53 protein-coding genes and 3 pseudogenes (2 of these 56 only partly in view) are annotated in these 57671 nt (G+C 67.1%); 13 read left to right on the top strand and 43 right to left on the bottom strand.

Features of this window, described 5'->3' with window-relative positions; all coding sequences use genetic code 11:
* The 7 genes and pseudogenes from AU193_RS14550 to AU193_RS14520 form a co-directional block, all read right to left on the bottom strand.
* On the bottom strand, nt 1-704 hold the 5' portion of the coding sequence (locus AU193_RS14550) for an amidohydrolase family protein (RefSeq protein WP_064423056.1). It extends 568 nt beyond the left edge of the window; the window shows 704 of its 1272 coding nt (coding positions 1-704); the start codon lies at nt 702-704; its stop codon lies beyond the left edge, outside the window.
* Nucleotides 705-764: 60 nt separating this feature from the next.
* A pseudogene (locus AU193_RS14545) lies at nt 765-1136 on the bottom strand (pentapeptide repeat-containing protein).
* Nucleotides 1137-1140: 4 nt separating this feature from the next.
* The gene (locus AU193_RS14540) at nt 1141-1734 is read right to left on the bottom strand and encodes an ATP/GTP-binding protein (RefSeq protein WP_064423055.1); all 594 of its coding nucleotides are present in this window, start codon (nt 1732-1734) and stop codon (nt 1141-1143) included.
* Complete coding sequence (locus AU193_RS14535; protein ID WP_064423054.1) at nt 1715-2086, bottom strand: DUF742 domain-containing protein; 372 nt, start codon at nt 2084-2086, stop codon at nt 1715-1717. Before AU193_RS14535 ends, AU193_RS14540 begins: the two co-directional genes overlap by 20 nt.
* Nucleotides 2087-2093: 7 nt before the next feature.
* Nucleotides 2094-2513 (bottom strand): roadblock/LC7 domain-containing protein, encoded by a 420-nt coding sequence (locus AU193_RS14530; RefSeq protein ID WP_064423053.1) that lies wholly within the window; start codon nt 2511-2513, stop codon nt 2094-2096.
* The gene (locus tag AU193_RS14525) at nt 2510-5041 is read right to left on the bottom strand and encodes an ATP-binding protein (RefSeq protein ID WP_064423160.1); all 2532 of its coding nucleotides are present in this window, start codon (nt 5039-5041) and stop codon (nt 2510-2512) included. The genes AU193_RS14530 and AU193_RS14525 overlap by 4 nt, the downstream gene beginning before the upstream one ends.
* A gap of 175 nt (nt 5042-5216) precedes the next feature.
* On the bottom strand, nt 5217-5822 hold the full coding sequence (locus AU193_RS14520) for a bifunctional 2-polyprenyl-6-hydroxyphenol methylase/3-demethylubiquinol 3-O-methyltransferase UbiG (RefSeq protein WP_064423052.1): 606 nt from the start codon (nt 5820-5822) through the stop codon (nt 5217-5219).
* Between the two features lie 49 nt (nt 5823-5871).
* Here AU193_RS14520 and AU193_RS14515 point away from each other — a divergent pair, with 49 nt between their 5' ends.
* Complete coding sequence (locus AU193_RS14515) at nt 5872-6336, top strand: tRNA (cytidine(34)-2'-O)-methyltransferase (protein ID WP_064423051.1); 465 nt, start codon at nt 5872-5874, stop codon at nt 6334-6336.
* Between the two features lie 3 nt (nt 6337-6339).
* Here the strand turns inward: AU193_RS14515 and AU193_RS14510 are convergent, their stop codons facing one another.
* Nucleotides 6340-6978, bottom strand: a complete 639-nt coding sequence (locus AU193_RS14510; RefSeq protein ID WP_064423050.1) for a nitroreductase family protein — start codon at nt 6976-6978, stop codon at nt 6340-6342.
* Nucleotides 6979-7000: 22 nt separating this feature from the next.
* Here AU193_RS14510 and AU193_RS14505 point away from each other — a divergent pair, with 22 nt between their 5' ends.
* On the top strand, nt 7001-7417 hold the full coding sequence (locus AU193_RS14505; protein WP_064423049.1) for a TIGR03667 family PPOX class F420-dependent oxidoreductase: 417 nt from the start codon (nt 7001-7003) through the stop codon (nt 7415-7417).
* On the opposite strand, the gene AU193_RS14500 is transcribed toward AU193_RS14505, so the two are convergent.
* Both AU193_RS14500 and AU193_RS14495 read right to left on the bottom strand, forming a co-directional pair.
* A complete protein-coding gene (locus AU193_RS14500; RefSeq protein ID WP_064423048.1) occupies nt 7414-8556 on the bottom strand; it encodes an MFS transporter in 1143 nt (380 codons plus the stop codon). The genes AU193_RS14505 and AU193_RS14500 overlap by 4 nt on opposite strands.
* A gap of 17 nt (nt 8557-8573) precedes the next feature.
* Nucleotides 8574-11870 carry an error-prone DNA polymerase gene (locus AU193_RS14495; protein ID WP_064423047.1) on the bottom strand — a complete coding sequence of 1099 codons (3297 nt, stop codon included), beginning with the start codon at nt 11868-11870 and terminating at the stop codon, nt 8574-8576.
* A 727-nt stretch (nt 11871-12597) separates the two neighbouring features.
* Between AU193_RS14495 and AU193_RS14490 the strand changes: the two genes are divergently transcribed.
* Nucleotides 12598-13818 carry a serine hydrolase domain-containing protein gene (locus tag AU193_RS14490; protein WP_064423046.1) on the top strand — a complete coding sequence of 407 codons (1221 nt, stop codon included), beginning with the start codon at nt 12598-12600 and terminating at the stop codon, nt 13816-13818.
* A gap of 48 nt (nt 13819-13866) precedes the next feature.
* Here the strand turns inward: AU193_RS14490 and AU193_RS23610 are convergent.
* The 3 genes and pseudogenes from AU193_RS23610 to AU193_RS14480 all read right to left on the bottom strand — a co-directional run.
* Nucleotides 13867-14014 (bottom strand): annotated as a pseudogene (locus AU193_RS23610) (hydrolase); the annotation flags it as partial.
* Between the two features lie 35 nt (nt 14015-14049).
* Nucleotides 14050-14934, bottom strand: coding sequence for a universal stress protein (locus AU193_RS14485; protein WP_064423045.1), 885 nt, complete (start codon nt 14932-14934; stop codon nt 14050-14052).
* A gap of 57 nt (nt 14935-14991) precedes the next feature.
* Nucleotides 14992-15861, bottom strand: coding sequence for a MaoC family dehydratase (locus tag AU193_RS14480; protein ID WP_064423159.1), 870 nt, complete (start codon nt 15859-15861; stop codon nt 14992-14994).
* 55 nt (nt 15862-15916) lie between these two features.
* Here AU193_RS14480 and AU193_RS14475 point away from each other — a divergent pair, with 55 nt between their 5' ends.
* Both AU193_RS14475 and AU193_RS14470 read left to right on the top strand, forming a co-directional pair.
* The gene (locus AU193_RS14475) at nt 15917-17902 is read left to right on the top strand and encodes an SDR family oxidoreductase (RefSeq protein ID WP_172798307.1); all 1986 of its coding nucleotides are present in this window, start codon (nt 15917-15919) and stop codon (nt 17900-17902) included.
* A 14-nt stretch (nt 17903-17916) separates the two neighbouring features.
* The gene (locus AU193_RS14470) at nt 17917-18954 is read left to right on the top strand and encodes a nucleoside hydrolase (RefSeq protein ID WP_064423043.1); all 1038 of its coding nucleotides are present in this window, start codon (nt 17917-17919) and stop codon (nt 18952-18954) included.
* Here AU193_RS14470 and AU193_RS14465 read toward each other — a convergent pair.
* From AU193_RS14465 to AU193_RS14455, 3 genes are read right to left on the bottom strand one after another with little or no spacing between them, the layout of a single operon-like run.
* Nucleotides 18947-19177 (bottom strand): DUF6480 family protein, encoded by a 231-nt coding sequence (locus AU193_RS14465; protein ID WP_064423042.1) that lies wholly within the window; start codon nt 19175-19177, stop codon nt 18947-18949. The two genes, AU193_RS14470 and AU193_RS14465, sit on opposite strands and share 8 nt — an antisense overlap.
* Nucleotides 19178-19206: 29 nt before the next feature.
* Nucleotides 19207-20772, bottom strand: coding sequence for a DNA polymerase Y family protein (locus AU193_RS14460; RefSeq protein WP_064423158.1), 1566 nt, complete (start codon nt 20770-20772; stop codon nt 19207-19209).
* Nucleotides 20773-20799: 27 nt separating this feature from the next.
* Nucleotides 20800-21474 carry a hypothetical protein gene (locus tag AU193_RS14455; protein ID WP_064423041.1) on the bottom strand — a complete coding sequence of 225 codons (675 nt, stop codon included), beginning with the start codon at nt 21472-21474 and terminating at the stop codon, nt 20800-20802.
* Between the two features lie 209 nt (nt 21475-21683).
* Between AU193_RS14455 and AU193_RS23605 the strand changes: the two are divergent.
* The 4 genes and pseudogenes from AU193_RS23605 to AU193_RS14440 all read left to right on the top strand — a co-directional run.
* A pseudogene (locus AU193_RS23605) lies at nt 21684-21979 on the top strand (short-chain dehydrogenase); the annotation flags it as partial.
* Nucleotides 21980-21988: 9 nt separating this feature from the next.
* Nucleotides 21989-22921 carry a hypothetical protein gene (locus AU193_RS14450; protein ID WP_064423040.1) on the top strand — a complete coding sequence of 311 codons (933 nt, stop codon included), beginning with the start codon at nt 21989-21991 and terminating at the stop codon, nt 22919-22921.
* Nucleotides 22905-24422, top strand: coding sequence for an NAD(P)/FAD-dependent oxidoreductase (locus AU193_RS14445; RefSeq protein ID WP_064423039.1), 1518 nt, complete (start codon nt 22905-22907; stop codon nt 24420-24422). Before AU193_RS14450 ends, AU193_RS14445 begins: the two co-directional genes overlap by 17 nt.
* Before the next feature lie 34 nt (nt 24423-24456).
* Entirely contained in the window at nt 24457-25335 is an 879-nt protein-coding gene (locus AU193_RS14440) for a MerR family transcriptional regulator (protein ID WP_253867826.1), read from the top strand.
* Here the strand turns inward: AU193_RS14440 and guaA are convergent, their stop codons facing one another.
* Genes guaA through AU193_RS14425 form a run of 3 tightly spaced genes read right to left on the bottom strand, consistent with a single transcriptional unit; the run spans nt 25336 to nt 27651 of the window.
* The gene (gene guaA / locus AU193_RS14435) at nt 25336-26895 is read right to left on the bottom strand and encodes a glutamine-hydrolyzing GMP synthase (RefSeq protein ID WP_064423037.1); all 1560 of its coding nucleotides are present in this window, start codon (nt 26893-26895) and stop codon (nt 25336-25338) included.
* A gap of 28 nt (nt 26896-26923) precedes the next feature.
* Nucleotides 26924-27334, bottom strand: a complete 411-nt coding sequence (locus tag AU193_RS14430) for a DUF2752 domain-containing protein (RefSeq protein WP_064423036.1) — start codon at nt 27332-27334, stop codon at nt 26924-26926.
* Entirely contained in the window at nt 27331-27651 is a 321-nt protein-coding gene (locus AU193_RS14425; protein ID WP_064423035.1) for a CD225/dispanin family protein, read from the bottom strand. Before AU193_RS14425 ends, AU193_RS14430 begins: the two co-directional genes overlap by 4 nt.
* Before the next feature lie 148 nt (nt 27652-27799).
* On the opposite strand from AU193_RS14425, the gene AU193_RS14420 reads away from it, so the two are divergent.
* Nucleotides 27800-28552 (top strand): beta-phosphoglucomutase family hydrolase, encoded by a 753-nt coding sequence (locus AU193_RS14420; protein ID WP_172798306.1) that lies wholly within the window; start codon nt 27800-27802, stop codon nt 28550-28552.
* On the top strand, nt 28549-30906 hold the full coding sequence (locus tag AU193_RS14415) for a glycoside hydrolase family 65 protein (protein ID WP_064423034.1): 2358 nt from the start codon (nt 28549-28551) through the stop codon (nt 30904-30906). Before AU193_RS14420 ends, AU193_RS14415 begins: the two co-directional genes overlap by 4 nt.
* Nucleotides 30907-30915: 9 nt before the next feature.
* On the opposite strand, the gene phoU is transcribed toward AU193_RS14415, so the two are convergent.
* The 5 genes from phoU to guaB are packed head-to-tail and all read right to left on the bottom strand — an operon-like array spanning nt 30916 to nt 36286.
* Nucleotides 30916-31575, bottom strand: coding sequence for a phosphate signaling complex protein PhoU (gene phoU / locus AU193_RS14410; RefSeq protein WP_064423033.1), 660 nt, complete (start codon nt 31573-31575; stop codon nt 30916-30918).
* Between the two features lie 3 nt (nt 31576-31578).
* Nucleotides 31579-33315 carry a GMC oxidoreductase gene (locus tag AU193_RS14405; RefSeq protein WP_064423032.1) on the bottom strand — a complete coding sequence of 579 codons (1737 nt, stop codon included), beginning with the start codon at nt 33313-33315 and terminating at the stop codon, nt 31579-31581.
* Between the two features lie 41 nt (nt 33316-33356).
* The gene (locus tag AU193_RS14400; RefSeq protein ID WP_064423031.1) at nt 33357-33563 is read right to left on the bottom strand and encodes a zinc-ribbon domain-containing protein; all 207 of its coding nucleotides are present in this window, start codon (nt 33561-33563) and stop codon (nt 33357-33359) included.
* Nucleotides 33564-33584: 21 nt separating this feature from the next.
* Complete coding sequence (locus tag AU193_RS14395) at nt 33585-34712, bottom strand: GuaB3 family IMP dehydrogenase-related protein (protein WP_172798313.1); 1128 nt, start codon at nt 34710-34712, stop codon at nt 33585-33587.
* Between the two features lie 20 nt (nt 34713-34732).
* Nucleotides 34733-36286: an IMP dehydrogenase gene (guaB, locus tag AU193_RS14390; RefSeq protein ID WP_064423156.1), complete on the bottom strand. Its 1554-nt coding sequence runs from the start codon at nt 36284-36286 to the stop codon at nt 34733-34735.
* Nucleotides 36287-36462: 176 nt separating this feature from the next.
* Between guaB and AU193_RS14385 the strand changes: the two genes are divergently transcribed.
* Nucleotides 36463-36867, top strand: coding sequence for a DUF5319 domain-containing protein (locus AU193_RS14385; protein ID WP_064423029.1), 405 nt, complete (start codon nt 36463-36465; stop codon nt 36865-36867).
* Nucleotides 36868-36878: 11 nt separating this feature from the next.
* On the opposite strand, the gene AU193_RS14380 is transcribed toward AU193_RS14385, so the two are convergent.
* The 3 genes from AU193_RS14380 to AU193_RS14370 form a co-directional block, all read right to left on the bottom strand.
* A complete protein-coding gene (locus tag AU193_RS14380; RefSeq protein WP_064423028.1) occupies nt 36879-37979 on the bottom strand; it encodes an anti-sigma-D factor RsdA in 1101 nt (366 codons plus the stop codon).
* A complete protein-coding gene (locus AU193_RS14375) occupies nt 37972-38550 on the bottom strand; it encodes a sigma-70 family RNA polymerase sigma factor (protein ID WP_064423027.1) in 579 nt (192 codons plus the stop codon). The genes AU193_RS14380 and AU193_RS14375 overlap by 8 nt, the downstream gene beginning before the upstream one ends.
* Before the next feature lie 88 nt (nt 38551-38638).
* The gene (locus AU193_RS14370) at nt 38639-39421 is read right to left on the bottom strand and encodes a lipopolysaccharide assembly protein LapB (RefSeq protein ID WP_064423026.1); all 783 of its coding nucleotides are present in this window, start codon (nt 39419-39421) and stop codon (nt 38639-38641) included.
* A gap of 368 nt (nt 39422-39789) precedes the next feature.
* On the opposite strand from AU193_RS14370, the gene AU193_RS14365 reads away from it, so the two are divergent.
* Entirely contained in the window at nt 39790-40080 is a 291-nt protein-coding gene (locus AU193_RS14365) for a WhiB family transcriptional regulator (RefSeq protein ID WP_064400598.1), read from the top strand.
* Nucleotides 40081-40093: 13 nt separating this feature from the next.
* On the opposite strand, the gene AU193_RS14360 is transcribed toward AU193_RS14365, so the two are convergent.
* The 16 genes from AU193_RS14360 to glmS form a co-directional block, all read right to left on the bottom strand.
* On the bottom strand, nt 40094-41149 hold the full coding sequence (locus AU193_RS14360) for a 3-deoxy-7-phosphoheptulonate synthase (protein WP_064423155.1): 1056 nt from the start codon (nt 41147-41149) through the stop codon (nt 40094-40096).
* Nucleotides 41150-41468: 319 nt separating this feature from the next.
* Nucleotides 41469-41810 (bottom strand): hypothetical protein, encoded by a 342-nt coding sequence (locus tag AU193_RS14355; RefSeq protein WP_064423154.1) that lies wholly within the window; start codon nt 41808-41810, stop codon nt 41469-41471.
* 607 nt (nt 41811-42417) lie between these two features.
* Nucleotides 42418-43560 (bottom strand): N-acetylglucosamine-6-phosphate deacetylase, encoded by a 1143-nt coding sequence (gene nagA, locus AU193_RS14350; RefSeq protein ID WP_064423025.1) that lies wholly within the window; start codon nt 43558-43560, stop codon nt 42418-42420.
* 43 nt (nt 43561-43603) lie between these two features.
* Nucleotides 43604-45004, bottom strand: coding sequence for a sugar porter family MFS transporter (locus AU193_RS14345; RefSeq protein WP_064423153.1), 1401 nt, complete (start codon nt 45002-45004; stop codon nt 43604-43606).
* A gap of 257 nt (nt 45005-45261) precedes the next feature.
* On the bottom strand, nt 45262-46767 hold the full coding sequence (locus tag AU193_RS14340) for an adenylate/guanylate cyclase domain-containing protein (protein ID WP_064423024.1): 1506 nt from the start codon (nt 46765-46767) through the stop codon (nt 45262-45264).
* 52 nt (nt 46768-46819) lie between these two features.
* Complete coding sequence (gene groL / locus AU193_RS14335; protein ID WP_064423023.1) at nt 46820-48445, bottom strand: chaperonin GroEL; 1626 nt, start codon at nt 48443-48445, stop codon at nt 46820-46822.
* Nucleotides 48446-48539: 94 nt separating this feature from the next.
* Nucleotides 48540-48842: a co-chaperone GroES gene (gene groES, locus AU193_RS14330; RefSeq protein WP_046754122.1), complete on the bottom strand. Its 303-nt coding sequence runs from the start codon at nt 48840-48842 to the stop codon at nt 48540-48542.
* A 181-nt stretch (nt 48843-49023) separates the two neighbouring features.
* Nucleotides 49024-50049 carry a tRNA (adenosine(37)-N6)-threonylcarbamoyltransferase complex transferase subunit TsaD gene (gene tsaD, locus AU193_RS14325; protein ID WP_064423022.1) on the bottom strand — a complete coding sequence of 342 codons (1026 nt, stop codon included), beginning with the start codon at nt 50047-50049 and terminating at the stop codon, nt 49024-49026.
* Nucleotides 50046-50498, bottom strand: a complete 453-nt coding sequence (rimI, locus tag AU193_RS14320; RefSeq protein ID WP_064423021.1) for a ribosomal protein S18-alanine N-acetyltransferase — start codon at nt 50496-50498, stop codon at nt 50046-50048. The genes tsaD and rimI overlap by 4 nt, the downstream gene beginning before the upstream one ends.
* Complete coding sequence (tsaB, locus tag AU193_RS14315; RefSeq protein ID WP_172798305.1) at nt 50495-51130, bottom strand: tRNA (adenosine(37)-N6)-threonylcarbamoyltransferase complex dimerization subunit type 1 TsaB; 636 nt, start codon at nt 51128-51130, stop codon at nt 50495-50497. Before tsaB ends, rimI begins: the two co-directional genes overlap by 4 nt.
* Nucleotides 51109-51576 (bottom strand): tRNA (adenosine(37)-N6)-threonylcarbamoyltransferase complex ATPase subunit type 1 TsaE, encoded by a 468-nt coding sequence (gene tsaE / locus AU193_RS14310; RefSeq protein ID WP_064423019.1) that lies wholly within the window; start codon nt 51574-51576, stop codon nt 51109-51111. The genes tsaB and tsaE overlap by 22 nt, the downstream gene beginning before the upstream one ends.
* A complete protein-coding gene (locus AU193_RS14305; protein WP_064423018.1) occupies nt 51569-52690 on the bottom strand; it encodes an alpha/beta fold hydrolase in 1122 nt (373 codons plus the stop codon). The genes tsaE and AU193_RS14305 overlap by 8 nt, the downstream gene beginning before the upstream one ends.
* Nucleotides 52690-53877, bottom strand: a complete 1188-nt coding sequence (gene alr, locus AU193_RS14300) for an alanine racemase (RefSeq protein ID WP_371259210.1) — start codon at nt 53875-53877, stop codon at nt 52690-52692. Before alr ends, AU193_RS14305 begins: the two co-directional genes overlap by 1 nt.
* A gap of 44 nt (nt 53878-53921) precedes the next feature.
* Complete coding sequence (locus AU193_RS14295; protein WP_064423016.1) at nt 53922-55304, bottom strand: glutamate decarboxylase; 1383 nt, start codon at nt 55302-55304, stop codon at nt 53922-53924.
* A 14-nt stretch (nt 55305-55318) separates the two neighbouring features.
* The gene (locus AU193_RS14290; RefSeq protein WP_064423015.1) at nt 55319-56740 is read right to left on the bottom strand and encodes an NAD(P)H-hydrate dehydratase; all 1422 of its coding nucleotides are present in this window, start codon (nt 56738-56740) and stop codon (nt 55319-55321) included.
* A gap of 105 nt (nt 56741-56845) precedes the next feature.
* Nucleotides 56846-57671, bottom strand: partial view of a glutamine--fructose-6-phosphate transaminase (isomerizing) gene (gene glmS, locus AU193_RS14285; RefSeq protein ID WP_064423014.1) — the 3' end only. 1043 nt of this gene lie beyond the right edge of the window; the window shows 826 of its 1869 coding nt (coding positions 1044-1869); the start codon falls outside the window, past its right edge — the gene reads right to left on this strand; its stop codon occupies nt 56846-56848.

The following is a 57671-nucleotide window of genomic DNA, read 5'->3' as shown; positions in this document are numbered from 1 at the left end:
AGGATGAGGTGCGAAACGGTGCGCTGCGCCCACATCGCCATCTCGGTTACCAACACCGCATTCGAGGCCGGCTGATCCATCGGCATGATCGGGCTACCGGCCCCGGCGTGCTGAACGACGGTCAGGTCCAGTTCGGCGCACAGTGTCCAGATTGGTTCGTAACGAGTGTGGAACAGCGGTGCGACGTTCGGGTCGCCCGGTGACACCGCAGGCAGCAGCACGCCGCCGAAGCAATCCTGTTCTGCGCCCCAACGGATTTCGTCGAGGGCCAGCTCGACGTCGTTGGGGAAGACCTGAATGAGTCCTCGGCGCCGCGCCGGAGCCAGCGAGCAGAAGTCGATCTGCCAGCGGTTGTGAGCCTGCACCCCGGCCCACCGCTTCTCGAACTCGTCACGGGTGCGAGGCAACGTGATGGTGATGTTCGGCGTGGTCGGGAAGAACGGCGGAACGGTGTTGGGAAGCAACACCTCGGCCGCCACCCCGTCGGCGTCCATCTCCGACATCCGCAGCTCGTGGCTCCAGTTGCGCTGCGCGGTCGCGATGATCAGGTCGTCGAACGGGCTCACGTAGCTCGCGGCCCACGCGTCGAAGTCATCGTGGAGCCGGGCGGGCAGGTAGGGCTTGTAATGCCGCAGGTCGGCCCCCGCGTGAGTGTCGGTGGAGATGACGACGTACCGATCGAGGGTGTCCCAGGTGGCGGCCATGGACCCATTGTTTCTCCGGGCAGACGGTCGCGCGCCGATTTCGGTGCTATTGGCGCGGAGTCATTCCGCGTGAATGTCAAGTCCGTGCGCTGCGGCGAAGGCCTGAGCCTGATCGACGTCGATCCTCACGCCGGTCAGGCTCGCGGTGGTCCACAGCGACGCATCGGTCCTGGCGCCGCGCAACACCGCCTTGCGCAGATCGGCGTCAACCGGTGTGATCGGCCGCAGCCGGCTTTCGTTGAACACCGACCCCAGCATGCTGGACTGCCGAAACGAGCTGTGGTTGCAGGATCGCCCGCTCGAACCTGCAGTGCCGGAACGCCGAACCGGCATGCTTCGACTCGGTGAGGTCGACTCCGCGGAATTACATTCGTCGCGAAAGTCACGGCCGGTGAATTCCTCGTCGCTCCAGTGTCTTTCGTCGGGGTACACTCGGTCAACCAGGCAGGCTGGCGAGCGCGTACTCGGTGATCGCGATCAAGGCCGCCTTGGCGGACTGCCGATCACGCGCGTCGACAGTGATCACCCGAATGTGCTCGGAAAGCGCCAACGCCTTACGCACTGCGGCGGCGGGATGCCTTGGCGCACCGTCGAACTGATTGATCGCGACGAGGAACGGCAGGTTGCGCGCCTCGAAGAAGTCGACCGCGGCGAAGCTGTCCTGCAGACGTCGCACGTCGACCAGGATGATGGCTCCGATCGCCCCGCGGACGAGGTCGTCCCACATGAACCAGAACCTGCGCTGACCGGGAGTGCCGAACAGATATAACACCAGGTCGTCGGCCAGGGTGATGCGACCGAAGTCCATCGCCACCGTCGTGGTGTTCTTCTGGGGTGTGGCTTCCAGGCCGTCGACGCCCGCCGAGGCGGTGGTCACCAACGCCTCGGTCCGCAGCGGCATGATCTCGGAGACCGCGCCGACGAACGTCGTCTTGCCGGCGCCGAAGCCGCCGGAGATGACGATCTTCGAAGAAGTCGGCTGCCGCGATGTGTGCGGCGCTCGGCGTTCCTCAGAGTGCCTTGAGGCCACGCAGTGTCCTTCCCATCAGCTCACGTCTTTCGTCGACGTCGGTCGACTCGCCCAGTGTGCAACCGACCGCCACATAACCCTGCGTCACGAGATCCCCGATGAGTACCCGCGCCACGCCGAGCGGCAGCGACAACTTCACGGCGATCTCGGCAACCGACGGGTGGTCGACGCACATCGCCACGATCTGCCCGCGTACGTCGTTACCCGGCCAGCGCGGCGATGTGGCCGAGCCGAGCGTCTCGATCGGCGCTTCCAGCGGTAGCCGCACGCGCGAGTCGGTACGGCCCGCGGTCAGGATGTAGGGCCGGACCAGGCTCGGCTCGGCCGTGACGTCGCCCTCCCACTGGTCCATCGGCGGCTCACGAATGCTGGGATGCGCGCCGTCGTGCCGACTGGACGACGGTGCCTACCCGCTCGACCAAAACCGCCATCTCGTAACCGATTTGGCCGATGTTGCAGTTGCGTGCCGCCAGGGTGGCCAGGTTCGAACCGTCGCCGACCCGCATCAGCAGCAGGTAGCCGTTCTCCATCTCGACCACCGACTGCAACACGTGGCCCCCGTCGAGCAGTTGCGCCGCACCCGTGGACAGGCTCGCAAGTCCAGAGGCCACCGCCGCGAGTTGGTCGGCCCGCTCGGTGGGGATGTGTTCACTGGCCGCCATCAGCAGCCCGTCGGCCGATACCAGCACGGCGTGGGTCACCCCTGACACCTCGCGAGCGAATTTGGACACCAGCCAGTCGAGCGAATCACGCTGCGTTGATTGCGGCGCGTGGGTCATTCGATATCGGTTCCTCTGGTCTCTCGTGCGTGCGAGCGGCCGGCGTGCACCCCACCGAAGTGGCTGCTGATGCTGGCGCGGACGGCCTCCGGATCCCGCTGCGGGGTCCCCGGCTCAGTGCCGAACACAGCCGCCGATGCTACCTCGGCGGTCTTCGCGGCGCCCGGCACGAGGCGGGCGCCGGGGGTGCGCACCGGAAGGCCCTCGTCGGTGGTTTCCGTGACCGGGGTCTCGTCGGCGGCGGCGGCTGCCGACCAGCCATGGTCCCAGACCGATTTCCAGTTCAGGTCCTCGCTGTTGGCGAGTTCCGTCGGGTCGACGAGCCACTCCGAAAGCATGCTCTGGTAGATCGAGTCGTCGGCATCGGCCGGCTCCGTCGCCTGGGCCCGCGCCGCAAAGAAACTCGAGGTGTCTGTCGGCCGGCCGGTCGGTTCCGGCTCGCGTTCCTCAACCGGTTCTTCCGGGATGGCCGCGATACCGCTGGCGCCGGGATCGCGCTTCGGCAAGAACCCTTCGTCGTACTCGGGGTCCGCGTGATCCTCGTCGAGCGCCAGCGCCGTCGCGATCCCCGCATGGGCATCGGCAGGCGTGGCGTATTCGGGAGCGCTGAACTGGTGCGGCTCCCCGGGTCGCCTCAGCAACTCCGCCGGCACGTAGACACCCGCGGTGGTGCCCGAATCCGGCTCGTCACGGATGGTCGAACGCAACCGGACCACCAGCCCGTGCTGCGCGGCGAGGCGACCGACCACGAACAACCCCATGTGCCGCGCGGTGTACGGATCGACCTGTCCGCCCGACTGCAGGCGGGTGTTGGCCACCCGCAGGTCCGACTCGGTCATGCCGAGCCCGATGTCACAAACCTCGATGACCAGTCCGCCGTTGGCGGTGTGTACGGCCGACACCCGCACCTGCGAGATCGGCGGGGAATAGCGCAGCGCGTTGTCGAGCAGTTCGGCGAGCAGGTGGACCAGGTCGCCGGCGACCGCGCCGACGACCTCACTGTCGGGAACGGTCGCGGTGACGACCCGGGTGTAGTCCTCGACCTCGGAGGCCGCGGCGTTGATCACCGCCGAAACCGGAACCGGCTCAGCCTGTTCGCGCGGCACTTTCGCGCCCGACAGCACCAGCAGGTTCGCGCCGTTGCGGCGCATCCGGGCGGCCAGGTGGTCCAGCCGGAACAGGTTCTCCAACCGTTCGGGGTCCTCCTCGTTGCGCTCCAGGCGGTCGATCAATGCCAGCTGCTGGTCGACCAGCGAGCGGCTGCGCCGCGAGAGCGTCTCGAACATGTCGCCGATCTGCGACTGCAACCGCGACTGTTCGGCGGCGAGGAAGACGGCCTGCTCGTGGAGTTCGTCGACGGCATGCGCGACCTGCCCCACCTCTTCGGTCGTGTGCACCGGGATCGGCGTGATCTGGGAGGCGTCGCCACCGGCACGCACCCGCTCGATCTCCGCGCCGAGGTCTTCGTGGGCGACCTTGAGCGCGCTGTCCCGTAGCCGCCGAAGCGGTCGCACCAGCGTGCGCGCCACCACGATCACGATGATCAGGGCGAGCAGCATCGACACACCGACGACGACCGCGTCGCGGATCAGGGTGGTGCGCTGGGCATCGGCTCGATCACGGACGGCCGAGGTGACCGCCTCGGTGGTCTGCTCGATGATCTGGCGGGCGATCTGATCGGTCGCGGCCACCGACCGCAGCAGTTCGGGGTTGTTGACCAGTGGCACCGCCGGATCTGTCATCAGCGCCATCCGCTTGACGAACTCGGCCTGCAGCTTCTCGGCGTCGGGCGATCCGACTCCGAGCACCTGGTTCATACCGAACAGCGTCGACGGCTCGGTGCCGGCGAGCGCGATCACCGCGGTGCGTAACTCGGGCTCGGGCAGCTCCGCGCCGCGGGTGAGGGCAAGCGTCAGCATCGTCATCTGGCCGCGCGCCCCGATCGCCCGGGCTAGACCGACCGTCTCCGCGCGGATGCGTTCGTCGTCGACGCGGACCGAGCCGGTCACCGCATCCTGGGCGGGCAACAGCAGCAGCGCGTACGCCTGAATGCTGTCGCGCAGACCGATGCTGTTCGAGGTGATCTTGTCCATCAACGCCTGACCGTCGTTGATCATGGCGGTGATGCCCTGGCCGACGTCGGGTGCGACGTCGGTCGCCGCCATCCGGAGCTGGAGCTCACGACGGTTGCTGTCGAAGCGGGACAGCGCAGCCTGCATGTCCCCGTTGGTCGAGGTGGCCAGCATCGCGGTTTCCAACCCGGCCATGTATTTCTCGATCGCGGACACCATTTCGGCGCGATCGGCGGCGCGCCGCAGCTCGGTTTCCGCGGTCACGTCGTTGTGGATGCGTAAGCCGCCGAACGTCCCGGCCACGATCAACGGCACCAAGACGATCGCGAACACCTTCCACCGGACCGGCCAATTGGACAGTGCCCACCGCGACGGCCGCTTGACCGGTCGCTGCGGTTCGCGTTCGAAGTCGATCAGCGCGCCGTCGGACTGCTGGGGTTGGGAGAACACGCTCATCGGCATACGTCCGTTCGGAAACTTCCCACTGATTTCTGATCTGCCCACCCGGCGGGCGCGTTCCGGCCCTGGCAATTGGACGAGTATGCCAGCGATGTGCGGCCGAATCCACCATTCTTACTGAACGGACAGAGTTCATAATCGCAGGTCGAAGGCGGTGGGCGCGCCCCGCCGGCTACGCAGGGCGAAGGATCGCGACCAGGAAGTCGGAGTGCTCGGTGAACGGCCGCAGATCCCACGTGGACAACAGCAGATCCTGCGCGAGTCCGGCGTTCGAGGCGTCGGCGAGAAAGTCGGCGAACGCGTAGTCGCGGCCGGCGCCGAAGCCGATCACCGCCCGCCCGTCGTCCTTGAGATGGGCACGCATCCGGGTGAGCACCTCACCCCGGGTGCTCGGCGCCAGGAAGGTCATGACGTTGCCCGCCGACAGGATGACATCGAATCCTTCGGCGATGCCGCGGGCGGGCAGGTCGAGTTCGGCCAGGTCGCCGACGAGCCACTGCGGGCCGGGATGGTCCTGTTCGGCCGCCTCGATCAGCGCGGGGTCGACGTCGACGCCGACGACGCGATGACCGGCCGCGGCGAGATGGCCACCCAGCCGGCCCGGTCCGCAGCCGGCATCGAGGATGTGGGCGCCGCGGGGAGCCAACGCGTCGACCAGGCGCGCCTCGCCCGCCAGATCGTCACCGGCTCGCGCCATCGCGCGGAAGCGCTCGATATACCAGTGGGAATGGCCAGGATCGGCGGCCACCTTCTGCATCCAGAGGCTCTGCGCGACCATGCGAGCATTATCCCTTGGCCCGAAGCGCTGCCCCACCGAGAGGTCGTCGTTGTTCAAGCTGATGTTCTACTCGCCGCGCATCGCGCCCAATACGGGCAACGCGATCCGGATGGTGGCGGCCACCGGCTGCGAACTGCATCTGGTGGAGCCGATGGGATTCGACCTGTCCGAGCCCAAGCTGCGCCGGGCCGGCCTGGATTATCACGACCTGGCGTCGGTGACCGTTCACCGCGACCTGGCCAGCGCGTGGACCGCGATGGCGCCCGAGCGGGTCTTCGCGTTCACCGCGCACGCGACGACGTCGTTCACCGACATCGAGTACCGACCGGGCGACGTGCTGATGTTCGGACCGGAGCCCACCGGTCTCGACGACGCGACGCTGGGCGACCCGCACATCACCGCGCAACTGCGGATACCGATGCTGCCCGGCAGGCGCTCACTGAACCTGTCCAACGCGGCCGCGGTCGCGGTGTACGAGGCGTGGCGTCAGCACGGGTTCAGCGGCGCGCTCTGAGTGTCACCACGAATTGAAGTGGGCGACCTGCTCGACGGGTAGCCGCTTGGCGGGGCGGAAGTCGGTGCCCTTGGTGTAGGCGATCGGGAACAGCCCGCCCTGGCGGTACTCGTCGAATGGAATGCCCAAGACCTCCGCGGCCAGCTGCTCGCCCTTGCCGACCAGATGCAAGGTCGTCCACGCCGAGCCGAGGCCGCGCGAACGCAGCGCGAGCATGTAGCTCCACACCGCGGGAAGCAGCGAGCCCCAGAACCCCGCGCTTCCCGCCACCGCGTCCTGCGGGCTGCCGGCCAGGCATGGAACGAGCATCACGGGCACCTCGTGCAGGTGATCGTTGAGGTATTTCGCGGAATCGGTGACCCGCGGGCGTTGCTCGTCGCGCTCATCGCCGTAGGTCGGCTTGGGCGCATCGAGGTACGGCGTCGCATTGTGTCGATAGATGTCGGCAAGTGCCTTCTTCTTGGCCGGGTCGTCGACGAAAACCCATTGCCAGCCCTGAGCATTCGAGCCCGTCGGCGCCTGCACAGCAATCTCGAGACACTCCATTAGCACCTCGCGTGGTACCGGCTTCTCGAGATCCAGCCGTTTGCGCACCGAACGAGTGGTGGTCAGGACTTCGTCGACGGACAGGTTCAAAGTCATTTTTCGAGACTACATTCGCTTCATGGCAGTCAATCTCACCCAAGAGGTCATCGACAGGCTCTCCGCCGACAAGCATGGCTGGTTGACCACAGTGGCCAAGTCGGGACAGCCGGTGCCCCGCTTGGTGTGGTTCTGCTTCGACGGCACCGACGTGTTCGTCTACAGCGAACCCGGTGCCGGCAAGGTCAGGCACATCAGGGCGCATCCGCGCGTCAGCCTGAACCTGGACTCCGACGGGAACGGCGGCGGGATCATCGTCGTCGGCGGAACCGCAACCGTCGATGCCGAGAACGCGAATCCGCTGCAGGACGAACGGTATCGCGCGAAATACGTCGAATACGCGGCAAGTCTCGGCTTCACCGACGAGTTCCTCTCCGCTTACGACACGCGGCTGAAGATCAGCATCGACAAGGTCTGGACCACACCGACCGAGGGTTAGCGAACCGCGTGCGCCGGAGCGGTTTTCGCCGGGCGCACCACTAGGGCACACAGCCCGACGGCGGCGATCGCCACGAACGCGATTCGCCCGCCGACGGAGTCGATGAGAGCACCGGCCGCGGGGGCACCCAAGGCTTGACCGGCCGCGAGCGTGAAGAACGACAGCCCGACCCCGGTCGAGGTGCTGTCGGGATACAGCCGTGCGCCCCACAGCAACGCCAAACCGGTCAAGGCGATGTAGGCGGCCCCGAACAGCGTGGCGGCACCGACGATGACACCGAGGTTCGACGGGGCGGCGGCCAACAACGCCGTCGCGCAGGCCATCGCGACGGTCGCGCCGACCCAGGCCCAGTGCAATCCGACCCGCTGCACAGCATCACCCGCGAACGCCCCCGCGATGCCCGCTGCGCCGATGACGATCCACAACAACGACGAGCGAGCGGCGTCGGCGCCGCCCACCGTGGTGATCAGGTCGCGGCCGAACGTCCACACCGCAACGCTGCCGACGCCCGTCAGCAAGGACGCCAGCAGCAAGCCGAATGTGCCTGGGCGCCAGAGTGGTTCGACCCGTCTCGCGGCCCGCTGCGAGGAGGTCGGCACGGCGAGGAACACCCAGATCGTCACCCCCGCCGACACCAGGGCGTACACCACCCACGCGGCCCGCCAGTGACTCAGCAACAGCAACGCGATCGGCGCCGACAGCACCACACCGATTCCAGTGCCCCCGTTGACCACGGTCTGCGCGCGTTCCGCCGTGTTCGGCGGCACGTGTTCGGCGACCGCTGCGGCCAGCGGAGGTGAGACGATGCCGGTGCTACACCCGGCGACCAGCACCCCTATCGCGAGTACCGCCGCCGAAGGCGCCACCGCGATGATCGAAATACCCAGTGTCGCAACGACTCCGGCGGCAACCGCGACCCGTCGTGCGCCGATGCGGTCGGTCAGCAGCAGGCTGGCGGTGATCGCCGCGCAGTAGCCGATGTAGCTTCCCGCGCCGATCACCCCGGCGACGGTCGAGCTCAGGCCGAAGGTCTCGCCGAACACCGGCGCGAACAGTCCGTAGGAGAACCGTCCGAAGCCGTAGCAGCAGGCGATCAGCGCGGTGCCCGCACCGACGAGGAGGTAGACGGGTCGCTGCACCGCTCAACCGTAGCGGGCTAGCGGAAGTCGCGAGATTTGGAGGTAACCGCCAACGTGAGCTTGCCCATCCGCTCGGCGACGACGGTGACGGCCCCGGTGGCGTTCTGCACCTGACCGCGGATCAGCAGTGCCGGAGCCGTCTGCGCCAACTTGCGATGCCGCGCCCACACCCCGCGCGAGCAGATGACGTTGACCATTCCGGTCTCGTCCTCGAGGTTGAGGAACGTCGCCCCTTGCGCGGTCGCCGGCCGCTGCCGGTGTGTCACCGCCCCGGCCACCAGCACGCGGGTGCCGTCCGGCACGTCGAGCAGGCGGCTCGCCGGGATGACCCCGAGGGCGTCGAGATCCTCACGGAGGAACTGCGTCGGATAGCTGTCGGGTGAGACGCCGGTGGCCCACACGTCGGCGGCGGCGAGCTCGAGGTCCGTCATACCCGGCAGTGAGGGAATGTGCGACGAGGCGCCCACTCCCGGCAGTCGGTCAGGTCGTTGGCCGGCGGCCGCGCCCGCCGCCCACAACCCTTCGCGCCGGGTGATGCCGAAGCAACCCAGCGCCCCCGCGGTGGCCAGCGCCTCGGTCTGCGGCACCGACAGCTGCACCCGCTGCGTCAGATCCAGCAGAGAAGTGAACGCGCCGTTGGCATTTCGCTCCTCGACGACCTGCTCGGCCAGTTCGTCGCCGATGTGCCGGACAGCCCCCAGGCCCAGCCGCACCTCGGTACCCGCGTTTTCCAGGGTCGCGTGCGCCAGGCTGGCGTTGACGTCCGGCCCGTGCACGGTGACGCCGTGTCTACGGGCGTCGGCCACCAGGGTCTGCGGTGAGTAGAAGCCCATCGGCTGCGCCCGCAGCAGCGCGGCGCAGAACGCGGCGGGGTGATGCAATTTGAACCACGAGGAGTAGAACACCAGTGACGCGAAGCTCAACGAATGACTTTCGGGGAAACCGAAATTCGCGAAAGCCTCCAGTTTCTCGTAGATGCGGTCGGCGACTTCGCCGGTGATGCCGTGACGCTGGCGCATACCGTCGTAGAACCTGCCCCGCAGCCGGTGCATCCGTTCGGTCGACCGCTTGGATCCCATCGCGCGGCGAAGCTGGTCGGCTTCGGCGGCGGAGAATCCGGCGCAGTCCACCGCGAGCTGCATGAGCTGTTCCTGAAACAGCGGCACGCCCAGCGTCTTGTGCAACGCCGGCTCCATCGACGGGTGGTCGTAGGTGACGGGTTCTTCTCCGTTGCGCCGCTTGATGTATGGATGCACCGACCCGCCCTGGATGGGGCCGGGCCGGATGAGTGCCACCTCGACGACCAGGTCGTAGAACACGCGGGGCTTGAGCCGCGGCAGGGTGGCCATCTGGGCGCGCGACTCCACCTGGAACACCCCGACGGAGTCGGCTTTCTGCAGCATCTCGTACACGGCGGGCTCGGACAGGTCCAGTTTCGCCAGGTCAACGTCGATACCCTTGTGTTCGCGCACCAGGTCGATGCAGTAGTGCAGCGCCGAGAGCATGCCGAGACCGAGCATGTCGAACTTCACCAAACCGATTGCCGCGCAATCGTCTTTGTCCCACTGCAGCACGCTGCGGTTCTCCATGCGGGCCCATTCGACCGGGCACACGTCGGCGATGGGCCGATCGCAGATGACCATCCCGCCGGAGTGGATGCCCATGTGCCGGGGCAGGTTGGAGATCTGCTTGGCCAGGTCGACCACCGGCTCGGGGATATCCTCGGTGTGCGGGGCGTCGGCGAGGTTGCCCCACTGGCCGAGTTGTTTGCTCCAGGCGTCCTGCTGACCTTGCGAGAAGCCCAGCGCGCGAGCCATATCGCGCACCGCGCTGCGGCCGCGGTAGGTGATGACGTTGGCGACCTGCGCGGCGTAGTCGCGGCCGTAGCGGTCGTAGACGTATTGAATCGCCTTCTCCCGCAGGTCCGATTCAATGTCGATGTCGATGTCCGGTGGGCCGTCGCGCGCCGGGGACAGGAACCGTTCGAACAGCAACTCATTGGCGACCGGGTCCACGTTGGTGACACCGAGCGCGTAGCAGACCGCGGAATTGGCGGCCGATCCCCTGCCCTGGGCCAGGATGCCGTTCTCCTTGCAGAACCGGGTGATGTCGTGGACCACCAGAAAGTAGCCCGGGAAGGTCAGCTGCTCGATGACTTTCAGCTCGTGTTCGATCTGCGCGTATGCCTGGGGCGCCCGCTGCGGCGGCCCGTACCGTCGGCCTGCGCCCTCCATCACCAGATGGCGCAGCCAGCTGTCCTCGGTGTGGCCGCCGGGGACGTCGAACGGCGGCAACTGCGGTGCGATCAGCGCGAGCCCGAACGCGCACTGCTCGGCGAGATCGGCCGCGGCGGTCACCACCTCGGGCCGGTCGGCGAACAGTCGGGCCATCTCGACGCCTGACCGCAGATGCGAACCACCCAACGGGGCCAGGTAACCGGCGGCGTCGTCCATCGAGTGCCGGGCGCGGATCGCCCCCATCGCCATGGCCAGCCGGCCCCGTGACGGTTCGGCGAAATGCGCGGCGGTGGTCGCGACCACGCCCAGACCGAACCGGGGTGCCAGCTCGGCCAGGGCGGCGTTGCGTTCGTCGTCGCAGGGGTGTCCGTGGTGGGTGAGTTCGACGCTGACCCGGTCGCGGCCGAAGCGGTCGACCAGATCAGCGAGCGCATGACCGGCCGCCTCGGGTCCGCCTTTGGAAAGTGCCTGTCGGACATGGCCTTTGCGGCAGCCGGTGAGGATGTGCCAGTGCCCACCGGCCGCCTCGGTCAACGCGTCGTAGTCGTAGTGCAGCTTGCCCTTCTCGCCGCCGGCCAAATGAGCCTTGGCGAGTTCGCGGGACAGCCGCCGGTAGCCCTCGGGGCCGCGCGCCAGCACCAGCAGATGCGGGCCGGGTGGGTCGGGGTCTTCGGTCCGGTCACCGCCGCCGAGGGACAGCTCGGCGCCGAACACCGTCGACATCTCCAGTTCCTTGGCGGCCTCGGCGAAGCGCACCACTCCGTAGAGCCCGTCGTGGTCGGTCAGCGCGATCGCGCGCAGATCCAGTCGGACCGCTTCCTCGACCAGTTCCTCCGGGGTGCTGGCGCCGTCGAGGAAGCTGTAGGCCGAATGCGCGTGCAGTTCGGCGTACGGAACCGTCGACGTCGGCCGCTCGACGTCGAGAGGTTGGTACTCGCCGCGCTTGCTGGACCAGGCGGGGCTGTCGCCGCCGTCGCCGATCTGCTCGTCGATCGGCCAAGCACCGGCGCGGCGCGGTTTGCCGTTCAGCACCCGCTCCATTTCCGCCCAGCTCGGCGGCCCGGTATGCCAGCCCATACCTGCAGTGTATCGAACTTGTGTTCGAAAGCTCATGATGCCGGAAACTCGCCAAAAGGCTATCCTGGGCGCCACGCAAGCGTCCAACCTCAAGTACCTGTGCCGAACTCACCATCTCTTCAAGATGCCCTCGGCTGGCGCGACCGACAACATCCCGACGGCAGTGTCGACTGGGCCTAACCTGCCGGGCAAGAGCACACGACCGATCCAGGCAGCTGGCTGCTGTTCCCGTCGCTGTGCCGACCTACAGCGCCCGCAATCGTCGACCCCGAGGTCGACCTCTTCGATGACGCGGTTCGGAGCTTGATGATGCTGCCCCGCAAGCGAACTCGCGAATAGAATCGCGCCGAAGCAATCGAAGCGGAGCGTCAGCCCAACCAGCTCCTGCTCGACAATTCCGCCGTATGGGAATGTAAAGGAGCGGTTTCCCGCTCACGCCGCAAGCGTCAATCGATGAAAACCCGCCTCCGTTCTGATTCGGTCCTATCTCGAGGCGACGACGAAGTCGCCACGCGTTGACGCGCCGGATGCGGAGGAACAATGCTTCGCGGCTTTCGAGATCATCGAGTGCGCAGTGATTCTGTCGGCCCCTTTCCTACCGCTTTGGCAGCGCGCCCCAATACAAGGCTTTGTTAAATGTGCTCCCTGACCGGCGGCAATGCAGTTAGCATCCGCGCGATAGCGTTACCAAAGCCCGACGTCCGCTGAGCAGCGGAGGAGCGAAGGCATGGCAAAAGTGAAGTCTTCACCTGACCCGATGGCCGGCGATGTCGATGAGGGCTACGGCAAGGTCGCTGACGCATTTCGCCGCAATCTCAGCGATGGAAGAGAGATCGGTGCCGCCGTCGCGTCTTATCGGGACGGCCGCAAGGTCGTCGATCTGTGGGGTGGCTACCGGAACGGAATCACTCGAGCGCCGTGGGAGCACGACACCGTCGTGATCGTGTTCTCGACGACCAAAGGGGTCGCCGCCTTGACGATGGCGCTGGCTGTCTCACGGGGTTATCTGTCGTATGACGCGCGAGTGGCGGAGTATTGGCCGGAGTTCGCCCAGAGCGGCAAGGAATCTGTCACGGTGCGACAACTGCTTTCCTATCAAGCAGGGCTGGCGGTGATCCGCGCGCCGTTGACGCTCGACGATTACACCGTTCCTGCCAAGATATCGGCGACGCTGGCTGCGCAGGCACCTGCCTGGCCTCCGGGGACCCGACGCGGCTATCACCCGTGGGGACTAGGACCGTATCTGAGTGAACTGATGCGGCGCACCGATCCCGCGGGACGGACGCTCGGCCAGTTTTTCACCGAGGAGGTAGCCCAACCGCTCGGATTAGATTTCTACATCGGGCTTCCATCATCTTTCGACCGCGGCCGCGTGGCGCACGTACACGGATGGTCCGCCGCCCAGATGTTGTTCCACCTCCACACGTTGCCCGCACGCTTTGCGCTCGCAATGATGAACCCGCGCAGCCTGACTGCACGCTCCAGCAAGCCGCCGGGCGTCAAGGGCTTCGATTTCAACCGGGAAGACCTGCGTACCGGGGAGATGCCCGCAGGGAACGGCCATGGAACAGCGCGTTCGATTGCACGGCTGTACGGCGACGCCGCCGCTGGCGGTTCTGGAATTGGATTATCATCAACGACTCTCGACGCTTTGAAAGCGTCCGCGGTGCCACCGACACACGGCTTGCGCGACAAACTATTACACGTGGATACGTGTTGGTCGCTTGGCTTCCTGAAGCCAGCGCGCCTCTGCGTCTTCGGCTCGACCGACCACGCATTCGGTACAGCCGGAGCGGGCGGCTCGTTCGGTTTCGCAGACCCAGACACCGGCACCGGCTTCGCCTACGTGACCAACAAGTTGGGTTTCCATTTGGTCAGCGATCCGAGAGAACTCGCCCTTCGGCAAGCGCTGTTTCGCGACGTGCTCGGGGCAAGGCCTCAGATGTGAAAGTCAAGCCAACCGGGTGAGTGAGGGCCGCGGTCGCCTCCAACCGTCTTAGCCAGTGACTACGAAGAGCCGCCACTCACCGGGCACGCCTTTCAGTTGATGGGTGTCGTGTTCCCGAACTCCAGCCCCCGATATCATGACCGCGCACCTCGCACTCACCTGTATGCAACCCTGCGCGTACTTCGATGCCTAATGCCGCGTACCGCGTATCTGAGAACATCGCCCGGGCGTCTAGGGCAGGTCGTCGGGGCCGAGCTGGTCGCGCGGCACCACCACCATCGGCACGTCGAGCACCCGCAACATCTTGGCCGCCTTCGATCCGAGGAACAGCCGTCGTGGCGCACTGAGCCGGCTCGACCCGACCATGATCAGGTCACCGTCCTGCCAGTCCAGTTTGCCTACCGCCTCCTCGATCGTGCGACCTTCCACGATCATCGAGGTCACCGGAAAGTCCTGCGGGAGCTCGGATTTCGCCATCTCATGGACGTGGCGCGCATGGGCACGCGCCCGCTCCCGTAACGCTTCACCGTCTCCACGGAGCGTACTGAACGTCGGGTCCAGGGCCACCAGGGACACCAGACGCAGCGGCATCCCCGCCGCCCGGCTGTACCGAACGGCCATGTCCAACAACACATCTGCGCCTTCGCGCTCGCCGATCGCACACGTCGCTTCGCGGGCGCGGTCGACAGGTGAATTCCTCGTACCCCGGGGCGCCACGGCGACCGGCAACGGAGCCGAGTGCAACAGGCCGTTGACCGTCGAACCCAGCGAGTAGCTGCCCACCAGGCCACCGGATCCACCGACGACGATCATGTCCGCCTCGACGCGCGCCGCTTCCTGGATCAGCCCGTCAGCGGGCGAGTCGTCGATGCGGACGTGACTGCGCACGACGATGTCGTCTGGCACCAACGCGCGAGCCTGTTCCAACCACTGTTCTGCCTGCGCGACGAGGTACTTCTCGAAATCTCCCACCGGCTTGATCGATGGCACCACCCGGTCCGGCGGCAGCACCATGCACACGTCGAGGTCGGCGCCGAGCGTTCGGGCGAACCGCACACCGAGCGCCAGCGCATCCGCGCCACCGGGAGTGGCCAGATATCCGACGACGAGCCTCATGGTCGATCATCCTTTCAATCTGAAGCAGCGGACGCCCGCGGATCGACCAATTGTGCGTCAGTCGCGATACTCGGCGGCGCCGTCCTCGAGAACGAGGCGCGAGTTCGAGCCGTCGGGTTCGGCCGCCTCCGTTCGGAACACCGCCCGGCCCGCCTCGGTCCGCCAGATCGACGTGGTCAGCGTCTCCCCCGGAAACACCGGCGACGTGAACCGGGCGTCGATGGCGCTGACCTTAGTTGCGTCGCCGCCACCGAGTTCGGCGACAAGCGCGCGACCTGCCACCCCGTAGCTGCACAGCCCGTGCAGGATCGGCTTCGGGAAGCCGGCGAGTTCCCGCGCGAACCACGGATCGCTGTGCAACGGGTTGCGGTCACCCGACAACCGGTAGATCAACGCTTGGTCTTCACGCGTGGGCAAGGCGATTCGGGCGTCCGGTTCCCGGTCGGGGATTTCCGGAGCGGGCGGCCGCTGCCCCGGTTGCCCGCCGAAGCCGCCCTCCCCGCGGATGACCGCGGTGGTGAAGGTCTCGGCGACGACATTCGACGTGTCGGGGTCGGTACCCGTCGCCTTGAGCATGACGATCGCGTTCTTGCCCTCACCCTTGTCCTGGATGTCGGCGACCTCGGCCACCACGCTGAGCTTGCCGGCCGGTTTCAGCGGTTCATACAACCGGATCCCCTGCGAACCGTGTAGCAGCATCGCGAAGTTGAACGAACCGATCAGGGCCGCCGCCGCGAACGGCAGGCAGGCGATCACCGCGTAGGTCGGCAGCACCTGTTGCTCGATGCCGTGGCTGTTCTCCGTGGTGAACGCCAGATCGGCGGTGCCCGCGCCGACGCCCAGCGCGTACAGCAGCGTGTCGCGGTCGGTCCACTCGAACAGTTGCGGGTCCGTCTTGGCGCCTATGGCGTTGGGGTCGAGAGGCATACCTCGAACGATATCGGCATTGACGCCTTGGCCGTGGAGGTCCACGATGGCTCGCATGCGCTATGTCGTTACCGGCGGTACCGGGTTCATCGGCCGGCGGGTGGTGACGCGGTTGTTGGCCCGAAGCAGCGATGCCGAGGTGCACGTGCTGGTGCGACGGAGCTCGTTGCCCCGGTTCGAGCGACTGGCCGCCACCTGGGGAGAGCGGGCGAAACCGCTGGTCGGCGACCTTTGCGAACCGCAACTGGGGCTGAAGCCGGACGACCTCGGGGTCGTCGACCACGTCGTGCACTGCGGCGCCGTCTACGACATCACCGCCTCCGACGCCGACCAGCGTGCCGCCAACGTCGAGGGGACCCGCGCGGTCGTCGACCTGGCGCTGCGGCTCGGCGCGACACTGCACCACGTGTCCTCGATCGCCGTGGCCGGCGCCTTCCGCGGCGAGTTCACCGAGGACGACTTCGACGTCGACCAAGTACTCCCGACGCCGTATCACCGCACCAAGTTCGAGGCCGAACAACTGATACGCACGACGCCGGGGTTGCGGTACCGGGTGTACCGGCCCGCCGTCGTCGTCGGCGATTCGCGCACCGGCGAGATGGAGAAGGTCCACGGCCCCTACTACTTCTTCCCGATCCTCGCGAAGTTGGCCACGTTGCCCTCGATCACGCCGATGGCCCTGCCCGACACGGGCCGCACCAACCTCGTCCCGGTCGATTATGTGGCCGACGCGCTCGTCGCCCTGATGCACCTGCCTGACCGTGACGGTGAGACGTTCCACTTGACCGCACCGAAAACGATTGGGCTGCGCGGCATCTACCGCTCCGTCGCCAAGACCGCCGGACTTCCGCCGCTTCGCGCGTCCCTCCCACGCTCCACCGCGACGCCTTTGCTGAGAGCCACGGGCCGCGTGAAGGCGGTGCGCAATATGGTGGCCACTCAACTCGGGCTGCCCGCCGAGATTCTCGACGTAATCGACCTGATGCCGACCTTCACCGCCGAACGAACCTCAGAAGCGTTGCGCGACAACGAAATCGCGGTCCCGGATTTCGCCGACTACGCCCCGGCGCTGTGGCGCTATTGGGCCGAACACCTCGACCCCGACCGCGCACGGCGCGACGATCCGGCCGGTCCGCTGGTCGGCAGGCACGTCATCGTCACCGGCGCTTCGAGCGGGATCGGGCGGGCTTCGGCGATCGCGATCGCCGAACGCGGCGCGACCGTGTTCGCGTTGGCGCGCAACGCCGATGCTCTCGACGAAGTGGTCGCCGAGATCAGGACCAAGGGCGGTCAAGCCCACGCGTTCACCTGTGACATCACCGACTCGTCATCGGTCGAGAGCACCGTCAAGGACATCCTCGGCCGCTTCGACCACGTCGACTATCTGGTGAACAACGCCGGCCGCTCGATTCGCCGCTCGGTCACGGCCTCCACCGACCGTCTGCACGACTACGAACGCGTGATGGCTGTCAACTACTTCGGCGCGGTGCGGATGGTGCTTGCGCTGCTACCGCACTGGCGGGAACGGCGGTTCGGTCACGTGGTCAACGTGTCGAGCGCCGGCGTGCAGGCGCGCAATCCGAAGTACAGCTCGTACCTTCCGACGAAGGCCGCGCTCGACGCGTTCGCCGACGTGGTCGCGACCGAGACGCTCTCCGACCACATCACGTTCACCACCATCCACATGCCGCTGGTGCGCACGCCGATGATCGTGCCGTCGCGCCGGCTCAACCCGGTCCCCGCGATCAGCGCCGACCATGCCGCGGCAATGGTGGTGCGCGGCCTCATCGACAAGCCGGTCAGGATCGACACGCCGCTGGGCACGCTGGCCGACTTCGGCAACTACTTCACGCCGAAGCTCTCGCGCCGGATCCTGCACCAGCTCTACCTCGGGTATCCGGATTCTGCAGCTGCCCGCGGCGTGCCGACGCGCCCGTCGACCGCGCGGACGCCGCGACGCCCGAAGAAGCCCACGCGGCCGATACGTGTCCCGCGGCCGGTCAAGTCCGCGGTGCGCCTGGTACCAGGTGTGCACTGGTAACTAACGTTGGCGAGGTGAGCCAGCCCGTCTTCGTCGACGTCGACACCGGCGTCGACGACGCGATGGCGTTGGCCTACCTGTTCGCCAGCGACGACGCCGAGGTGGTCGGTATCGCATCGACGGCGGGAAACGTTCCGGTGCAACAGGTTTGCCGCAACAATCTCGGTCTGCTGGACCTGTGCCGGATGCCGGACATCCCCGTGTCGAAAGGGTCCGAGCAGCCCGTCAGCTCACCGTTGCGCACGGCGGAGGACACCCACGGTCCCGAAGGGATGGGGTATGCACAGCTGCCGGCCTCCGAGCGCCGGCTCACCGAGTACGGCGCCGCGGAGGCGTGGGTGCGCGCCGCTCACGCACATCCGGGTGATCTGGTCGCGATCGCCGTCGGCCCGCTGACCAACCTGGCGCTGGCGCTGCGCGCGGAACCGGCTCTCCCGACACTTCTGCGTCGGCTGGTGATCATGGGTGGCGCGTTCGACTACCGCGGTAACACGACCCCCGTCGCCGAGTGGAACATCAGCGTGGACCCGGAAGCCGCCGCCGAGGTGTTCACCAAGTGGACAGGCGCGTGGGAGGCCGAGAAGCCCGCTCACCTTCCAATTGTGTTGGGGCTGAACCTGACCGAACACATCGCGATGACGCCTGCCCTGTTGAACCGGCTCGCGGAGGAAGCCGGCGCGACGACGGTGGCGATGAGCGTGTCCGATGATCGTGGCACCCGGTCGGCATCGGACAATGCGCTCCTCGCGGTGCTCGAGGACGCGATGCGGTTCTACTTCGAGTTCCATTTCGACCAGGGCGAGGGGTATCTGGCACATCTGCACGACCCGTTGGCCGCGGCGGTGGCGCTGGACCCCGGCCTGGTCACGTACCGGCCGACCACCGTCGACGTCGAGTTGACCGGCACACTGACGCGCGGCATGACCATCGCGGACTGGAGCAACCGATGGGGCCGGGAGCCCAACGCGCTCATCGGAGTCGACGTCGATCCGGGCGCGTTCTTCGACCGGTTCATCGCGCGCGTCGGTGCGTTCGCCGCAAAGCTCAGCTGACGAACACCGACACCACGACGGCCAGGAACAGCAGCAGGAAGATCGCGATCGCGATGACGCTTACGACGGCCGTCGGCGTCCACCGGTGCCGCGGCCGCGATTCCACCGCACCCACGCCCGAGGTCTGATCGGAGTCGGGCGGTGTCGAGCCGGGCGGCACGCCGCCGCCGGGCTCGAGGTCCGGCGTATCGGACGGATCGGGGTCTGGCGGTATGGCGGTCATCGGTCTGCGGATACCCCTTCAAGCGATCGTCATTCATAAATCCCTTCGACGTACCACCGCCGCTGCCGGTAACACAGCAGCAGGGCCTGCCCCGGGCGGGTGTCGCGCGAGGAACCACCGTCGAGCAGCACCTGTGCGCGGGCGGTGCGGCCGGCCGTGTGACCTTCCGGATCCCACCACCGCTCGTCGACCGGCCAGGGTCCCGCCCACCAGGCCAACCTGCCCGCCGTGACGGCCTTGCCCGGCGCGTCCAACCGCACGGGGTCGGCGGAGAACAGGCCGCGGGCGGTCACCCGCACCGGACGATCGTCGGCGTCGAACAACTCGACCGGATCGTCGAGCAGCACGGTCGGCGACGGTTCGGGCAGCCGGCCGGGCCACGGCTGACGGGGATCGGCGCGCGGCACCGCCTCATCCCCCAGCGGTGTGAGCGTGATGCGTTCGGTGGGGCCCCGGCCACCGCTGAGCACCGGCACCTGCACCGCCTCCGGTCCGAGCAGACCCTGCACGCGCACCAGTGCGCGGCGGGCGCGCAGCCGATTCTCTTCACCCACCCCACCCCACAGCGGCAGCTGCAGCGCCTCGGCCGACACCACCTCCACCGGGCGCAACCGAATCACCGTGATGGGCGCGGTGGGCCGGTCGTCGGGGTTGCGCCTGTTCAGCCAGCCGTCGAGCTGCCAGCGCACCCGGTCGGCGGTGGCGTCCTCGGTCAGCGGTTCGGCGCAACGCCAAACCCGTTCCAGCTCTTCACCGTTGGCGGTGCGGGCATGGATGGCCAGCCGGGTGCAGCCCACTCCGGACGCGGCCAGGGTGCGGTGCAGGTCGGCGGCCAGCGACCGTCCGGCGAAAGCGGCGGCGTCCACCCGGTCGATCGGCGGATCACAGTCCATGACGGCGTCGAGTTCGGGCTCGGGATCCCGCCCGGACGGACCACGGGTGGGCTCGCCTCGGGCGAACTGGTGCGCGGCCACCGCGTCGGCCCCGAACCGCGAGGCCACATCGCTGCGGGACAGCGCAGCGAACTGTCCGATGTTGCGAATCCCCATGCGCCACAGCAGGTCTGCCAGGTCTTCCCGACCGGGTGCGGCCAGGCTGGGCTCGGTGGCCAATTGGCGGATCGACAGCGCTGACAGGAACAGCGCGTCCTGTCCGGGCTCGACGATCCGTCCCGCCCGCGCGGCGAAGACCGCAGTGGGCAACTGGTCGGCGACCCCCACCTGACATTCGGCGCCGGCGGCGGCCACCGCGTCGACCAAGCGCTCCGCGGCGGCTTGTTCGGATCCGAAGTAGCGGGCCGCGCCCCGCACCGGCAACACCAGCAGGCCCGGCCGCAGCACCTCGGCACGCGGCACCAAGTCATCCACCGCGATCGTGACGTTTTCGAAATGGCGGGCATCGCGCGCCGGATCGGCGGCGACCACATGCAATTCCGGGCACCGCGCTTGTGCTTCCCGACGACGCAACCCGCGTCGCACTCCCGCCGATCGGGCCGATGCCGAACAGGCGACGACCCGGTTGGCCAGCGTCACCGCGACCGGGGCGGTCGGGGGCAGGCAGGCCGCGGCAGCCGCGGCGACGGCCGGCCAGTCCATACACCAGATGGCGAGAACGCGCGCCACTCATCCGCCTACCGCGCGGATGGACCGCCCCCTGGCCCGGGTGGCCAACCGCACTCGGCGGATGCGGCCGAATCCCGGACGTCCCTGCCCCGTGATCTCGTAGCCGCACACCGAGGCCTTCAACCGGGCCGATGCACCCTGCCAGTCGCCACCGACGACCAGCAGCGTGCAACCCTTCTGGCGGGCCCGGGCCACCACCGCCCGCGCGCGAGTGGCCGGGACCGACCGCCCACCCAGGCCGAGCACCACCAGATCCATCCCGTCCATCAGCACGGCGGCGACCTCGACCGGATCGGAGCCTGGTTCGGGGATGACCGCGATCCGGCTCAGGTCGGCGCCCATCTCCACGGCCGCCAGCAGGCCGACATCGGGTTGACCCACGATCGCGGCGTGCCCACCCTCCGCAGTCACCGCCGCGACCATGCTCAGCGGCAGCGACCGGGCACCCGAGACCACCGCCACCGTCCCGCGCGGCAACGGCGCGGACAGGACTCCGTCCAGCGATTCGGGCACCGGCAGCAAAGTTTCCGATTCCGGAAGCGGCTCGCTCGTCGGCGCCGCCCCCCGACGGCTATCGCCCACTTTGCTGGATACCGCCGCAATCTTGCGTCGCAGGTGTTCCACCTGTTCAGCACGGGTAAGCTGACGCCGATCCAGGCTCACGGCGGCTGTCACAACAGCACCTCCCGCATCATCCGACCCAGTAGTTTTTCGAACACTTGTTCGATACCTCGAGTAAACACCCGCCCCCCGACAGCGTCAAGCGGGTTCCGTCGGTCAGAAGAGGTTGACGACGCGTTTATCCCGCCATTGCGAATTGTTGACATTGACAAATGTCGCCAATTGGTGTTGCACTTGAGCGGTGCTCAACGAAGAGCCCTCTTGCCTCCGCAGCCTTCGGCGCGGCTCCTGGTATGGCGGCTTACAACGTGAGCAAGTCGGGTGTGCTGTCGTGGAAGCAGGCAGGATTTCGCCCAAGTCCACCCAGCTGGCAGATCGCTTGATGCGTTGGACCGGTTTCTCCCCGCAGCGTGCGGCCCGCACTTGCCTTGACACTCTCGACCGAGGCGGCCTCTATTGCATGCCACAACCCGACGCTCGGATCGGCTGGGGCATAAAACATTTCACCCCGACGGTGTACACCCGCGCCGCCGGGCTGACCAAACGTGTCACAACTTAGGAGGATCCGATGGCCCCCCAGACCAAAATCGACATGGATGCGATGCTGGCCAAGATCAAGGACCGCCAGTGGGCTTTGGCCGACATCGACTGGGACGCACCGGGGGCCGAACTCATCACCGATGAGCAGCGGCCGCAGTTGAAAGCCTTCATGGCCGACCTGTGCTGGATCGAGAACATCGGCGCGCGCGGTTTCGCCGCGCTGGCCAAGAAAGCACCGACACCGACGATCGCCGAGATCTACCGGTACTTCCACGCCGAGGAACAGCGGCACGCCAATGCCGAACTGGCGCTCATGAACCGGTGGGGCATGCTGGAGGACGGCGAAGTCCCCGAACCCAATGTCAACATCCGGCTGGCCATCGACTGGTTGGATCGCTGGGCCGACGACATGCCGCTGTCGCTGCTGGGCACGGTCATCCCCATGCTCGAGGTCGCCCTCGACGGGGCGCTGCTCAAATTCCTACTGGACGAGGTGCACGACCCCGTCTGCCACAAGGTATTCGAGAAGATCAACAACGACGAGTCCCGCCACCTCGTGGTCGACTTCGAGGTGCTGGACATGATCGGGCACGCCAAGATCCGGCGCCTGCTCATCGACTTCGTGGGTCACAACGCGACGCCCGGTCTCATCATCGGCGCGATCACGGGCGCCCCGCTGATCAACAGGATCCGCAATGAGATCACCGCGATGGGCATGGAACCCGAGCGGCTCTACCGAGCCGTGAAGCGATTCAAGGAACTCGGCGACCGAGGCGGCCACACGAAACGCGTGCCGACCTATCTGTTCCTGCGGCGTTACGCCGGCGTCGTCACCAACCCGCGCCACCCTTACCACCTGCTCGCCAACTCCATGGTGTGGCTCTCCGACCGGTATCCCCGGGCGCTGTTGCCGTCGGTGCCGAGTTGGGTCAAAGAAGTGACTCATGAGCCCGCGGCATAAGGAGCGTTCCGTGCAGACCCACGACACGCTGATCGTCGGCGCCGGCTTCACCGGCATCGGTGCTGCCATCAAACTGACCGAGGCCGGCGTCGACGACGTGATCATCCTGGAGCGCAGCGACCGCGTCGGAGGCACCTGGCGCGACAACACGTATCCCGGTGTGACGTGCGACATTCCGTCGCTGCTGTACTCCTTCTCGTTCGTGAAGAACCCGAACTGGTCGCGGTCCTACTCCCCCGGCGACGAGATTCGCAGGCACATCGAGCAACTGGTCGACGACTTCGACCTACGCCGGCGCATCCGCTTCGGGATGGACGTCAACGGCTTGCATTTCGACGCAGGCGAAGGCACCTGGACCGTGAAGACCAAGGGCGGCAAGCGTTTCGCGGCACGAACCGTGGTGCTGGCTTCGGGGCCGCTGCCCGATCACCGATGGCCCGACGTCCGCGGTCTCGACACCTACCAGGGACACAAGATCCACAGCGCGCGCTGGGATCACGACTATGACTTCACCGGCAAGCGGGTGGCCGTCATCGGCACCGGGGCCAGCGCCGTGCAGATCGTGCCCGAACTGGTGAAGCAGGCCGAGTTCGTCAAGGTGTTCCAGCGCACGCCCGGCTGGGTGATGCCGCGGCTGGACATCGGCACCCCGGCGGCCGCCAAGGCGCTGTTCGCAAAAGTACCTGTCGCACAGGACATCGCACGCCAGGCGCTGTTCTGGGGCCACGAGCTCACCGCGACCGCCCTGGTGTGGGACACCCCGCTCACCGGGCTGGTGGCGCAGCTGGGCAAGGCGCATCTGCGGCTGCAGGTCAAGGACCCGTGGCTGCGCCGCCAGCTCACTCCCGACTTCACCCCCGGTTGCAAACGGATGTTGATGTCCAGCGACTACTACCCCGCGCTGCAACGCGACAACTGCAAGCTCATCGACTGGCCGATCGCCACCATGAGCCCGGTCGGCATCCGGACCAGCGACGGCGTGGAGCACCACCTCGACTGCGTGGTGTTCGCCACCGGCTACGACGTCCATCTGACCGGTCCGCCGTACCCGGTCACCGGAATCGGCGGGCGCTCATTGAGCCATGAGTGGGCGGCCGGAGCGCAGGCGTACAAGAGCGTCAACGCCCACGGCTATCCGAACCTGTTCTTCATGACCGGACCAAACTCGGGCCCCGGGCACAACTCGCTCCTGGTGTACGTCGAGGGCCAACTCGACTACACGGTACGAGTGATCACGACAATCTTCGATGAGAACCTGCGCTACCTCGACGTGCGCCGCGACATCCAGCAGCGCTACAACGAACGCCTGCAGAAACGCCTGACCAGGACCACCTGGATGTCGGGCTGCACCAGCTGGTATCTCACCCCCGACGGGTTCAACGCGTCGATGTACCCGGGTTTCGCCACCCAGTATCTTCGACAGATGCGGGACTTCCGGCTCGACGACTACGTCGCGGTGACGCGAGACGCTCACCTGTCCGCGGTGACGACGTCGGCATGAGATGACGTCACGGGATCCGCGGCCGGCGGGGCCGATGTCAGCAATTCTCAACGGGCTCCGTCGGGCACCCAAACGGGTGCGCCGCGGATCGCGTGACGTGGTGGAGACGGCGGTGTCGCAGCTCTTCCACGCCGCCGTCCAACCCCACGGCGTGGGCGAGTCCGGCGAGTACCGCACCGAGGAACTCGCACGGCTGGCAGGCACCACCACCCGCAACATCCGGGTTTACCGAGACCGCGGCCTGTTGCACCCGCCGCTGCGCGTGGGCCGGGTCGCGCTGTTCAACGACACGCACCTGACGCGGCTGCGGCTGATCACCTCACTGCTCGACCGCGGCTACAACATCGCCCACGTGCACGAGATGCTGTCGGCCTGGGAAGAGGGCAAGGACGTCGGCGACCTGTTGGGGCTCGAGTCGGCGATCGCCGGGACCTGGGCGACCGAAAAACCCGAACGCATGAGCGTTGCCGACGCCAAGCGGCTCGTGGACGACGCCCCGGGCTTCGACCGCATGGTCGATCTCGGCTTGATCAGACTCGAGGACGGCGAGGCCGTGATCGTGCGGCCCAAGCTTCTCGAGGCGTTCAACGACATCCGCCAGTTCGGGGTGGCCACCGACAAGCTGATCGACCTGCATGTCCGGATCGCCCCGCTCATCGATCAGATCAGCGGGATGCTCGTACAGGCCGGGGTCGACGAGGTGCTGCACCGGATCAATCCGGGTGCCCCGCTGCCGCCGGACACCGAGATCGCCGAGCTGATCACGATGCTGGTGCGGTTCCGCACCCAGGCGGTCTCAGCGGTGTCGGCGACCCTGGCGTTCTCCATCGAGTCGACGATCGAGTCGGTGGTGGGTCAGATCCTCGGTGACATCATCGAACGAGCACCCGGCGACGACGGGGCCGAGGCTTGACTACTCCCACTCGATGGTGCCGGGCGGCTTACTCGTCAAGTCCAGCACCACCCGGTTGACCTCCGCCACCTCGTTGGTGATGCGGGTCGAGATGCGTTCGAGGACTTCGTACGGTACGCGCGTCCAGTCGGCGGTCATCGCGTCCTCGCTGGAAACCGGGCGCAGCACGATCGGGTGTCCGTAGGTCCGGCCGTCACCCTGCACCCCCACCGAGCGGATGTCGGCGAGCAGGACGACCGGGCACTGCCAGATCTGGTTGTCGAGCCCGGCGGAGGTCAGTTCCTCACGGGCGATCGCATCGGCGCGACGCAGCGTCTCCAACCGTGCGGCAGTGACCTCGCCGATGATCCGGATAGCCAGACCGGGACCCGGAAACGGTTGGCGGGCAACGATTTCCTCGGGCAGACCGAGCTCGCGACCCACCGCCCGGACCTCGTCTTTGAACAACAACCTCAGTGGCTCCACCAGTGTGAACTTCAGGTCGTCAGGCAGGCCTCCGACGTTGTGGTGGCTCTTGATGTTCGCGGTGCCCGACCCTCCGCCGGACTCGACGACGTCGGGATAGAGAGTGCCCTGCACGAGGAATTCGATCGCGGAGCCGCTGTCGCCGACGATGTCGACCACCGCGCCGTCGAATGCACGGATGAACTCCCGTCCGATGATCTTGCGTTTGCCTTCGGGATTCGTCACGCCCGACAACGCCTCGAGGAACCGGTCGGCGACGTCGACGGTGACCAGGTTGGCGTGCGTGGCGGCGACGAAGTCGCGCTGCACCTGGGCCCGCTCCCCCGCCCGCAGCAGGCCGTGATCGACGAATACACACGTCAACCGGTCCCCGATAGCCCGTTGCACGAGCGCGGCGGCGACCGCGGAGTCGACGCCACCCGACAGTCCGCAGATGGCCCGCCCCTCACCGATCTGCTCGCGCACCTGCTCGACGAGCGCGTCGGCGATGTTGGCCGGTGTCCAGGTCGAGTCGATCCCGGCGAACTCGTGCAGGAAGCGGCTCAGCACCTGCTGACCGTGCGGGGTGTGCATCACCTCCGGGTGGTACTGCACGCCTGCCAGTCGCCGGTCGCGATGCTCGAACGCCGCGACCGGCGCACCGCTGCTGGCGGCCACCACCTCGAAGCCGGCCGGCGCCTCGGTGACCGCGTCGCCGTGGCTCATCCACACCGGCTGAGTGGATGGCAGGTCCGAATGTAGTTCTCCGCCAGTGACTTTCAGCTCCGTGCGACCGTATTCACGCGTTCCGGTCCGCGCGACGGTACCGCCGAGCACCTGCGCCATCGCCTGAAAGCCGTAGCAGATCCCGAACACCGGTACGTCGAGGTCGAACAGTTCCGGGTTCAGTTGCGGTGCGCCGTCCTCGTAGACACTCGCCGGCCCCCCGGAGAGCACGATCGCCTGAGGGTCGCGCGCCTTGATCTCCTCGACACTGGCGGTGTGCGGGATCACCTCGGAATACACCCGCGCCTCGCGGACCCGTCGGGCGATCAGCTGCGCATACTGCGCTCCGAAGTCGACAACCAGTACGGGTCGGGGCGATCCTGATGTCACCCGGTCAGTCTAGTTGGCCGCGACGACGTCAGACGTGCAGCGCGGTGAAGGGCTCAAACGGCAAGTTGCGCAGCACGAACCACGCCACGGTCAGTACCACCGCCACCGGGGCCGACCACCGCAGATGCTGCCAACTGCGCGCCCGCCTGCCTACAACGGACCCGTAGACCCAGGTCCCGTACGCCCACAGCAGCAAGGCCAACGCGAGCACGCCGAGCGCGTTGAACCGGACTGCTGCGGGAACGTCGAGATGCAGCAGGGAGTAGACCATCCGCAAGCTCCCGCACCCCGGGCAGTCGATGCCGAGCAGCGCCTTGGTCGGGCACACCGGCAGTATCCCGCCGGGCACGGTGGGGTCGGCCAGCCAGATGGCCGCGCACCCGCCCACCGCGGCGGTGGCGACCGCCAACGGCGCGACGAGCGAGCGCACGTAGGTCACATGTATGCCAGTCCGCCGCCCGCCACGCCGACGATCAGGTAGATGACGATGACGATCGCGCCGGCGATCGCGCCCCAGATCGCCCACTTCTTCGCATCGTCGGACGCCTTCTGCGCCTGCGCGTACTGGCCCTGCCCCCACAGGCCGGACACCCTGCTGGCGTTGATGATCGACACGATGCCGAATGGCAGGCAGCACAACACCGTAACGAGGATGCCCCATACGAGATTGCTGTCGGGCTGCTGTGCTGGGTAACCACCGGGTGGTGGACCATAACCCTGCGGCGGTGGTGGCGGATATTGAGGCGGATAGGTCATGGGGTCCCTTTTTCTCGAGTAGCACCCTGTCGAACCGACAAGCTCGCTCAATATAAGGCAATCGTTTGCTGAGTGCGTCGATTTCAAATCGCTGCAGTAAGTTCGGCTCGTAGGCATGTCTGCGCGTCATAACGGGAATGGGTGATAGGTGCCTGAAACCGGAAGACTGGGCCTGCCCGCTGGGATCCGCGCCGCGCTGTTCGACCTCGATGGCGTGTTGACCGACACCGCAATCGTGCACAAGAAAGCATGGAAGGCGATGTTCGACGACTTCCTGCGGGACCGCGCCGAGCGGACCGGTGATCAGTTCAACCCGTTCGACATCGACGCCGACTATCTGACGTTCGTGGACGGGAAGAAGCGCGAGGACGGGGTGCGGTCGTTTCTGTCCAGTCGAGGCATCGAGTTGCCCGAAGGCGATCCCGACGACCGGCCACCGCACGAGACGGTTCACGGCCTGGGCAACGCGAAGAACGACCTGTTCCAGGAGATCCTGCGAACCGACGGCGTCGAGGTGTTCGAAGGTTCACGCCGTTACCTGGAGGCGGTCGCGGCCGCCGGCCTCGGGATAGCGGTGGTGTCCTCCAGCGCCAATACGCGTGACATCCTCGAGTTGACCGGACTGGCGAGGTTCGTCCAACAACGGGTCGACGGTGTCGTGTTGCGCGAGGAGAACATCGCGGGAAAACCCGCGCCCGACTCGTTTCTGCGCGCGGCCGAGCTTCTCGGCGTGGAACCCGAACAGGGCGCCGTGTTCGAAGACGCACTCTCCGGGGTGGCGGCGGGACGGGCCGGAGGATTCGGCGTGGTGGTCGGCGTCGATCGGGTCGGCCACGCAGAAGCGTTGCGGCGCAACGGCGCTGACATCGTGGTGTCCGATCTCGCGGAGCTGCTCACATGACCCTGCATGACGACATCTACCCCGTCGAACCGTGGCAGGTCCGCGAGCGATCACTGGACCTCGAGGTTCTCGCTCAGTCGGAGTCGTTGTTCGCGCTGTCGAACGGCCACATCGGCATGCGTGGGAATCTCGACGAAGGCGAACCGCACGCTTTCCCTGGCACCTACCTCAATTCGTTCTACGAGGTTCGCCCGCTTCCGTACGCCGAGGCGGGATACGGCTGGCCCGAGGACGGGCAGACAGTCGTCAACGTCACCAACGGCAAGTTGATGCGCCTGCTGGTCGACGACGAACCTTTCGACGTGCGTTACGGGGAACTGCTCGACCACGAACGCATCCTGGATTTTCGGGCGGGCACCCTCAAGCGCACCGCGTGCTGGCGTTCCCCGGCAGGCAAGAAGATCAAGGTCGCTTCCACGCGGATCGTTTCCCTCACGCAGCGCAGTGTCGCCGCCATCGAGTACATCGTCGAGCCGTTTGACGAATTCGCCCGTGTCACGGTGCAATCGGAGCTGGTGGCCAACGAGGAGTTGCCGCCGTCGACCAAGGACCCGCGGGTATCGGCGGTGCTGGAAAGACCGTTGGAGCCGGTGCAACACGAACACTCCGAACACGGCGCGATCCTGCTGCACCGCACCCGCGCAAGCAACCTGATGATGGCCGCGGCCATGGACCACGACATCGAGGTTCCCGGTCGTGTCGAGGTGGACACCGGCGCGGGACACGACTGGGCCAACACGACGGTCATCTGCGGTCTTCGCCCCGGACAGCGGCTCCGCATCGTCAAATACCTCGCCTACGGATGGTCCAGTCTGCGGTCGCGACCGGCACTGCGCGACCAGGCGGCGGCGGCGCTCAGCAGCGCGCGCTACACCGGCTGGCAGGGGTTGCTGGACGCCCAGCGGGCCTACCTCGACGACTTCTGGGACGGTGCGGACGTCGAGGTGGAGGGCGACCCAGATTGTCAGCAGGCGGTACGGTTCGCCCTCTTCCACATCCTGCAGGCCAGCGCACGCGCCGAGCGCCGTGCGATTCCCGGCAAGGGCCTGACCGGAACCGGCTATGACGGCCATGCCTTCTGGGACACCGAGGGTTTCGTGCTGCCGGTACTGACCTACACCCATCCCTCGGCGGCGGCCGACGCATTGCGTTGGCGCGCCTCGATCCTGCCGCTGGCCAAGGAACGGGCGAGGCTGCTGGATCTCGACGGCGCCGCATACCCGTGGCGCACCATCCGCGGCGAGGAGTGCTCGGCTTACTGGCCGGCGGGCACCGCGGCCTTCCACGTCAGCGCCGCCATCGCCATGGCGTTCGAGCGCTACCGCATTGTCACAGGCGACCATTCGCTGGAAGCGGAGTGCGGGCTCAATGTTCTCATCGAAACCGCGCGGTTGTGGGCGTCGCTCGGTCATCACGATCGTCACGGGGTGTGGCACGTCGACGGGGTGACAGGACCCGACGAGTACACAGCGATCGTGCGCGACAACGTGTTCACCAATCTGATGGCTGCGGCCAATCTTCGGGCAGCCGCCGACGCATGTGCGCGCAACGTCGACGCCGCCCAGGCGGCCGGCGTCACCACCGAGGAGATGGCCGCGTGGCGCCACGCCGCCGACGCCGTTCACATTCCGTTCGACGAGGAGCTGGGTGTGCATCCGCAGTGCGAGGGTTTCACGACGCTGCGCGAGTGGGACTTCACCGCCAACACGATCTACCCACTGCTGATGCACGAACCGTACGTCCGGCTCTACCCGGCCCAGGTGATCAAACAGGCGGACCTGGTATTGGCGATGCACTGGCAGGGGCATGCGTTCACCGCAGAACAAAAGGCCCGCAACGTCGACTACTACGAACGGCGCACCACTCGGGATTCGTCGCTGTCGGCGTGTACACAGGCGGTGATGTGCGCAGACGTCGGTCATCTCGAACTCGCCCATGACTACGCCTACGAGGCGGCGATGATCGACCTGCGCGATCTCCACCACAACACCCGCGACGGCCTGCACATGGCATCGCTCGGCGGCGCGTGGGCCGCGATGGTGGCGGGATTCGGCGGATTACGTGACGACGAAGGAATACTCGAACTCAACCCGCGACTGCCCGACGGGATCTCCCGACTCCGATTCCGGTTGCGCTGGAGGAAGTTTCGCCTCACCGTCGATGCCGACCGCGACGAGGTCACCTATACGCTGCGCGACGGCCCGGAGGGTGAGCTGCTGATCCGCCACGGCGGCGAGGATCTCCAACTGAAATCCCGGCAGCCCACGACCGTGCCGGTTCACCATTGCCGGCCGCTGCTGCCGACACCCCAGCAGCCGCCCGGGCGGGAGCCGTTGCGCCGGCACCAGATCTAGCCGCTGTTGTTATGCCATCTGTTTGTGACCAGGCAGACCGCCGGTCGCCTCGAACACCACGCGTTTGCCGATCTCGACGGCGTGGTCGGCGAACCGTTCGTAGTAGCGGCCGAGCAGCGCGACGTCGACGGCCGAACACACTCCGTCCTGCCACTTGTGGTCGATCAGCAGCGTGAACAGGTGCCGGTGCTCGGCGTCGACGGCGTCGTCCTCGTCGCGCAGCCGCGCGGCCTTGTCGGGATCACGCGACAGCAGCACCTCCTGTGCCGTCTTCGCGAGCTGGATTGCGCGCGCACCCATCTCGGCGAAGCTCGCCCGTACGTCGGTCGGCAGCGCGCAGTCCGGGTGGCGCAACCGCGAGATGCCCGCGACGTGTGCCGCCAACGCGCCCATCCGGTCGATGTCGGCGGCGATGTGGATGGACCCGACCACCGTGCGCAGGTCACTGGCAACCGGTTGCTGCAGCGCCAGGATCCGCAACGCCGCCTCCTCGACCCGCCGGTTCAGCGCGATGATGTGCTCGTGGTCGGCGATCACCTGCTCCGCGAGGGAAAGGTCCGCGTCGAGCAGGGCCTGCGTGGCGCGCTCCAGCGCGGTGACCGCCAGCCCGCACATCTCGCCGAGCTGGGCACTCAGTGCGGCCAGTTGCTCCTGATACGCGGTTCGCATCGGCTAACCCGTCGAGCTGACCGGTTCGATCGGCAACCAGCGCAGCGCCGCCGGTGCATGATTCGGAACGACCGGGTTCCGGGGTGGAACGGGTGCCAACCGGCGGTAGGGCTGGCTCTGCTCCGGCCGCAAGTCCTGCTCACCCTTGTTCGGCCACAGCGACGCCGCGCGCTCGGCCTGCGCTGTGATCGAAAGCGACGGATTCACACCGAGATTCGCCGAGATCGCGGCACCGTCGTGCACCGAGAGCGTCGGATAGCCGTACACCCGGTGATACGGGTCGATGACGCCGTGCTGCGCGTCGTCGCCGATGGCGGCGCCGCCGAGGAAGTGCGCGGTGAGGGGGATGTTGAACAACTCGCCCCAGGTGCCGCCCGCGACGCCGTCGATCTTCTCGGCGATCCGGCGGGTGACCCGATTGCCGACCGGGATCCACGTGGGGTTGGGTGCCCCGTGGCCCTGCCTGCTCAGGTAGCGCCTGATCCCGAACTTGTTGCGCTTGGTGAACGTGGTGATCGAATTGTCCAGGTGCTGCATGACCAGCGCGATCAATGTCCGTTCGCTCCACCGCCGTACGTTGAGCAGCCGGATCGTGCCGCGGGGATCCTTGCGGGCGTTGACGAACAGCTGTTTCCACCGCGGCGTGTCGGTGCCTTCGGGGCCGTCGCCGTCGGTCATCAACGTCTGCAACAGACCCATGGCGTTGGAGCCCTTGCCGTAACGCACGGGCTCGATGTGGGTGTCCGGGGTCGGGTGCATCGACGAGGTGATCGCCACGCCGCGCGTCAGGTCGAGGTCGTCGGACACCTTGAATCGCCCTGCGCCGACGATGGATTCGGAGTTGGTGCGGGTCAACACGCCCAGCCTGTCCGACAGCCGCGGCAGCTTGCCCTTGTCGCGCATCTTGAACAGCAACCGCTGCGTGCCCCAGGTGCCGGCCGCCAGCACCACATGCGACGCGGTGAAGGTGCGCTTCTGCCTGCGAAGCCAGCGACCGGTACGCACGGTGTGCACGTCCCACAGTCCGTCCGTGCGCTGCTCGAAGCCGGTGACCGTGGTCATCGGGTGGATCATGGTCCCGAACTTCTCGGCCAGGTACAGGTAATTCTTGACCAGCGTGTTCTTGGCGTTGTGGCGGCAGCCGGTCATGCATTCGCCGACCTCGATACATCCCCTGCGCGCGGGTCCAGCGCCGCCGAAGTAGGGGTCGGGCACGGTTTCGCCGGGCGCCTTGGTGCCGTCCGGGCCGAAGAACACACCCACGGGCGTCGGCACGAACGTGTCGCCCACACCCATTTCCTCGGCGACCTCTTTGACGACCCGGTCGGCATCGGTGAACGTCGGGTTGGTGACGACGCCGAGCATGCGCTGCGCCTGGTCGTAATGCGGCATGAGCTCCGCGCGCCAGTCGGTGATGTTCTTCCACTGCGGGTCGTTGAAGAACGGATCCGGCGGCACATAGAGCGTGTTGGCGTAGTTCAGAGAGCCGCCGCCCACACCTGCGCCGGCCAGGATCATCACGTTGCGCAGCAGGTGGATCCGCTGAATGCCGTACATGCCGAATTGTGGGGCCCACAGGAACTTGCGCAGATTCCACGAGGTCTTGGCGAAGTCCTCGTCGGCAAAGCGCCTACCGGCTTCGAGCACGCCGACGCGATACCCCTTCTCGGTGAGCCGCAGCGCCGTGACGCTGCCGCCGAACCCCGAACCGATCACCAGAACGTCGTAGTCAGGTTCCATCAGTCCAGTATGACGTTACCGAGGGGTAGCTACCTAGCCGATCAGATCGCGACGGCGGTGCCACAGACACCGCAGACCTCGAACTGGCGACGGTTCCAGCGCGCCACCGGGACGAAGAACAGCGAGAACTGCTTGAACTCGCGGATCCGTGACCACTGCGTGGTGTTGTGGCAGCGCGGGCAGGTCCGGACCTCTCCCGCACCGAGGTGCTTCTGCTTGGTGCCGTAGCTGAAGAGGAAGAAGAACACCGCATCCAGCGTAGGCGAAACTCAACTCCCGACGGTCAGGCCGACCTTCTGGAACTCCTTGAGGTCGCAGTAGCCGGCCTTGGCCATAGAGCGCCGCAGGCCGCCGACCAGGTTCAGCGAACCGAAGGGATCGTCCGACGGGCCGGTCAGCACTTGCTGCAGCGACGGACGCTCACCGACTGCGACCTGAAGGAGCGCACCGCGCGGCAGCGACGGATGCGCGGCGGCGGCGGGCCAGTACCAACCCGCGCCCAGCGCTTCGGCCGAGGACGCCAGCGGCGTTCCCAACACCACCGCATCGGCGCCGCAGGCGATGGCTTTCGCCAGATCACCGGAGGTGTGCATGTCGCCGTCGGCCAGGACGTGCACGTAGCGCCCGCCGGTTTCGTCGAGGTACTCGCGGCGGGCGGCCGCCGCATCGGCGATCGCGGTGGCCATCGGCACGCTGATCCCCAGCACCTCGTCGCTGGTGGTGACACCGCTGGTCGATCCGTAGCCGACGATGACACCGGCCGCACCGGTCCGCATCAGGTGCAGCGCGGTTCGGTGGTCGAGGACGCCGCCCGCGACCACCGGCACGTCGAGTTCGGAGATGAAGGTCTTCAGGTTCAGCGGCTCCCCGTTGGAGGCGACCCGCTCGGCGGAGATGATGGTGCCCTGGATGACCAACAGGTCGATTCCCGCCGCGAGCAGTGTCGGCGTCAGCGCGCGCGCGTTCTGGGGGCTCACCCGCACCGCCGTCGTCACCCCGGCATCGCGGATCCGCGTGACCGCGGCGCCCAGCAGATCCGGGTCCAGCGGAGCGGCGTGCAACTGCTGCAGCAGCCGGACGGCCGCCGAAGGATCGGGTTCTTTGTCAGCGGCTTCGACGACCTGGGCGATGGTGGCCTCCACGTCGGCATGCCGGCCGATCAGGCCTTCGCCGTTGAGCACGGCCAGACCGCCGAGGCGGCCCATCTCGATGGCGAATTCCGGCGATACCAGCGCGTCGGTGGGATGGGCGACCACCGGGATCTCGAATCGGTAGGCGTCCAGCTGCCAGGCCGTCGAAACATCCTGCGACGACCGGGTGCGCCGCGACGGCACGATGTTGACGTCATCGAGTTCGTAGGTGCGGCGGGCGATTCTGCCCATGCCGAGCTCAACCATGTCTCGCATGTGTCGCCCCTCTAGCGGGTGTAGTAGTTCGGCGCCTCGACCGTCATCGCGATGTCATGCGGGTGGCTCTCCTTGAGCCCTGCCGCGGTGATCTGCACGAACTGCGCCTGCTGCAGCTGCTCGATGGTCGCCGACCCGGTGTAACCCATTGCCGCCCGCAGTCCACCGGTGAGCTGGTGGATCACCGTAGCCAGCGGGCCCCGGAAGGGCACGCGTCCCTCGATGCCCTCGGGCACGAGCTTGTCCTCGCTGAGCACGTCGTCCTGGAAGTAGCGGTCCTTGGAGTAGGACCCGCGCAACGTCCCGGCAGCGCCGCGGCCCTGCATGGCGCCGAGCGACCCCATGCCGCGGTAGCTCTTGAACTGCTTGCCGTTGACGAAGATCAATTCACCGGGCGACTCGGCCGTGCCCGCGAGCAGCGAACCCAGCATCGTCGTCGATGCGCCGGCGGCCAGAGCCTTGGCGATGTCTCCTGAGTACTGCAGTCCGCCGTCGGCGATCACCGGCACACCCGACGGTGCGCAGGCCGCCACCGCTTCCAAGATCGCGGTGATCTGCGGCGCGCCGACGCCGGCCACCACGCGGGTGGTGCAGATCGAGCCGGGCCCCACTCCGACCTTCACCGCGTCGGCACCGGCTTGCACCAGAGCGGCTGCGGCGGCACGCGTCGCGACGTTGCCGCCGATCACCTCGACCCGGTCGCCCACGGCGGCCTTGACCCGGCTCACCATGTCCAGCACACCGCGGTTGTGCGCGTGCGCGGTGTCCACCACGAGCACGTCGACGCCTGCGTCCACCAATGTCATTGCCCGCGTCCAGGCGTCGTCACCGACACCGACCGCCGCCCCGACGAGCAGCCTGCCGTCCTTGTCCTTGGTCGACAACGGGAACTGTTCGGTCTTGACGAAGTCCTTGACGGTGATCAGCCCGGTCAGCTTGCCGTGTCCGTCGACAATGGGAAGCTTCTCGATCTTGTTGCGGCGCAACAGTCCTAGCGCCGCCTCGGCGGACACTCCCTCGTGTGCGGTGATCAGCGGGGCCTTGGTCATCACCTCGGAGACCGGCTTGGACTGGTCCACCTCGAAGCGCATGTCGCGGTTGGTGATGATGCCGACCAGCTCACCGGTGTCGTCGACCACGGGCAGCCCCGAGATGCGGAACCGCGCGCACATCGCGTCGACCTCGGCCAGCGTGTTGTCCGGCGAGCAGGTGACCGGGTCGGTGACCATCCCGGCCTCGGAACGTTTGACCGTCTCGACCTGACCGGCCTGCTCGGCCACCGGAAGGTTGCGGTGCAGCACGCCCATCCCGCCTGCGCGGGCCATCGCGATCGCCATCCGAGACTCGGTGACGGTGTCCATCGCGGAACTCACCAGCGGCACCTTGAGCCGGATCTTCCTCGTCAACTGGCTGGAGGTGTCGGCGGTCGCGGGCACCACGTCAGAGGCCGCGGGCAGCAGCAGCACGTCGTCGAAGGTCAGGCCGAGCATGGCGACTTTCGTCGGGTCATCCCCGCCGGTCGGCACCGGCACCGCGATGGGGATGCTGCTTTCGGCGATCGACATGGTGGGGGCCTCCAGATACAACGCAGCCGAACACAGTCGTCGAGCTGAGTAACCATCCTATCGGCTGAGGGCCGGCATCCCGGCCTCACGTGCCATGACGCACATAACTATTCATAGGTCAACGACGTGGGCGTGACGGCTAGCGTTATCCCCGCCCCGCTGCGTAGTGTGGACTCGTGCGTGACCACCTGCCTCCGGGTTTGCCACCGGACCCGTTCGCCGATGACCCGTGCGACCCGTCGGCTGCCCTCGACGCGCTCGAGCCCGGCCAGCCGCTGGACCCCCAGGAGCGCACGGCGGTCGAGGCCGATCTCGCCGATCTGGCGGTGTACGAGGCGCTTCTGGCGCACCGGGGAATCCGCGGACTGGTCGTGTGCTGCGACGAGTGCCAGCAGGACCACTACCACGACTGGGACATGCTGCGCGCCAACCTGCTGCAACTACTGGTCGATGGCACGGTGCGCCCGCACGAACCCGCCTATGATCCCGAACCCGATGCCTACGTGACGTGGGATTACTGTCGCGGCTACGCCGATGCTTCCCTCAACGAGGCGGCGTCGGAGTCCGACGGCTACCGCTGAACCAACTCGAACTAACTCGGCTCCTCGACCGCGTCCGGCACGGTCACCGTCGTGACGGCCGTCTTGGGCGCGGGCGCTTCCAGGATCGGTTGCTGCGACGTGGGCGCTGCCGACGGTTGCTCATCGAACTGCTGATCGACCACTGAGGGCGGAGACGACGGGGTCGCAATCGGCACCCGAGCGCTCGGAGTCGGTAGCGGTGCGTCCGCCGTCGGCGTCGGTTGCGGGGCCGTCGGCGTCGGTTGCGGGGCCGTCGGCGTCGGTTGCGGGGTCGTCGGCGTCGGTTGCGGGGTGGCGCTCACGGTCGGCAGATCGGCGCTCGGCACCGAGGTCGGCGGGCTGCCCGGCAGGACCGTCGTCGATGGCGTTGCGGATGGCGGCGTCGTCTCGGATGGCGACGCCGGGGAAGACGGCTCCGACGGCACAGTGGTTTCCGATGTCGTCGCACCGTCGCTTGGAGTGAGCACGACGACCTCGGGGAAGGTCGGCGGCGGCGCATTCGGCGGCAGGGTTGCCGCAGCGTCCTGGGCCTCGACCTTGACCGTCAGCTCCTGCCACTTCGTGACCAAGTCTTCTTTGCGCGCAGTGTCGTCCACCGTCGCCACAGTGGTCGTCAACGTCTCGAGCTTGTCCTGGGCGGCTTCCCACTGACCCTGGTCGATCAGCTGCTGCACCTCGGCCATCTGTGTCTGCGCGGCCAAGACGACGGCGTCGTCGCGGGTGTCGTGCTGCTCTCCGAACAGCATGGTGCGCAGCCCATACAGCGAGTCGCCCGGACCCGCGCCGGCGACCACAGCACCGAAGCCGCCGATGCACAGCACCGCGGCCGCTGTCGATCCGACGACCGCCAGGGATGTGCGCGCGCGCCGACGCGATGCGGCGGCGCGGTCGAGGGCCAGCACCGCGTCACGCGGGGTGACGGTGGCGGTGGCGGGAGCATCGCGAACCTCGTCGCGCCAGCCCGTCAGCAACTGAGCCAGTTCGGCCTCACTCGGATCGGTCGAGTACACCGGCTGCTCGAAGGCCAACGCATCGAGGAACCGATCGGTGCGGTTGACCTCGTTCAGGGAGGGGTCACCCCCATTGGAGGTCCAGCGTCCGAAGTCAGGCATAGTCACGCCCCGTCGCCACGATCTCGGACTTCAATCGCGCCAGTGCCCGATGCTGGGCGACGCGAACGGCGCCGGCCGTACTGCCGACCGCCTCCGCGGTCTCCTCGGCGCTCATCCCCACCACGACGCGCAGGATCAGGATCTCGCGCTGTTTTTCGGGAAGCACCGCGAGGAGCTTGTTCATCCGTGCCGACGCCTCTGCGTCGAGTGCCATCTGCTCGGGGCCGGCGTCCAGCGAGAATCGTTCCGGCACGACATCGGTCGGGTCGGATCGATTCCTGGCTGCTGCGCGATGCGCGTCAGCAACCTTGTGGGCGGCAATGCCGTACACGAAGGCGAGGAACGGTCGTCCCTGATCCTTATAACGCGGCAGCGCCGTGATGGCGGCCAAGCAAACCTCCTGCGCAACGTCGTCTGCTGAGAGGCCACTGCGCTCTGTCGCCCCCACCCTCGCCCGGCAGTACCGAACAACGATCGGACGAATGGTCTCCAGCACCTCCCGGAGTGCGTCCCGGTTCCCTGCCACAGCCTCAGCAACGACAGCATCGAGACGTTCTCCCGAAAATGTCATCGTGGGCGATCTCTCCAACGTTACGAACAGGACCGGATCCGGCAGGCCGGTCAGCTAAACAATATCTGTCGCTTCCGAGTGGACCCGGTTACCGCACCGACCACACGCCGCCCCGCCGACGCACTGTATCGGCACAACGATTGCGGATCGCCACCATGTCGGACGTCGGATACTCGGCGCTGCCGATGTCGGCCAGCAAGCAGGCCAACGCCCATTGCAGCGGAACCATTCCGAAGCGCTGAGCTTCGTCGAGCGCCGCGTCGGCCACGCACCGAGCGCCGTCGAGATCGCCCGCGCTGCACAGAGCGGCGGCATGCACGACCGACGATTTCACCTCGTGGCGCACCGAGCCGAGGGCCGCGGCGTCGTCGACGGCGCGTTCGGCGTGACCTACCGCGGTTTCGCCGCGGCCGCGCGCCATTGCCAGTTCGGCCGACACCCATCCCAGCCGCACCCGCAGCCTCGGCGACGCGGAATCAGACCTCAGGTCGGCCGCACGATCCAGCGCGCGCGCCGAGGCCTCGAACCGGCCGATTCCCAACGCGTCGGCGGCCAGACCGATCAAGGCATCCGCGGCAGCTTCGGTATCCGATCCGGCCAGCGCCAACGCCCGTCCGTCCCATCGTCGCGCAAGGCTGTGCCATCCGAGCTGACGCAGGAACGACGCCTCGGTGCTGTGGGCCAGCGCGCGCTCGGGACCGGCGCCGCGGAACAGCGTCGCCAAATCGACACGCGCGCTGGCGTAGCGGCCCTGCCCGCCCGCCGCGACGGCCCGCAGCCACAACTCGTGCGGAGTGTTCGCCGCAGGCAACGGCCAACGGCCGGGATCGTCACCGAATGCGGCTCTTGCCAGAACGGTCTCTGCGGACATCGAGTGGCGACGGTATCAATTGGCGCGTGGCGCTGGTTAACAATTGATGCTCGCCATGTTACTTCCGTGTAAGCGGGCGGAGTTTGACTGTGCACACACAATTGACACGAACTGGAAAAATACGTTGCACGGTCGCCGCATTCGGTCCGCTTAGCACCGTTCTCGTCGCTTGTGGGTCGCAATGATGAACGTGAGGTAAATTCTGGGCCTGCGGTTATGTCAATAAGCACATGTCCGAGCTATTGACGAGATTTCGTGAGCACCCATACTTTGTGTCGACGAGTGGTCATCGGCGACTTGAGCTCGATCAGGTTTTGAACTCACTCATCCGTTCGTTTCCGAAATGGATGTGCAGAGAGGGGCTTCCAATGCCACAACCGCAGCAGCTGCCTGGGCCCAATGCTGATATCTGGGATTGGCAGATGGCCGGTCTTTGTCGAGGCGTCGATTCCTCCATGTTCTTTCACCCCGATGGGGAGCGCGGCCGCGCCCGCGCCCAGCGCGAGATGCGCGCGAAGGAGATGTGCCGCAAGTGCCCGGTGATCGCTCAGTGCCGCGCGCACGCCCTCGCCGTCGGTGAGCCCTACGGCATCTGGGGCGGGCTGTCGGAGTCCGAGCGCGAACTGTTGCTGAAACGCGGCATCCGGCGCGCCTCCTGACAGGCGCGCGCACCTATCCCCGGTCGGCCAGGGTGTGCAGCACCGAATCGGTTGTCGCCCAGTCCATGCACTTGTCGGTCACGGACTGCCCGTAGGTCAGGGGACGGGATTCGGGAGCCTGCGCACCGGCGACGAGGAAGCTCTCGAGCATCACCCCGCTGACCGGTAAGCCGTCGCGCACCAGCTGCGCCACCTCCGCGGCAACCTGTGCCTGGCGGAGGTGATCCTTTCCGGAATTGGCGTGGCTGCAATCGATTACGACGCGCCCGGGCAGTCCGACAGCGGTCAGCTTGGCTGCGGTCGTCTGGATGGCTTCGGCATCGCAGTTCGGTCCGTTGGTGCCGCCCCGCAGGATCACGTGGCAGTCCTCGTTACCGACGGTGTTCACCAGCGCACCGCGCCCGAGGTCGTCCATGCCGAAGAAGACATGCGGGGCGGCGGCGGCCTTGACTCCGTCGACGGCGACCTGGATGTTGCCGTCGGTGCCGTTCTTGAAGCCCACGGGCATCGACAGCCCGGACGCCAGTTGGCGGTGGACCTGCGATTCGGTGGTTCGGGCGCCGATCGCACCCCATGCGACGGCGTCGGCGATGTACTGAGGGCTGGTCGGCTCCAGGAACTCGCACCCGACCGGCAACCCGATGTCGACGATGTCGAGCAGCAGGTGACGGGCGATGCGCAGACCGCGGGCGACGTCGAAGGTGCCGTCCATGCCCGGGTCGTTGATCAGGCCCTTCCACCCGATCGTGGTACGCGGTTTCTCGAAGTAGACCCGCATCACGATCTTGAGGCGGTCGCTGAGTTTGCCGGCCACCTTGGCCAGCCGGCTGGCGTAGTCCAGCGCGGCTGACGGGTCATGCACCGAGCACGGTCCCACGACCACGAGCAGTCGGTCGTCGCGACCCGCGAGGATGTCGGCGATCTCCGCCCGATCACGCACCACCCGCTCGGCGCGCCGGGCACCCAGCGGGAATTCGCTGAGCACCTCGTGCGGGCTGGGGATCTCGCTGAAACCGCGGACCCGCCGGTCGGAGGTGGCGGGCGGGTTGACGGTCTGAGCCGGGTTCATGTTTCGGGTGCCTTTCTGGATCATGGGCGCCCGGTTCGACCCGGGCCCTTGAATGACGAAAGGCAGCGACCTGGTGGTCACTGCCTGGGCTCCGGGTGGATGCGTGCTTAGCGCTGCGCTTTATCGGCTCCGCCCGGAGCCTCGATAAAGCGCCAATAGCCGGCGCGCATCGCGATGTTCACGCCGACCAGGTTATACCGGGGTCGCGCCAGCACCCAAATCGGGGCAGACGAGTCCACGGTTGACAGTTCCGCGATCCGTCGACCCGATGGTCTACGACCTCTCGTCAGGTGGCTCGCAGACCATCGAGTTCGCGGACTCAGCCCTCCGTGTAGCGGTAGGTGCCGATAGTGCATACGTCAATTCGGTTGCGCACCAACTCATCACCGTCGTCGAACACTGCTTTGAAGTCATACAGGCAGGCACCAGAACCGTCATCGATGTTGATGTTGACCGATCGGCCGACCGGTAACACGCTCTCGCCGAGGATGTCTTCCTCCCACGTGTCGCGGCCGATGTTCGACGCGTAGAAGTGCACGATCGTGTGTTGCGTGTCATTGATGATTTCCACGTGGCGGTCTTGCGCGGTGGCCGGGCCAGCGGCCAATCCGACCAAGGCGGCAGCTGCCAGCATGATGCTGATCGTGAGCTTCTTCATCATCGTCTTCACTGGAGTCCCCCTCTCTCGAGCGGGGTGCGACGCTGAGACCATCCCGGCTCGACAGCCGCAGGCTGCGGCTATGTCCCCGCGTGACGAACGTAACCCTGCTACAGGGCAAATGGCGCGATTTTGACGATTCAGCGAAGTATTGTGCTCGATCTCGGCCACGCCGACATTGGTCCGGGCTCGAGTCCCTGAGCTGCGGACGAAGACGAGCCGTACAAGCCGCCGTCGAGTTCCTCACGAAAGCGGTTGTGACTCAGTCTCATTGAGATTGAGTGCATACACCTTCACGGCGGCCGACTTACTCCTGACTTCGAAACTTCCCCCGCTCGTCGAGCCCGGGTGGCGACACTTCAAAGGCTCGAATGGTTGCTGCGTCAACAAAATTGCGTCACCCGATCCCACCGCAAGCATGGCCACGTTGATCCACGTCGCGAACGCCGGGCGAGAGAGAGGGAGGGATTCGCCGATATCCGTATGCGAGGCGATGGCGGCCCTGGCGGGCCGCAGTGTGAGCCTCGATTCGCTCGCTCCGGCAATGATTCCGATACCGACAAAGAGGGCTGCGATCCAACCGAGAGTGACGACTACGCTCTTCGTCCTGCTAGGCGTGAGGTAGCCACGAACCGTTGCGCATCACCTGCTGAACACGTAGATCCTCTTCTAGTACAACACAATTGGCGTCCATACCGACGCGTAGGCTGCCGACACGGTCGAGCTTCAACGCGCGGGCCGGGGTGGTCGCCGTCATCCGTGCCGCCTTCACCAGCGCCTCATCCGAGCCGCCGAGTTGGCCGACCGCTGTCCGGAAAAGCCGATCCATGGTCGTCGTGCTGCCGGCGATCGTCGACTCCCCGCGCACCCGCGCGACGCGGTCAGTGACCTCCACCTCGACTGCTCCAATTCGAAATGAGCCGTCCGGCAGTCCGGCTGCCGCCATCGCGTCGGTGATCAGCGCGACGCGACCGGGCCCGACCGTCTCGATGACCTGCCGCACGAGCGCGGGATGAAGGTGCACGCCGTCGGCAATGAGCTCCACTGTGATCCCCGGGTCTTCGAGCAGCGCCAACGCCGGACCCGGGTCGCGATGGTGTAGTGGCCGCATCGCGTTGAACACATGGGTACCGACGGTCACGCCCGATTCGATCGCACGCCGTGCGTCGTCGTAGCCGGCATCTGTATGGCCAATGGCGACGACCACATCTGCGTCCACAATGCGGGTGATCGCATCTTGACTGCCCGGCAGCTCGGGCGCCAGGGTGACCATCCGAATAGTGCCGTCCGCAGCGGTGAGTAGAGCGTCGATCTCGGCTGGGTCGGGGTCCCGCATCAGCGTTGCGTCGTGTGCACCGCAGCGCACCGCACTCAGCCAGGGTCCTTCCAGGTGCACGCCTGCGACGGTTTTCTGTCGAGTCATCTCCGACAGCACGCGCACTTGGCGCAAGAGGTCCTCGGGTGATGCGGTGACCAGGCTGGCCACCGTCGTGGTGGTGCCGTGGCGCAGGTGGAACTCGGCCGCCTGTTCGATCTCTGAGCTGATGCCGTCGGCGTAGGACGCACCGCCACCTCCGTGCACATGCATGTCGACGAACCCGGGCACCACCACGTGATCCGCGAAGTCATGGTCGGGCGGTCGCGGTGGCGGGCCGGGCGCGCAGTCGATGATTCGGCCCCCGGAGGTAGCCAGCCAACCCGGCTTGCAGACCCGGTCCTCCAGGACGATGGTTCCCGCGGCGATGAGCGTCACCGCATCTCCACGAACCTGTGCAGGCCGCGCGGCTTGTCCGCGGTCATTGTTTCAACGCGTTGAGATCCTCGGCCGCGCCGCCGGCTTCATCCGGCCAGCGCCCGCCGTTTTCCCAGAAGTGGCGGATCTCCTCGAGCTGGCGGCCCTTGGTTTCCGGCGCGAATCGATAGACGAATACCAGCGCGGCCAGCGCGAAGGCACCGAACAGCGCAAACGTCCCGCCACCGCCCAGCGAATTGAGCATCGTCAGGAAGAAGGCGGCGATGATGGCATTTGCCACCAGATCGGAGGTGAGCATCGCACTCGAACCCATCGACCGGAGCCGAGTGGGAAAGCTCTCACCGGCGTAAACCCAGACCAACGCGCCGAAGCCGAAGGTGAACCCGATCGTGAACAGCAGCACGCCGAGGAACCCGATCGTGGTGAGCGCACCACCGAACTCCGTTCCGGCCACGAAAACGCCGATGAGCACGGCGTTGGCGGCGATCATCATCGCGATGCCGCCCAGCAGGATCGGTCGTCGACCTACTCGGTCGACCAGCATCAGTGAAACGAACACCGCTGCCAGAGCCGCTACCTGGATCAGCGCTGGAAGTATCAGCAGTGCGAAGTTTCCTTCGAAGCCCATGGCCTCGAACAGTCGGGGGCTGTAGTAGACGATCGCGTTGATGCCGGTGATCTGGATGAAGAAACCGAGCACCACCACGAAGACCGTGGCGCGAAGGTACGGCCGCCGGAGCATCTCGCGCACCGCGCCGCCGGTCTCCTCCTTGAGCGCGCGGCTGATCTCGGCGAGTTCGGCTTCGACGTCGGCGCTCGCCTCGACCCGGCGCAGCGTTTGACGGGCCTCGTCGACCCGGCCCTTGAGCATGTACCACCGCGCGGTGTCCGGCATCCACAACAGCAGCAACGTGACGAGCACCGCCGGTATCGCAGCCAGGCCCAGCATCCACCGCCAGCTGCCCGAACCGGCCAGGAAGTACGCCGCCAGGTAGCCGATGATGATGCCGACGACCGTGGCCACCTGATAGGCGACCAACAGCGAACCGCGGACCTTCGCCGGTGCCAGTTCGGCGACGAACACCGGAACGACCACCACCGACACACCGATGGTGAGGCCCAGCAGAAGGCGCGACACCAGCAGCATGGCCACCGACACCGACAACGCGCTGAGAAGCGCGAAGGCCGCGTACGCGACGGCGACGAGCACCATCGACTTCTTGCGTCCGATGGCGTTGGCGAGCATCCCGCCGCCGACCGCCCCGACGATCTGGCCGACGACTATCGCTGTGGTCACCAATTCCTGCTGCCGGGTGGTCAGCCCGAACTCGTCGGTGATGAACAGAAGCGCACCGGCGATGTTGGAGAGGTCGTAACCGTAGATGACGCCGACACTGGCCGCCGCGACGGCCACCAGCAGTCCCAGGCGGGGGGACCGCCGGATAGCGGTGTTGCCCACGTTGATCCTTTCGCCGGTGAAGAGAAAGTCTAAGGAAATGGCAGGAGCGGCACTGACAGACGCGCCGCGGTAATTCGAGGTGAACCTGAGGGGCAACGGATCATTGCCATCGCGAGAGGTACACCAGGGTCGCGATTTGAGGTTGACCGACAGCCCTGCTGTAACTCTCGCGAACTGAACCGGCACTCCCAGGGAGCTTCGGGAGACCGTCTCGGCGGCTCCAGATGTAAGCCGCCGCCGCGTCAATGTTGAGGGTCGAGCCCAAAGACGTGTACCGCGGCTGACTTACCTTTCAGCTCGTGAGATCCTCGATCGACGAGTACGGGTCGAGAACTCAGCGCACCGACGGTCTCATGCGTGAGAAGGATTGGGTCGCCGGTGATTTTCGTAAGCTGCTCGACGCGGGCGGCGACGTTGACGGTGTCGCCGATCAAGGTGAACTCCAGCTTGCCACCCCCACCGATGGTGCCGGCGATCACAACACCGGTGTTAATGCCGAAACCGATACGCAGCGTGCCGTCAAATCGCTGGGCAACCAGGCGATGAATCAGCACAGCGGTGCCCACTGCGGCGTCGGCGTGATCGGCCAGTTCGTTGGGTGCACCGAAGACCGCCAGCGCGCCGTCGCCGAGGAACTTGTTGACGTGCCCACCGGCATCCACGGCTGCAGGCACGACGATCTCGAACAATGCGTTGAGACGCGCGACGACGTCCTCGGCGGGGTTGGCCTCTGCAAAAGGCGTGAAGTCGCGGATGTCGACGAACATCACCGTCACCTCGCGGCGCTCTCCGGTGAAGACATCGTCACCCTGTTCGAGCAGACGCGCCGCCAGCGCTGGATCGACGTAGGTTCCGAACGCCGACTGAAGTCGTTGTCGCTCAGCCAAACCCGCTTGCATTTGGTTGAACGACGCCGCCAGCGAACCGAGATCATCGTCCTGGACCACCGGTAGACGCCGGCTGTAGTCGCCTGCGGCGACACGTTTGGTTCCCTCGGCGAGATCGCGAATCGGTTGCAAGGAGCGGGAAAACGCGGCACCTACGGTAATCGGCACTGCAAAGCCGACTGCCAACGCACAGCCGATCACGACGGATAGTATGGGCAACTCTCTCGTCCGATCGAGCACGCTCGCCAGGAACGCGCCCCCGGCGGCGAACACAAACGCGACCGCGACCATCGACACGTTCGACCAGGCGGCAAACGTCGGACGAGGACGCGGCAGAGCATCTCCTATGCCCGTATCACCGGCGATGGCCACCCTAGCCGGCCGCAGTGCTGCTTCGACGAATCCATGCACGGCGACCAGTTGCACAAGAGTGCCGAAGACGGCACCCGTGATCGAATACTGGACTAACCGGAAAACCGTGGCTCCGGCGATCGCACCGACGGCGACCCCTTGCAAGGCGCCGAATACAGCATTGGCGACCACCGCTCGGGCCACTGTCGCCCGAGCCCAGCTGTAGGTGGCGTCCAGTGCCTTTACCCGATCGACGTCGCGGCCGGCTGCCCACCGCTGTATTGCGCGCCAGCCGCCCACGCCAGGCAATGCCATCACGTACACGAGCACGGGCACAGCCAAAGCGCTGACGGCGGCCGCCTCGACGTAGTGACTGGACCCCTCGTAGGCGACAACGAGAAGTGACCAAACTAGGTAGATGGGCAGCAGGACAGGAATGCTGATTCCGTAGAGCGCCCACGAGTACTTGGTGCCGTGCCGGTTCCACGCCCATTGCCAGATGCGTTCCATGCCGAAACAAAACACCCCCGGTTCGGTAACCGGGGGTGTTTCGAACTACTTCTCAGTGATGGTGATGGCCATGCCCGTGTCCGTGGCCGTCGTCCTGTGGCTCCTCCGGCTTGTCGACGACTGCGGTCTCGGTCGTCAGCACCATACGGGCCACCGACGCCGCGTTCAGCACCGCCGAACGCGTGACCTTCACCGGATCGACGACACCGTCGGCCGCCAGATCACCGAAGGAGAGCGTCGCGGCGTTGAAGCCCTGTCCCGCAGGCAGATCGGCGACCTTGCTCACCACAACCGCGCCGTCCTGACCGGCATTGGTGGCGATCCAGTACAGCGGGGAACCGAGCGCGCCTGCGAACAACTCGACACCGAGGCGCTCGTCGCCGGACAGGCTGTCGCGCAACTTTTCCAGCGCGCCGCGCGTCTGGAGCAGCGCGGAGCCGCCGCCGGTGATCACGCCCTCTTCGACCGCGGCCTTGGCCGCCGCGACGGCGTCCTCCACGGCTTCTTTGCGCTTCTTCAGATCGGTCTCGGTGGCGGCACCCACCTGGATGACGGCGACGCCGCCGGCCAGCTTGGCCAACCGCTCCTCGAGCTTCTCGCGATCCCAGTCGGAATCGGAGACCTCGATCTCGGAACGCAGCTGCGCCTTTCGCGCCTCGATGGCCTCCTTGGTGCCGCCACCGTCGACGATCGTGGTGCTGTCCTTGTCCACCACCACCCGCCGAGCAGTACCCAGCACCTCGAGGCCCACCTCGCGCAGCACCAGGCCGACGTCCGGGTTGACGACCTGACCGCCGGTGACGATGGCGAGGTCTTCGAGGAACGCCTTGCGGCGGTCGCCGAAGAACGGCGCCTTGACCGCCACGGCCTTCAACGTCTTACGGATGGCGTTGACCACCAGCGTCGAGAGTGCTTCGCCCTCAACATCTTCCGCGACGATCAGCAACGGTTTACCCGCCTCGGCGACCTTCTCCAGCAGCGGAAGCAAATCGGGCAGCGAGCTGATCTTCTCCCGGTGCAGCAACACCAGCGCGTCCTCGAGCACCGCCTCCTGGGCGTCGAAGTCGGTGACGAAATACGCCGAGAGATAACCCTTGTCGAAGCCGACGCCGTCGGTCATCTCCAGGGAAGTCTCCAGCGTCGAGGATTCCTCGACGGAGACGACGCCGTCGGCGCCGACCTTGGTCATCGCCTCGCCGACCAGCTCGCCGACCTTCTCGTCGCGAGACGAGACCGTCGCGACCTGCGCGATGGCGTTCTTGTCCGACACCGGTGTGGCCGCGGCCAGCAGAGCCTCCGACACCGCATCGGCGGCCTTGGCGATGCCCGAACCGAGCGCGATCGGGTTGGCCCCCGCGGCGACGTTGCGCAGCCCGCCCTTGACCAGTGCCTGGGCCAGCACGGTGGCGGTGGTGGTGCCGTCGCCTGCGACGTCGTTGGTCTTGGTGGCGACCGACTTGAGAAGCTGCGCCCCGAGGTTCTCGAACGGGTCTTCCAGGTCGATCTCACGGGCGATCGTCACACCGTCGTTGGTGACGGTCGGCCCGCCCCACGACTTGGCCAGCACCACGTTCCTGCCGCGCGGGCCAAGGGTCACCCGCACCGCGTCGGCCAGCTTGTCAACGCCGGCTTCCATTGCGCGGCGCGCAGTTTCGTTGAACTCAATCTGCTTGCTCATGGCTGTCTTTCTTCTGGCTGCAATTCGCTAGAGACGCATGCCGCCCCGGAAATCACCCGTGCGGACGGGGATTCCCGGGGCGGAACACGGGTGCTTACTTGTTGACGACGGCCAGCACGTCGCGTGCCGAGAGGATCAGGTACTCCTCGCCGTTGTACTTGATCTCGGTGCCGCCGTACTTGCTGTAGATGACGGTGTCGCCCTCGGAGACGTCCAGCGGGATGCGCTTTTCGCCGTCCTCATCCCAGCGGCCGGGGCCAACTGCGACGACGGTGCCTTCCTGCGGCTTTTCCTTGGCGGTGTCGGGGATGACCAGACCGGATGCGGTCGTGGTCTCGGCCTCGTTGGCCTGAACGAGGATCTTGTCCTCGAGTGGCTTGATGTTCACGCTCGCCACGATGGAGCCCTCCACTAGTTCGGGTGTCGATCCGGGTACCCGGATCTCTCAGTTACCAGGTGTTCGGCATGCGCCCGTGCCCACGCACCGTCGTCGCGGGTGCCGGCGCAGGGATTGGCCGCGTGCCACCTAGCACTCTATACACGAGAGTGCTAGCACTCAAGGTCGGGTCCCGACAGGATCAGGCCACTTGGGCCCGCACGACGGGAAGGCCCGGATCGCTGGCGGCGTCCAGCGGCGACGGCGCCGCCCCCGCGGCGATCAGGTGCGCGGCGAACGAGGCGATCATCGCGCCGTTGTCGGTGCACAGGCGTGGTCGCGGAATCCGCAGCGTCAGTCCGTTGGCGGCGCACCGCTCCTCGGACAGCTCGCGCAGCCGCGAGTTCGCCGCCACGCCGCCGGCGATCAGCAGCGTCGAGACCCCCAGCGTCTTGGCCGCCCGCACCGCCTTGAGCGTCAGCACGTCGGCAACCGCCTCCTGAAATCCGGCCGCCACATCCGCCGTCGACGCCTCCGGGTGGCTTTCGACATACCTCGCGACCGCGGTCTTGAGCCCCGAGAAGCTGAACGCGAACGGATCGTCGCGCGGGCCGGTCATGCCCCTCGGGAACACGATCGCGTCCCGGTCGCCTTCCCGGGCCAGCTCGTCGAGCACCCTGCCGCCGGGATAGCCCAGGCCCAGCAGCCGCGCCACCTTGTCGTAGGCCTCTCCCGCGGCGTCGTCGACCGTGCTGCCGAGCTCGACGATGGGCTCGCCCAGCGATCGCACGTGCAGCAGGTTGGTGTGCCCGCCCGACACCAGCAGGCCGATGCTCTCCGGCAGCGGTCCGTGGTCATAGACGTCGGCGGCGAGGTGCCCACCCAGGTGGTTGACGGCGTAGAACGGCACCTGCCACGCGGCCGAATACGCCTTGGCCGCAGCAACTCCCACCAGCAGCGCACCTGCCAGGCCGGGGCCGATCGTCGCGGCGACGACGTCGGGTCTGGCCACTCCGGCCGTCTGCAGCGCGCGGCGCATCGTCGGGCCCAGCGCCTCCAGATGTGCCCGCGACGCGATCTCCGGCACCACCCCGCCGAACCGGGCGTGTTCGTCGACGCTGGAGGCCACCTCGTCGGCGAGCAAGGTCACCGATCCGTCGGCACCCAATTCGGCGACGCCGACGCCGGTTTCGTCGCAGGAGCTCTCGATGGCCAGGATGATCGTCATGTCGGGTCTCGCCGCATCGTATAGGCGTCGGCGCCGCTGGCCCGGTAATACCGTTTACGCACCCCGACATTGGTGAAGCCGAAGCTTTCGTACAGCTTGATCGCGGCGTCGTTGTCGGTGCGGACCTCGAGAAACACCGTGCCGCCCGAGGCATGGTCGAGCAGTTCGGCGAGCATGCGCTTGCCGACCCCCTGGCCCTGGTAGGCGGGGTCGACGCCGATGGTGTGAATCTCGTACTCGTAAGGCTTCTTTCGGCCCAGGCGGGCGATGCCGGCGTAGCCGACGAGCTTGTCCTCATCGCGTGCGGCGACGTAGCGGATGTGCTTGGCGGCGAGCTCAGCGCGGAACGCGCGCTCGGGCCACGGATCGTCGCCGTCGAACAGCTGCGCCTCCAACTCGGCGCATCTGACCGCATCGGACGGCTGCAACGGCCCGTACTCGATGCTCATCGCCGGGCCACCGAGGGCTTGGCGTCGGGCCGGCGCAGGTACAGCGGGACGAGAGGGGCCGGCACGGCGTCCCAGTCCGCCACCGCGCGCACCAGCCCCGAAGCGGTCGGATACACCGGCGCCTGGCGCGGTAGGTCGAACAGTGCGGCATGCTCGGGCGAACCCGCGACGGCGACGGCGCCGGCGGGGACGTCCGCGGCTGCGCAGACGGCGGGTCCGTCGATGCGTAATCCGTCGCGGTAGCGCGCCCAGTAGACCTCACGGCGACGCGCGTCGGTCACGACGAGCACGTCGCCGACGGTATCCACCCCGATGGCATCCAGGCTGCAGACGCCGTGGACCGGGATGCCGAGCGCGTGACCGTAAGCGGCGGCGGTCGCCATCCCGACGCGTAGGCCGGTGAACGGTCCCGGCCCGCACCCGACGACCACCGCGTCCAGGTCGTCGACGCTTAATCCGGCGTCGGCCAGCGCCTGCACCGCGTTCGGGGTCAGCTGCTCGGCATGAGCCCGCGCGTCGACCGTCACCCGCTCGGCGAGCACCTCCACCGCGTCGAGGCGCACCACGCCCGCCGTCACCGCAGGCGTCGCGGTGTCGATGGTCAGCACGTTCACGCCTTGCTCCACTCCCACATCGCGGTGCGCACCTCGGTGTCGCGGGCACGCTCGAGCCGCACGTCGAGGTGGCTGTCGGAGAGCCGTTCGGCCAGCCCTTCACCCCATTCGACGACCACCACGGCGTCGTCGAGATCGGTGTCCAGGTCCAGCGAGTCGAGTTCGGCGAGCAGGTCGACCGACGGGTGGTCCAGGAGGCGGTACATGTCGACGTGGATCATCGCCGGTGCGCCCGACCGGCGGGCCCGGTGCACGCGGGCCAGCACGAAAGTCGGCGAGATCACTGGCCCCTCCACATCCATCGCCTGCGCAATCCCCTTGGCCAGCACGGTCTTTCCCGCGCCGAGCGGTCCGGAGAGGACGACGACGTCGCCCGCGTGCAGCTGCTCACCGAGCTCGGCGCCGAGCGCGACGGTGTCCGCTGCGGTCGGCAGTTCGGCCGTACCCGCGCCGCGCTCACCCATTGTTGCGGACCTTCTCGCGAACCCTTCTCGTCAGCGCGACGAGCTTGGACGGTGTCGCGCGTTCGACGAGCCGGACCAGCGCCTCGTTGATGGCCTCGGGTTGTTCGAGTTGCACGAGATGCCCTGCGCCGCCGACGATCACCAGTTGCGCCTTCGGAAGAACCGCGGCCATGGCTTGCGAGTACTCCATCGGGGTCAGCAGGTCGCGGTCGCCGCAGGCGATCAGGGTCGGGATCTTGGCCAGCGTCGTCAGGCCGTCGATTTCGTTGTGCACCTCGAGCGCGTGCAGGAATTCGACGAGCGTCGCGATCGGTGTGTCGTGCATCATCCGTTCGGAGAACGCCACGACGCTCGGGCTGATCTTCTCGTCGCCGTAGGACGCGGCGCGCAGGATCGGCGCGATCACCGACTTCGCCGCGCCGCGGGTGCGGTGCACCATCTTCGGCGCGTACCGCACCGCGAAGCGAGCCGCCTCCAGCGCCGGATTCTTCAGGATCTCGCCCAGCGGCGAACGCGAAACGCCTTCGGCCGCCGAGGCGATGATGGCGGCGCCGACGATCCGCTTCGGATAGTGCTGCGGGAACTGTCGCGCGTGCGACAGCACGGTCATCCCGCCCATCGAATGCCCGACCAGCACCACCGGACCGCGCGGGACCACCACTGCCAGCACGGCTTCCAGATCCTGTCCGAGTTGGGCCACCGTGTAGGTCTCGGGGGCAGCCTCGTCCGACTGACCGTGCCCACGCTGGTCGTAGAACACCATCCGGACCTGCGGGCCCCACTGCTCGGTCAGCCTGACACGCTGAAAGTAGAAGGCGCCCATACGCAGACAGAATCCGTGCGCGAACACCACGGTCAACGGCGCATCTTGCGGGCCGACCTCACGGACTGCCAGCGATACGCCGTCGGGTGTGGTGACGACGGAACTGCGGTCGGCGTCGAGGAGTTCGAAATCCTCGTCCTTGTAGTGGTCCACGGTGTCGAGGCGACGCCGCAGCGAGCGCGCGGCCGACATTCCCGCCGCACTGCCGACCGCGGTCAGGCCGGCCGCGCCGGCGAGCCAGCGCCCGTTCGCGTTGCGGCGGCGGCGTGGGATCGGAATTCCGGCGTTCATCAATGCGTCTCGTCGATCGTTCCGGTATAGGTCTGTACGAAGCGGCCACGCGGACTGGTCACGACCTCGTAGTTGATGGTGCCGAGCAGGTCGGCCCACTCCTGGGTCGTCGGCTCACCGTGCGTGCCGGGCCCGAACAGGATGGCGTCGTCACCTTCCGCGGCCCCGCCATCCGGTCCGAGGTCTACGACGAATTGATCCATGCAGATCCGGCCGACGTTGCGGCATCGCCGCCCGTTGATCAGCACGTCGATGCGGTTGCTCAACGTGCGAAAGACCCCGTCGGCGTAACCGACCGGCAACAGCGCCACCGTGGTGTCCCGGTCGGCGATCCAGGTGTGCCCGTAGGACACACCGTCGCCGGCCTGCAGCGACCGCACCAGTGCCACAGGGCATTTGAGGGTCATCGCCGGACGCAGCCCCATGTTCCCGCGCTCGGGTATCGGGGTCTGGCCGTACACCGCGATACCGGCCCGCACCAGGTCGAAGGCCAGATCGCGCCGCGTCATCGCTGCCGGGCTGTTGCTCAGGTGCACGATTTCGAACTGCACGCCGTGTTCGGCCGCATACGCCCGCATCTGGGTGAGCCGCTGCGCCTGCAGGTCGTTGAGCGGATCGTCGGGACGGTCGCCGTTCACGAGGTGAGACATCAGTCCCCGTACGCTGATCGCTCCGTCGTCCTGCGCACGCTTGACCGCGGCGATCATCGCCGGGAAGTCGGCACGACCGACGCCGTTGCGGCTCAGCCCGGTGTCGACCTTGACGGTCACCGAGGCACTGCGCCCGGTCCGTGCGACGGCGTCGAGCAATTCGTCGAGCTGGCGCACCGACGACACCGCGATCTGGACGTCGGCGGCCACCGCGGGCGCGAAGTCGGTGCCCGGCGGGTGCAGCCAGGCCAGCACCGGGGCGGTGATGCCGTCCTGGCGCAGCCCCAAGGCCTCGGCGACCGTCGCCACCCCGAGCTCGGTGGCGCCTGCGGCCAGCGCGACCCGGCTCACCTGCGTGGCGCCGTGGCCGTATCCGTCGGCTTTGACCACGACCATCACCTGGGCGGTGCCCGCGAGGTCGCGCAGCAACCGCACGTTGTGGGCGATCGCGTCGAGGTCGACCACCGCCTGGGGGGCCACTATCGCGGTCGGCGTCGTCAGCTGGGTCGTGTGCATTGTCGTTTCACCACGGCCGATTGTCCCAGACGGACGAGCAGTCCCCCGACGCGCCGTCCGAGCGGTCAGTGCGCGAACGGCTGGAACTGGTTGAAGTGGCCGCGCGGTTTGAGCTCGTCGAGTTGGGTGAGCACGGTGACCAGGTCGTCGTGGAGCGCACGGGCCAGGTCCGCGGAGAATCCCTCCCGCACCACGATGCGCAACATCGTGACGTCGGTGGCGCCTTCGGGCATCGTGTAGGCGGGCACCTGCCAGCCGAACGCGCGCAGGCTTTGCGAGACGTCGAACTCGGTGTAGCCGAAGTCGCCGGCGAGCTTGAAGCTGACCACCGGGATCGCCGATCCGTCGGCGACGACTTCGAAGTGTCTGCTGTCGCGCAGTTGGTCGCCCAGCCACCGCGCGGTCTGCGAAAGGCTCTGCATCACTTGCGAATAGCCTTCGCGGCCGAGCCGAAGGAAGTTGTAGTACTGCCCGACGACCTGGTTGCCGGGTCGGGAGAAGTTCAGCGTGAAGGTCGGCATGTCGCCGCCGAGATAGTTGACGTGAAAGACCAGTCCCTCGGGCAGGTATTCCGAGCTCCGCCACACCACGAAGCCGATTCCGGGATAGGTGAGGCCGTACTTGTGGCCGCTGACGTTGATGGACACCACGCGAGGAAGCCGAAAGTCCCATTCCAGGTCCGGATGAAGGAACGGCACCACGAAACCACCACTGGCCGCATCGACGTGGACAGGAACGTCCGGGCCGCCGTCGGTCGCGAGCTTGTCGAGGGCGGCGCAGATCTCACCGATGGGTTCCAGTTCCCCGGTGTAGGTGGTGCCGAGGATGGCCACCACGCCGATGGTGTCCTCGTCGATGTTCTCGAGCACCTGTTCGGGCGTGATCACGTAGCGGCCCTCGGCCATCGGCAGGTAGCGCGCCTCGACATCGAAGTAGCGACAGAACTTCTCCCACACCACCTGAACGTTGGCGCCCATCACCAGGTTCGGCGTGCGCCCCTTCCACTTCTCGCCGACGCGGTCGCGCCACCGCCACTTCATCGCCAGCCCGGCCAGCATCACCGCCTCGCTGGATCCGATCGTCGAGACGCCGATCGCGCTCGACGGGTCGTCGTCGCGCAGTCCCTCGGCGTGGAACAGGTCGGCCACCATGCACACACACCGCTGCTCGATCGCGGCGGTCGCCGGGTACTCGTCCTTGTCGATCATGTTCTTGTCGAACGTCTCGGCCATCAGCCGTTCGGCCTGCGGGTCCATCCACGTCGTGACGAACGTGGCCAGATTCAGCCGCGAACTGCCGTCGAGCATCAGTTCGTCGTGGATGAACCGGTATGCGGCATCGGGATCCATCGCATCGTCGGGCATCCGAAGCGACGGCACCGGCGCCATCGCCAGCCGTCCGGTGTAGGCGGGGGCGACCTGCGGCGCGTGAGAATGCGTGGGCGACATGCGGTTTCCTCTCGTTACAGGCTGGCGATAGCGGTTCGGACGTGCGCGAGGATGCGGGACGCCGAAGTCGGAGCCGGACGCGGCCCTGGGTCGGAGGCCGCCAGGTTTGCGGCCCGGGCGTGGACGAACGCCGCCGCGGCGGCCGCCTCACCGGCGGGCAGGCCCGCGGCAAGCAGCGCGCCGATGACGCCGGTCAGCACATCGCCGGATCCCGCTGTGGCAGCCCAGGATTGACCCGCGGGATTGAGGTACACCGGGCCGCTGGGTTCGGCGATGACCGTCACGTTGCCCTTCAGCAGCACGGTGACGCCCAGCCGGTCGGCCAGCCTGCGCGTTGCACCGACACGATCGTCGCCGGGCGGCGAACCGGCCAGCCGGGCGAACTCGCCGGCGTGCGGCGTCAACACCGTCGGCGCCTGGCGACCGTCCACGAGGTCGGGGTGGGCGGCCACGATCGTCAACGCGTCGGCGTCGACGACCGCAGGCAGTCCGCTGTCCAACGCGAACCACAGGGCCGCCGCGCCGGTGTCGTCGGTACCGAGGCCGGGTCCCACGGCCCAGGCCTGAACCCGTCCCGACGCGCTCGCGCTCGGCGCGGCGATCACCTCCGGCCACTGCGAGAGAACCTGCTGTCCGGCGGTTCCGGCGTACCGGACCATGCCCGAGGTCGCCGCGACCCCCGCACCGGTGCACAGCACCGCGGCGCCCGGGTACGTAGCCGAGCCGGCGAGGACGCCGGTGACCCCCTGGGTGTACTTGTCGTCCTTGGGTCCGGGCGCCGGCCAGCGAGCGGCCACGTCGGCGGCGTCGAACGAGACCATGTCGGACGGCGGCAACTGCAAACCGATGTCGACCAGTTCGACGCGGCCGCATTCTCCCAGTGCGTGAACGGGTTTGAGACCGCCGAACGTCACCGTCAACGCGGCGTGCACGTGCGGGCCCCCGGTAGCGCCGGTCTGCACGTCGACGCCGCTGGGGATGTCGACGGCCACCACCGGCAGGCCCGCCTCGTCGACGGCGGCGAACACCTCGGCGGCATTCGGCCGAAGCGGCCCGGAGCCGGAAATCCCCACCACGCCGTCGATCACGAGGTCGGTGTCCGCCGGGATCGATCCGACGATGCGCCCACCCGAAGCGGTGAACGCCGCGAGCGCCCTGCGGTGGGTGCGTTCCGGGTTGAGCAGGATGGCCGCGACCCCGGCGCCGCGTCGGCGCAGGAACGTCGCGGCCCACAGCGCGTCGCCGCCGTTGTCACCCGAGCCGACCACGGCGCAGACCCTGCGACCGAAAATCCCGCCGGTGCGCAGCAGCAGTTCCCGGGCGATGATGACGGCAAGACCGTTGGCGGCGCGGCGCATCAGGGCACCATCGGGCAGGGACGCCAACAGCGGCGCTTCAGCCTCGCGGATCTGGTCCGCGGTGTAGTAGTGCCGCATCGCTGCCCACGTTACGTCGTTGCTCGGCTACGAGACGCCGAAACTGAAGATATCCATGTCAAACCGGCGAAAAGTCGTGCAGAACTTCAGATTCGACGGCAGAAATTATTCGACGGTGACGGACTTGGCGAGGTTGCGGGGCTTGTCGACGTCGTAACCGCGAGCCTGCGCGACGCCCGCGGCGAACACCTGCAGCGGGATCGTCGACAGCAGCGGCTGGAAAAGCGTTGACACCGCAGGGATCTCGATGAGGTGATCGGCGAAGGGGCGGACGGTGTCATCGCCCTCCTCGGCGATCACGATGGTGACCGCGCCGCGCGCCTGGATTTCGCGGATGTTCGACAGCAGCTTGGCGTGCAGCATCGGCGAGTTCTTCGGCGACGGCATCACGACGATCACCGGCAGATCGTCCTCGATCAGTGCGATCGGACCGTGTTTGAGCTCGCCCGCCGCGAAGCCCTCGGCGTGCATGTAGGCGAGCTCCTTGAGCTTGAGCGCGCCTTCGAGCGCGACCGGGTAACCGACATGCCTGCCGAGGAACAGCACCGTCTGCGACCGGGCGAAGCGGTGCGCCAACGCCTTGACCGGTTCGACGGTTTCCAGCACCCGGGCGACCAGCTCGGGCATGGCCTCCAGCTCGCGGTACTCGCGCTCGACTTCGTCGGGGTATTTGGTGCCGCGTGCCTGCGCGAGCGCAAGCCCGACAAGGTAATTGGCCGCGATCTGGGCGAGGAACGTCTTCGTCGACGCCACCCCGATCTCGGGTCCTGCGCGGGTGTAGAGCACCGCGTCGCATTCGCGGGGAATCTGGCTGCCGTTGGTATTGCAGATGGCCAGCACCTTGGCCTTCTGCTCCTTGGCGTGCCGCACGGCCTCCAGGGTGTCGGCGGTCTCGCCGGACTGCGAAATCGCCACCACCAGGGTGTGGCTG

Source organism: Mycobacterium sp. GA-1285 (assembly GCF_001499905.1).
Classification (GTDB): domain Bacteria; phylum Actinomycetota; class Actinomycetes; order Mycobacteriales; family Mycobacteriaceae; genus Mycobacterium.
The sequence above is the reverse complement of the archived record's forward strand: the minus strand, read 5'-3'. Positions and strand labels throughout refer to the sequence as shown.

Coding starts and splice junctions, on each gene's coding strand:
- AU193_RS14535 (WP_064423054.1), bottom strand. CDS start 2,086: ATGGACCAGTGGGAGGGCGACGTCACGGCCGAGCCGAGCCTGGTCCGG.
- AU193_RS14530 (WP_064423053.1), bottom strand. CDS start 2,513: ATGACCCACGCGCCGCAATCAACGCAGCGTGATTCGCTCGACTGGCTG.
- AU193_RS14525 (WP_064423160.1), bottom strand. CDS start 5,041: ATGAGCGTGTTCTCCCAACCCCAGCAGTCCGACGGCGCGCTGATCGAC.
- AU193_RS14520 (WP_064423052.1), bottom strand. CDS start 5,822: ATGGTCGCGCAGAGCCTCTGGATGCAGAAGGTGGCCGCCGATCCTGGC.
- AU193_RS14510 (WP_064423050.1), bottom strand. CDS start 6,978: ATGACTTTGAACCTGTCCGTCGACGAAGTCCTGACCACCACTCGTTCG.
- AU193_RS14505 (WP_064423049.1), top strand. CDS start 7,001: ATGGCAGTCAATCTCACCCAAGAGGTCATCGACAGGCTCTCCGCCGAC.
- AU193_RS14495 (WP_064423047.1), bottom strand. CDS start 11,870: ATGGGCTGGCATACCGGGCCGCCGAGCTGGGCGGAAATGGAGCGGGTG.
- AU193_RS14490 (WP_064423046.1), top strand. CDS start 12,598: ATGGCAAAAGTGAAGTCTTCACCTGACCCGATGGCCGGCGATGTCGAT.
- AU193_RS14485 (WP_064423045.1), bottom strand. CDS start 14,934: ATGAGGCTCGTCGTCGGATATCTGGCCACTCCCGGTGGCGCGGATGCG.
- AU193_RS14480 (WP_064423159.1), bottom strand. CDS start 15,861: ATGCCTCTCGACCCCAACGCCATAGGCGCCAAGACGGACCCGCAACTG.
- AU193_RS14475 (WP_172798307.1), top strand. CDS start 15,917: ATGCGCTATGTCGTTACCGGCGGTACCGGGTTCATCGGCCGGCGGGTG.
- AU193_RS14465 (WP_064423042.1), bottom strand. CDS start 19,177: ATGACCGCCATACCGCCAGACCCCGATCCGTCCGATACGCCGGACCTC.
- AU193_RS14460 (WP_064423158.1), bottom strand. CDS start 20,772: ATGGACTGGCCGGCCGTCGCCGCGGCTGCCGCGGCCTGCCTGCCCCCG.
- AU193_RS14450 (WP_064423040.1), top strand. CDS start 21,989: ATGGCCCCCCAGACCAAAATCGACATGGATGCGATGCTGGCCAAGATC.
- AU193_RS14445 (WP_064423039.1), top strand. CDS start 22,905: ATGAGCCCGCGGCATAAGGAGCGTTCCGTGCAGACCCACGACACGCTG.
- AU193_RS14440 (WP_253867826.1), top strand. CDS start 24,457: ATGTCAGCAATTCTCAACGGGCTCCGTCGGGCACCCAAACGGGTGCGC.
- AU193_RS14425 (WP_064423035.1), bottom strand. CDS start 27,651: ATGACCTATCCGCCTCAATATCCGCCACCACCGCCGCAGGGTTATGGT.
- AU193_RS14415 (WP_064423034.1), top strand. CDS start 28,549: ATGACCCTGCATGACGACATCTACCCCGTCGAACCGTGGCAGGTCCGC.
- phoU (WP_064423033.1), bottom strand. CDS start 31,575: ATGCGAACCGCGTATCAGGAGCAACTGGCCGCACTGAGTGCCCAGCTC.
- AU193_RS14405 (WP_064423032.1), bottom strand. CDS start 33,315: ATGGAACCTGACTACGACGTTCTGGTGATCGGTTCGGGGTTCGGCGGC.
- AU193_RS14395 (WP_172798313.1), bottom strand. CDS start 34,712: ATGGTTGAGCTCGGCATGGGCAGAATCGCCCGCCGCACCTACGAACTC.
- guaB (WP_064423156.1), bottom strand. CDS start 36,286: ATGTCGATCGCCGAAAGCAGCATCCCCATCGCGGTGCCGGTGCCGACC.
- AU193_RS14380 (WP_064423028.1), bottom strand. CDS start 37,979: ATGCCTGACTTCGGACGCTGGACCTCCAATGGGGGTGACCCCTCCCTG.
- AU193_RS14375 (WP_064423027.1), bottom strand. CDS start 38,550: ATGACATTTTCGGGAGAACGTCTCGATGCTGTCGTTGCTGAGGCTGTG.
- AU193_RS14370 (WP_064423026.1), bottom strand. CDS start 39,421: ATGTCCGCAGAGACCGTTCTGGCAAGAGCCGCATTCGGTGACGATCCC.
- AU193_RS14365 (WP_064400598.1), top strand. CDS start 39,790: ATGCCACAACCGCAGCAGCTGCCTGGGCCCAATGCTGATATCTGGGAT.
- AU193_RS14360 (WP_064423155.1), bottom strand. CDS start 41,149: ATGAACCCGGCTCAGACCGTCAACCCGCCCGCCACCTCCGACCGGCGG.
- AU193_RS14355 (WP_064423154.1), bottom strand. CDS start 41,810: ATGATGAAGAAGCTCACGATCAGCATCATGCTGGCAGCTGCCGCCTTG.
- AU193_RS14340 (WP_064423024.1), bottom strand. CDS start 46,767: ATGGAACGCATCTGGCAATGGGCGTGGAACCGGCACGGCACCAAGTAC.
- groL (WP_064423023.1), bottom strand. CDS start 48,445: ATGAGCAAGCAGATTGAGTTCAACGAAACTGCGCGCCGCGCAATGGAA.
- tsaD (WP_064423022.1), bottom strand. CDS start 50,049: ATGACGATCATCCTGGCCATCGAGAGCTCCTGCGACGAAACCGGCGTC.
- rimI (WP_064423021.1), bottom strand. CDS start 50,498: ATGAGCATCGAGTACGGGCCGTTGCAGCCGTCCGATGCGGTCAGATGC.
- tsaE (WP_064423019.1), bottom strand. CDS start 51,576: ATGGGTGAGCGCGGCGCGGGTACGGCCGAACTGCCGACCGCAGCGGAC.
- AU193_RS14305 (WP_064423018.1), bottom strand. CDS start 52,690: ATGAACGCCGGAATTCCGATCCCACGCCGCCGCCGCAACGCGAACGGG.
- AU193_RS14295 (WP_064423016.1), bottom strand. CDS start 55,304: ATGTCGCCCACGCATTCTCACGCGCCGCAGGTCGCCCCCGCCTACACC.
- AU193_RS14290 (WP_064423015.1), bottom strand. CDS start 56,740: ATGCGGCACTACTACACCGCGGACCAGATCCGCGAGGCTGAAGCGCCG.